At 72.0% G+C, this 57671-nt stretch carries 45 protein-coding genes, 3 pseudogenes and 1 riboswitch (2 of these 49 only partly in view); of the genes and pseudogenes, 31 read left to right on the top strand and 17 right to left on the bottom strand.

Annotation, left to right across the window (positions count from 1 at the left end; translation table 11 throughout):
* Window positions 1-44, bottom strand: a pseudogene (locus tag ABZ861_RS13220) (hypothetical protein) (its annotated part extends 186 nt beyond the left edge of the window); the annotation flags it as partial.
* A 272-nt stretch (window positions 45-316) separates the two neighbouring features.
* Here ABZ861_RS13220 and ABZ861_RS13215 point away from each other — a divergent pair.
* The 5 genes and pseudogenes from ABZ861_RS13215 (at window position 317) to ABZ861_RS13195 (ending at window position 3221) form a co-directional block, all read left to right on the top strand.
* Window positions 317-709: a hypothetical protein gene (locus tag ABZ861_RS13215; RefSeq protein WP_361628400.1), complete on the top strand. Its 393-nt coding sequence runs from the start codon at window positions 317-319 to the stop codon at window positions 707-709.
* Window positions 699-1421, top strand: a complete 723-nt coding sequence (locus ABZ861_RS13210) for a hypothetical protein (RefSeq protein WP_361628397.1) — start codon at window positions 699-701, stop codon at window positions 1419-1421. Before ABZ861_RS13215 ends, ABZ861_RS13210 begins: the two co-directional genes overlap by 11 nt.
* Window positions 1422-1936: 515 nt before the next feature.
* Window positions 1937-2188, top strand: a pseudogene (locus ABZ861_RS13205) (Scr1 family TA system antitoxin-like transcriptional regulator); the annotation flags it as partial.
* Window positions 2148-2495: a DUF397 domain-containing protein gene (locus ABZ861_RS13200; protein ID WP_361628394.1), complete on the top strand. Its 348-nt coding sequence runs from the start codon at window positions 2148-2150 to the stop codon at window positions 2493-2495. The pseudogene ABZ861_RS13205 and the gene ABZ861_RS13200, both read left to right, overlap by 41 nt.
* 30 nt (window positions 2496-2525) lie before the next feature.
* Window positions 2526-3221, top strand: coding sequence for a demethylmenaquinone methyltransferase (locus ABZ861_RS13195; protein WP_361628391.1), 696 nt, complete (start codon window positions 2526-2528; stop codon window positions 3219-3221).
* 45 nt (window positions 3222-3266) lie between these two features.
* On the opposite strand, the gene ABZ861_RS13190 is transcribed toward ABZ861_RS13195, so the two are convergent.
* Together ABZ861_RS13190 and ABZ861_RS13185 are read right to left on the bottom strand one after the other, a co-directional pair.
* Window positions 3267-3602: a PASTA domain-containing protein gene (locus tag ABZ861_RS13190; RefSeq protein WP_361628388.1), complete on the bottom strand. Its 336-nt coding sequence runs from the start codon at window positions 3600-3602 to the stop codon at window positions 3267-3269.
* A gap of 118 nt (window positions 3603-3720) precedes the next feature.
* The gene (locus ABZ861_RS13185; protein WP_361628385.1) at window positions 3721-4236 is read right to left on the bottom strand and encodes a GNAT family N-acetyltransferase; all 516 of its coding nucleotides are present in this window, start codon (window positions 4234-4236) and stop codon (window positions 3721-3723) included.
* A gap of 98 nt (window positions 4237-4334) precedes the next feature.
* Between ABZ861_RS13185 and ABZ861_RS13180 the strand changes: the two genes are divergently transcribed.
* Window positions 4335-5627 (top strand): geranylgeranyl reductase family protein, encoded by a 1293-nt coding sequence (locus tag ABZ861_RS13180; RefSeq protein WP_361628382.1) that lies wholly within the window; start codon window positions 4335-4337, stop codon window positions 5625-5627.
* A gap of 97 nt (window positions 5628-5724) precedes the next feature.
* Here ABZ861_RS13180 and ABZ861_RS13175 read toward each other — a convergent pair whose 3' ends face one another.
* The 3 genes from ABZ861_RS13175 to ABZ861_RS13165 form a co-directional block, all read right to left on the bottom strand.
* A complete protein-coding gene (locus ABZ861_RS13175) occupies window positions 5725-6267 on the bottom strand; it encodes a hypothetical protein (protein ID WP_361628379.1) in 543 nt (180 codons plus the stop codon).
* A gap of 395 nt (window positions 6268-6662) precedes the next feature.
* Window positions 6663-7496: a C40 family peptidase gene (locus tag ABZ861_RS13170; RefSeq protein ID WP_361628376.1), complete on the bottom strand. Its 834-nt coding sequence runs from the start codon at window positions 7494-7496 to the stop codon at window positions 6663-6665.
* Between the two features lie 283 nt (window positions 7497-7779).
* Window positions 7780-9399, bottom strand: coding sequence for an ATP-binding cassette domain-containing protein (locus tag ABZ861_RS13165; protein ID WP_361628373.1), 1620 nt, complete (start codon window positions 9397-9399; stop codon window positions 7780-7782).
* Between the two features lie 687 nt (window positions 9400-10086).
* On the opposite strand from ABZ861_RS13165, the gene ABZ861_RS13160 reads away from it, so the two are divergent.
* The 15 genes from ABZ861_RS13160 to recQ all read left to right on the top strand — a co-directional run bounded on the left by ABZ861_RS13160 (window position 10087) and on the right by recQ (window position 28535).
* Window positions 10087-10446, top strand: coding sequence for an NADH-quinone oxidoreductase subunit A (locus ABZ861_RS13160; protein WP_007383963.1), 360 nt, complete (start codon window positions 10087-10089; stop codon window positions 10444-10446).
* Between the two features lie 15 nt (window positions 10447-10461).
* The gene (locus ABZ861_RS13155; protein WP_361628370.1) at window positions 10462-11016 is read left to right on the top strand and encodes an NADH-quinone oxidoreductase subunit B family protein; all 555 of its coding nucleotides are present in this window, start codon (window positions 10462-10464) and stop codon (window positions 11014-11016) included.
* Complete coding sequence (locus ABZ861_RS13150; protein WP_361628367.1) at window positions 11013-11945, top strand: NADH-quinone oxidoreductase subunit C; 933 nt, start codon at window positions 11013-11015, stop codon at window positions 11943-11945. The genes ABZ861_RS13155 and ABZ861_RS13150 overlap by 4 nt, the downstream gene beginning before the upstream one ends.
* Window positions 11942-13309 carry an NADH-quinone oxidoreductase subunit D gene (locus ABZ861_RS13145; protein ID WP_361628364.1) on the top strand — a complete coding sequence of 456 codons (1368 nt, stop codon included), beginning with the start codon at window positions 11942-11944 and terminating at the stop codon, window positions 13307-13309. The genes ABZ861_RS13150 and ABZ861_RS13145 overlap by 4 nt, the downstream gene beginning before the upstream one ends.
* Window positions 13306-14178 (top strand): NADH-quinone oxidoreductase subunit NuoE, encoded by an 873-nt coding sequence (gene nuoE, locus ABZ861_RS13140; RefSeq protein ID WP_361628361.1) that lies wholly within the window; start codon window positions 13306-13308, stop codon window positions 14176-14178. The genes ABZ861_RS13145 and nuoE overlap by 4 nt, the downstream gene beginning before the upstream one ends.
* Complete coding sequence (nuoF, locus tag ABZ861_RS13135; RefSeq protein WP_361628358.1) at window positions 14175-15524, top strand: NADH-quinone oxidoreductase subunit NuoF; 1350 nt, start codon at window positions 14175-14177, stop codon at window positions 15522-15524. Before nuoE ends, nuoF begins: the two co-directional genes overlap by 4 nt.
* Window positions 15521-18025, top strand: a complete 2505-nt coding sequence (locus ABZ861_RS13130; RefSeq protein ID WP_361628355.1) for an NADH-quinone oxidoreductase subunit G — start codon at window positions 15521-15523, stop codon at window positions 18023-18025. The genes nuoF and ABZ861_RS13130 overlap by 4 nt, the downstream gene beginning before the upstream one ends.
* The gene (gene nuoH / locus ABZ861_RS13125; RefSeq protein WP_361628352.1) at window positions 18022-19386 is read left to right on the top strand and encodes an NADH-quinone oxidoreductase subunit NuoH; all 1365 of its coding nucleotides are present in this window, start codon (window positions 18022-18024) and stop codon (window positions 19384-19386) included. The genes ABZ861_RS13130 and nuoH overlap by 4 nt, the downstream gene beginning before the upstream one ends.
* The gene (nuoI, locus tag ABZ861_RS13120) at window positions 19379-19996 is read left to right on the top strand and encodes an NADH-quinone oxidoreductase subunit NuoI (RefSeq protein WP_361628349.1); all 618 of its coding nucleotides are present in this window, start codon (window positions 19379-19381) and stop codon (window positions 19994-19996) included. Before nuoH ends, nuoI begins: the two co-directional genes overlap by 8 nt.
* Complete coding sequence (locus ABZ861_RS13115) at window positions 19993-20835, top strand: NADH-quinone oxidoreductase subunit J (RefSeq protein WP_361628346.1); 843 nt, start codon at window positions 19993-19995, stop codon at window positions 20833-20835. Before nuoI ends, ABZ861_RS13115 begins: the two co-directional genes overlap by 4 nt.
* Entirely contained in the window at window positions 20832-21131 is a 300-nt protein-coding gene (gene nuoK, locus ABZ861_RS13110) for an NADH-quinone oxidoreductase subunit NuoK (RefSeq protein ID WP_361628343.1), read from the top strand. The genes ABZ861_RS13115 and nuoK overlap by 4 nt, the downstream gene beginning before the upstream one ends.
* A 15-nt stretch (window positions 21132-21146) precedes the next feature.
* The gene (gene nuoL / locus ABZ861_RS13105; RefSeq protein ID WP_361628340.1) at window positions 21147-23102 is read left to right on the top strand and encodes an NADH-quinone oxidoreductase subunit L; all 1956 of its coding nucleotides are present in this window, start codon (window positions 21147-21149) and stop codon (window positions 23100-23102) included.
* Between the two features lie 5 nt (window positions 23103-23107).
* Complete coding sequence (locus ABZ861_RS13100) at window positions 23108-24679, top strand: NADH-quinone oxidoreductase subunit M (RefSeq protein ID WP_361628337.1); 1572 nt, start codon at window positions 23108-23110, stop codon at window positions 24677-24679.
* Window positions 24676-26325, top strand: a complete 1650-nt coding sequence (gene nuoN / locus ABZ861_RS13095; protein ID WP_361628334.1) for an NADH-quinone oxidoreductase subunit NuoN — start codon at window positions 24676-24678, stop codon at window positions 26323-26325. Before ABZ861_RS13100 ends, nuoN begins: the two co-directional genes overlap by 4 nt.
* Window positions 26326-26483: 158 nt before the next feature.
* Complete coding sequence (gene recQ / locus ABZ861_RS13090) at window positions 26484-28535, top strand: DNA helicase RecQ (protein ID WP_361628663.1); 2052 nt, start codon at window positions 26484-26486, stop codon at window positions 28533-28535.
* Window positions 28536-28868: 333 nt separating this feature from the next.
* On the opposite strand, the gene ABZ861_RS13085 is transcribed toward recQ, so the two are convergent.
* Window positions 28869-29807 (bottom strand): M56 family metallopeptidase, encoded by a 939-nt coding sequence (locus ABZ861_RS13085; RefSeq protein WP_361628331.1) that lies wholly within the window; start codon window positions 29805-29807, stop codon window positions 28869-28871.
* Between the two features lie 520 nt (window positions 29808-30327).
* On the bottom strand, window positions 30328-31539 hold the full coding sequence (gene fahA / locus ABZ861_RS13080) for a fumarylacetoacetase (RefSeq protein WP_361628328.1): 1212 nt from the start codon (window positions 31537-31539) through the stop codon (window positions 30328-30330).
* A 338-nt stretch (window positions 31540-31877) separates the two neighbouring features.
* Between fahA and ABZ861_RS13075 the strand changes: the two genes are divergently transcribed.
* Together ABZ861_RS13075 and ABZ861_RS13070 are read left to right on the top strand one after the other, a co-directional pair.
* Window positions 31878-33137 (top strand): ATP-grasp domain-containing protein, encoded by a 1260-nt coding sequence (locus ABZ861_RS13075; RefSeq protein WP_361628660.1) that lies wholly within the window; start codon window positions 31878-31880, stop codon window positions 33135-33137.
* Between the two features lie 289 nt (window positions 33138-33426).
* Window positions 33427-34239, top strand: coding sequence for an HAD family hydrolase (locus ABZ861_RS13070; RefSeq protein ID WP_361628325.1), 813 nt, complete (start codon window positions 33427-33429; stop codon window positions 34237-34239).
* A gap of 285 nt (window positions 34240-34524) precedes the next feature.
* Here ABZ861_RS13070 and ABZ861_RS13065 read toward each other — a convergent pair whose 3' ends face one another.
* A complete protein-coding gene (locus ABZ861_RS13065) occupies window positions 34525-35016 on the bottom strand; it encodes a transglycosylase SLT domain-containing protein (RefSeq protein WP_361628322.1) in 492 nt (163 codons plus the stop codon).
* 3 nt (window positions 35017-35019) lie between these two features.
* Window positions 35020-35225, bottom strand: a riboswitch (cyclic di-AMP (ydaO/yuaA leader).
* 628 nt (window positions 35226-35853) lie between these two features.
* On the opposite strand from ABZ861_RS13065, the gene ABZ861_RS13060 reads away from it, so the two are divergent.
* From ABZ861_RS13060 to ABZ861_RS13050, 3 genes are all read left to right on the top strand, one after another.
* Window positions 35854-36864 carry a polyprenyl synthetase family protein gene (locus ABZ861_RS13060; RefSeq protein WP_361628319.1) on the top strand — a complete coding sequence of 337 codons (1011 nt, stop codon included), beginning with the start codon at window positions 35854-35856 and terminating at the stop codon, window positions 36862-36864.
* A gap of 664 nt (window positions 36865-37528) precedes the next feature.
* Window positions 37529-38779, top strand: a complete 1251-nt coding sequence (locus ABZ861_RS13055) for a DUF2092 domain-containing protein (protein WP_361628316.1) — start codon at window positions 37529-37531, stop codon at window positions 38777-38779.
* A gap of 590 nt (window positions 38780-39369) precedes the next feature.
* Window positions 39370-40155 carry a hypothetical protein gene (locus ABZ861_RS13050; RefSeq protein WP_361628313.1) on the top strand — a complete coding sequence of 262 codons (786 nt, stop codon included), beginning with the start codon at window positions 39370-39372 and terminating at the stop codon, window positions 40153-40155.
* Between the two features lie 82 nt (window positions 40156-40237).
* On the opposite strand, the gene ABZ861_RS13045 is transcribed toward ABZ861_RS13050, so the two are convergent.
* The 3 genes from ABZ861_RS13045 to ABZ861_RS13035 form a co-directional block, all read right to left on the bottom strand.
* Entirely contained in the window at window positions 40238-42727 is a 2490-nt protein-coding gene (locus tag ABZ861_RS13045; protein WP_361628310.1) for a DUF4157 domain-containing protein, read from the bottom strand.
* A 169-nt stretch (window positions 42728-42896) separates the two neighbouring features.
* Window positions 42897-43898: an EamA family transporter RarD gene (rarD, locus tag ABZ861_RS13040; protein ID WP_361628307.1), complete on the bottom strand. Its 1002-nt coding sequence runs from the start codon at window positions 43896-43898 to the stop codon at window positions 42897-42899.
* A gap of 174 nt (window positions 43899-44072) precedes the next feature.
* On the bottom strand, window positions 44073-44927 hold the full coding sequence (locus ABZ861_RS13035; protein WP_361628304.1) for an SDR family oxidoreductase: 855 nt from the start codon (window positions 44925-44927) through the stop codon (window positions 44073-44075).
* 259 nt (window positions 44928-45186) lie between these two features.
* Between ABZ861_RS13035 and ABZ861_RS13030 the strand changes: the two genes are divergently transcribed.
* Window positions 45187-45540, top strand: coding sequence for a helix-turn-helix domain-containing protein (locus ABZ861_RS13030; RefSeq protein WP_361628657.1), 354 nt, complete (start codon window positions 45187-45189; stop codon window positions 45538-45540).
* A gap of 130 nt (window positions 45541-45670) precedes the next feature.
* Here ABZ861_RS13030 and ABZ861_RS13025 read toward each other — a convergent pair whose 3' ends face one another.
* The 5 genes from ABZ861_RS13025 to ABZ861_RS13005 form a co-directional block, all read right to left on the bottom strand.
* Window positions 45671-46723, bottom strand: coding sequence for a 2-oxoacid:ferredoxin oxidoreductase subunit beta (locus ABZ861_RS13025; RefSeq protein ID WP_361628301.1), 1053 nt, complete (start codon window positions 46721-46723; stop codon window positions 45671-45673).
* Window positions 46713-48659, bottom strand: a complete 1947-nt coding sequence (locus ABZ861_RS13020) for a 2-oxoacid:acceptor oxidoreductase subunit alpha (protein ID WP_361628298.1) — start codon at window positions 48657-48659, stop codon at window positions 46713-46715. The genes ABZ861_RS13025 and ABZ861_RS13020 overlap by 11 nt, the downstream gene beginning before the upstream one ends.
* A gap of 298 nt (window positions 48660-48957) precedes the next feature.
* A complete protein-coding gene (locus ABZ861_RS13015) occupies window positions 48958-49617 on the bottom strand; it encodes a response regulator transcription factor (protein ID WP_361628654.1) in 660 nt (219 codons plus the stop codon).
* Window positions 49618-50042: 425 nt separating this feature from the next.
* Window positions 50043-51593, bottom strand: coding sequence for a sensor domain-containing protein (locus ABZ861_RS13010; protein ID WP_361628295.1), 1551 nt, complete (start codon window positions 51591-51593; stop codon window positions 50043-50045).
* Window positions 51594-51886: 293 nt separating this feature from the next.
* Window positions 51887-53314: a sensor domain-containing protein gene (locus ABZ861_RS13005; RefSeq protein WP_361628292.1), complete on the bottom strand. Its 1428-nt coding sequence runs from the start codon at window positions 53312-53314 to the stop codon at window positions 51887-51889.
* A gap of 267 nt (window positions 53315-53581) precedes the next feature.
* Here ABZ861_RS13005 and ABZ861_RS13000 point away from each other — a divergent pair, with 267 nt between their 5' ends.
* The 4 genes and pseudogenes from ABZ861_RS13000 to ABZ861_RS12985 form a co-directional block, all read left to right on the top strand.
* Window positions 53582-54001 carry an NADH-quinone oxidoreductase subunit A gene (locus tag ABZ861_RS13000; RefSeq protein WP_361628289.1) on the top strand — a complete coding sequence of 140 codons (420 nt, stop codon included), beginning with the start codon at window positions 53582-53584 and terminating at the stop codon, window positions 53999-54001.
* A pseudogene (locus ABZ861_RS12995) lies at window positions 53992-54582 on the top strand (NADH-quinone oxidoreductase subunit B family protein); the annotation flags it as partial. The gene ABZ861_RS13000 and the pseudogene ABZ861_RS12995, both read left to right, overlap by 10 nt.
* Before the next feature lie 428 nt (window positions 54583-55010).
* Window positions 55011-56768, top strand: coding sequence for an NADH-quinone oxidoreductase subunit C (locus ABZ861_RS12990; RefSeq protein WP_361628286.1), 1758 nt, complete (start codon window positions 55011-55013; stop codon window positions 56766-56768).
* A protein-coding gene (locus ABZ861_RS12985) for a complex I subunit 1 family protein (protein ID WP_361628283.1) crosses the window boundary here: on the top strand, window positions 56765-57671 show its 5' portion. The gene runs 62 nt beyond the window's last position; only the first 907 of its 969 coding nucleotides appear in the window; its start codon is at window positions 56765-56767; the stop codon falls past the right edge of the window. The genes ABZ861_RS12990 and ABZ861_RS12985 overlap by 4 nt, the downstream gene beginning before the upstream one ends.

Below are 57671 nucleotides of genomic sequence, written 5' to 3'. Positions count from 1 at the left end.
GCGCCCGGCGCGGCGCCCAGCAGCGCCGTGCGGTGCAGGGCTCGCGTCCCGTCGTCGGTGAGCGACCCACGAGCGAGTGCACAGTTTTCACAGGAAGCTGGCCGAGCAGCGGCGGAGCTATATTCTGGCCGTTTCCGGAACTACAGATCCCTGCGGTACGGCAGGAAACGGCAGTGCATACGGAGAGATGGCTGCCTGCAATTTCCTCAGTGGCCGTTCACCGCAACTGAGCTGGCAAGATCTACTGAATATGTGGACTCACGGCCGGGGCGGCAACGTCGTCTTCGACGGACGCAGCCCCTTGACCGCAGACCTCATGTCCGACAAGAACCACCAAGAGATAATGACATACCTGGCCGGGAAAGTATCCGCTGCCGACTTCAATGCACCGATGGACGCGTTGGGAGGCGAAGGGGATTACAGGGACCCGAAGACGCACTTCTTTTCTGACATGCTCGGGAATATGGCGAACGGCAGACACAGAACGGAGTTGCCTGACAAATTCACCGGCAGCTACGGCACCGAGTGCCAAGTGATCGCTCAGTCAAGGGACTCTCACACCTTCACGGTCGCTTTCGCCTCTTACAGCGACACCGGACTGGTCTCGCTGCTGCATCAGCCTTCCCTCATCCCAGACAGCCCTCCCGGTCAGCCCTGGGCCAGTGTCACGCAAGGGTATGTCGGGGCAGTGGTGGTCCATGTCCGTTGACATCGCCGGCACTCGGTGGCGTGTTGTGGTCAAGTCGGCACGCCTTGCCGCTCTGACACTCCTGGTCGTTTCTTATGCGGCGTTCCTGTGCCAGGAGTTTCCGATTCCCAGTTCACAGGGAGACCTGCTGAGGGCTCTGAAGTCGGATAAGCCCCCGGCGGTCGAAGTCTCGTACGACATTCCCGAATACGAGGGTGTGAGCCTGTTCTGGGCTACCTCGCCGCTGACCTATCGCGAACTGCGTATGTATGCACCGGATTCGCTTCCCGGCGGCCCGGAGGTCAATGCAGTAGAAAAAGAGATAGCAGCCAAGGCCGGCGTGCGGGCCGAGGACATCTCATTCCGGAGCCCGCCCACGGACGCCGAACCAGGGTTTCTCACCTTCTTCATTCCCGCGACGTATCCGCTCTATCTTCGCTTCGTCGCCCTGCGCTGGGTCGCGTTCTGTGTCGGTGCGGCCGTGCTACTCACGACGTGCGCCGCGCCGCGCCGATTCATGCGGGTGAAGAGTCGTGGCTTGTGGCCTGCCATCTGTCTGATCACGGGGGTCGGATTCTTCACCTGCCTATGGCTCGAACGGGGTGTGGCTCCCGGTGGAGGCGAAGCGCCGCCGCTCAGTGCTCGCTGCGCGTGGGCGGCGTCACTGGCGACGGCAGCGGTGATGGTCCTGGCGGGATGGGGTCTGGTTCACGTGATGCGGTGGATGGGCTGACGGCCTGTCTCTGACGGCCTGTCTCTACGGACGACCACGTCCGGCCTGCCGCGGGTCGCACTCATGGTCGGTGAACGCGCACGCGGCCATCACGCCTGGGAGAGGCGGGCGCATCGGCCCACTCGTCGTTCTGCGCGGACGCGACGACGCCGACCGGAAGGATCACCGCGGCGCGGCCGTGACGGCCCGCAGCGGCGCGGCGACCCGGGGTCGAGCCGATTCGGGCGACTAGGACACGAAGGCGTAGGCGCCTGGTCCAGACGCCGGTCCCGTCAGTTCGGCCTCCATTACTTCCGCAGAGGGCTGTCGTTCCTGTCCATCGTCGACCAGCGCCCCGAATCCAGCAGCCGGATCGTCGTGGACGACCCCGTCCTGATGGATGTCTTCCGCCGAGGCATGGAGGGCTGGGCAGGGGACGAGCTGACCCGACCCCCTGTACGCCGTCGCAGCGCGGAACCTGGTGGACAGAGGCCCGCTCCTGCGCGCCGGAAAGCACTGCGTGACCCTACGGTGTGGGCGCACACGCGAGTCTGGTCGGCTCGTTCACCGGCCTCCGTTTCGATCACGACCCGGAGGTCGTGTACACCGAAGACGTCATCTCGGGACACATGACCGCCAACCCAGAAACGGTTCGCGAAGGAGTTCGCCGTTACGCTAGCTTGCAGGCTGCTGCCCTTTCTGAGGGGGACTCAGCGAAGCTGATCAAGCGCGTGATGGAGGAACGGTATGGCCCCCGCTCAGCACTCGGCGAACCTTCGCTGGCGTAAGTCCTCCTACAGCGGCAACACCGGCGGCAACTGCATCGAGTGCGCTCCCCTGAACGGCATCGCGTGGCGTAAGTCGTCGTACAGCGGTGACACGGGCGGACAGTGCATCGAGTGCGCCCCCCTCAACGGCGCCGCCTGGCACAAGTCCTCCTACAGCAGTGACACCGGCGGCGAGTGCCTCGAATACGCCGACCTCTCCGCCCACGTAGCCCTGCGGGACAGCAAGAACCCGGCCGGAGGCTGCCTCACCCTCGCTCCCGCGGCCTTCGCGCGGTTCGTCGGGGCGGCGGTGCGGGGCGAGCTGTAGGCCCGCGAGGGCGGCTGCGACAATGAGCCGGTGACCCGCGCATCCCTGGAGAAGCAGCCGCACGAAGTCGCCTCGATGTTCGACGGCGTGGCGGAACGGTACGACCTGACCAACGACGTGCTGTCCCTCGGACAGGACCGGCGCTGGCGCAGGGAGGTCGCGCGGGCGGTCGACGCCCGCCCGGCGCAGAAGATCCTCGACCTGGCCGCCGGCACGGCCACCTCCTCGCTGCCGTTCACCGAGGCCGGGGCGTACGTCGTCCCCTGCGACTTCTCCCTGGGCATGCTCCAGGTCGGCAAGCGGCGCCACCCCTGGCTGCCGCTCACCGCGGGCGACGCGACGCGGCTGCCGTTCCAGGACGACACGTTCGACGCCGTCACGATCTCCTTCGGCCTGCGCAACGTGCAGGACACGGACGCCGCGCTGCGCGAGATGCACCGGGTGACCCGGCCCGGCGGACGCGTGGTCATCTGCGAGTTCTCGCACCCGACGTGGGCGCCGTTCCGCACGGTCTACACCGAGTACCTGATGCGCGCCCTGCCGCCGGTGGCGCGCGCGGTGTCTTCCGCCCCGGACGCCTACGTCTACCTGGCCGAGTCGATCCGGGCCTGGCCCGACCAGCCCGCGCTGGCCGGGCGGCTGCGCGCGGCGGGCTGGTCGTCGGCAGCCTGGCGCAACCTCAGCGGCGGCATCGTGGCGCTGCACCGCGGCTTCAAGCAGGACTGAGCCGCAGCTTCAAGCAGGACTGAGCCGCCGCCGGGCGGGGGCGGCTCACACGGGGCTGGCCTCGTACGGGTCGCCGGGCTCGTCGAGTTCGCGCGTCAGGCCGCCGGGCGGCGGCCCGGACACGCGCGGCTCGCGCACGCCCCCGCCGCCCTCGTCCGCGCCGAAGTCGAACCAGACGTAGACCCGGGAGTCCCGGGGCACCTCGGCGCCGGGCTGCGGGTACTGGCGGACCACGAAGTCGGCCACGGCGAGAGGGAAGTCAGGGCGGTCCGGCGCGTCGAGCAGCAGGCCCCGGGCGCGGGCGCTCGCTCTCGCGTCCATGGCCATCAGCCCGACCAGGCGCGGCACGCGGACTTCCGGTGTCTTGGGTATCGGGTACACGGACGTCACCCCCAGCGGTGCTCGCAGAGTAACCGCCGGGGACCGCTGCCGGAAGCGCTGCGTGTTCATCCGTGACAAATCGTCGCTCTCGGTGACCGAACGGCCGGGTCGGCCGGGGTCAGGACGGCTGGAGGTCCAGCCGGTAGCAGTGGCCCTCCCGCAGCGTCTTCGGGGTCGTGAACGCCTCCGCCCGGCGCATGCCGAGCCGTCGGGCCACCGCGACGGAGCGGGCGTTGCGGGGGTCGACCACGGCCACCACGCTCGCCAGGCCGCTCGCGCGCAGCCGCTCCAGGGTCATCTGGGCGGCGGCGGTGACGTATCCGCGCCCCCAGTGCGGCCGCCCCAGCCGCCAGCCGATCTCCGTCTCGCCGACCGGGCCCCACGGCCGGGGCCAGGGCTGGGCGCCGGTGAACCCGAGGACGTCGCCGTTCTCGTCGAGCACCGTCCACAGGCAGAAGCCGCGTTCGGCGTCGTGCCGGCGCTGGCGCGCGGTCAGCTCCTCGTAGAAGGACAGTTCGGCGGACCGGCCGCCGAAGAACTCCATCACCTCGGGGTCGTCGAAGATCCGGTGCCAGGCCACGGCGTCCTCGTCGGTGGGAACGCGCAGCCGTACCACGGGCAGAGCACGGTTCACAGGGGCAGCCCTTCAGCCGGGTGATCAATTCTGCTGAATAGACTGCCCCTGTCCAGTGCCGCTCGGCACGCACTTGCCGAACTTGGGGAGATCCCGCCGTGACCGTCGTGACTGAGCCCCTCGCCGAGAACACCGCCGATGTGATCGTCGTGGGCGCCGGGCCGGCCGGGTCGACTGCCGCGTACCACCTCGCGCGCGCCGGGCTCGACGTGCTCCTGCTGGAGAAGACCGCCTTCCCGCGCGAGAAGGTCTGCGGCGACGGGCTCACCCCGCGCGCCGTCAAGCAGCTCATCGCCATGGGCGTCGACGTCTCCGAGGAGGCGGGGTGGCTGCGCAACAAGGGGCTGCGGATCATCGGCGGCGGCGTCCGGCTGGAGCTGGACTGGCCCGACCTCGCCTCCTTCCCCGACTACGGACTCGTCCGCAAGCGCGACGACTTCGACGAGCAGCTCGCCCGGCAGGCGCAGAAGGCGGGCGCGCGGCTGTTCGAGCGGTGCAACGTCTCCGAGCCGCTCGTCGACGACCGCACCGGCCGCATCACCGGCGTGCGGGCCAAGCTGGGCGAGGAGAAGCGCGAGGTGACCTTCCACGCCCCGCTCGTCGTCGCCGCCGACGGCAACTCCACCCGGCTGTCGCTGGCGATGGGCCTGCACCGCCGCGAGGACCGCCCGATGGGCGTCGCGGTGCGCACGTACTTCGCGAGCCCGCGGCACGGCGACGACTACCTGGAATCGTGGCTGGAGCTGTGGGACCGGCGCGGCGCGCAGGACCGGCTGCTGCCCGGCTACGGCTGGATCTTCGGCATGGGCGACGGCACGTCCAACGTCGGCCTCGGCGTGCTCAACACCTCGGCCTCCTTCAAGGAGCTGGACTGGCGGGAGATCCTGAAGGCGTGGTGCGCCTCCATGCCGGAGGACTGGGGCTACACCCCCGAGAACATGACGGGCCCGATCCGCGGCGCCGCCCTGCCCATGGCCTTCAACCGCCAGCCGCACTACACGCGCGGGCTGCTGCTCGTCGGCGACGCGGGCGGCCTGGTGAACCCGTTCAACGGCGAGGGCATCGCCTACGCCATGGAGTCCGGCCAGCTCGCCGCCGACGTCATCGTCCAGGCCCACGCCCGCGCCACCCCCGCCCAGCGCGAACTGGCCCTCCAGCGCTACCCCCGCGTCCTGAAGGACACCTACGGCGGCTACTACACCCTGGGCCGCGCCTTCGTGAAGCTGATCGGCAACCCGAAGGTCATGCAGATCGCCGCCCAACGCGGCCTGACCCACCCCATGCTGATGAAGTTCACCCTCAAACTCCTCGCCAACCTCACCGACCCCACCGGCGGCGACGCGATGGACCGCATCATCAACGGCCTGAGCAAGGTCGCCCCGAAGGCATGACCCCACGCGCGAGCTGACGGCGACAGGCCGGCCCGCAGGGGCGGGCCGGCCTGTCCTCGACGTCCCCGACGGCCGCAGCACGGCCGTCGGGCGGTGATCATTTCTTCGTGGAGTCGAGTGCGAACTCGCAGTGCAGATCCTGGTGGTAGGCGACACCGTGCTGCTCGTACTCGACGCGGCATCCTGTGAGATGACGCCGGACGCGTCCGGTGACTTCGACGCGCACGCTCCCGTATTTGTCGCTCAGGACACCGGGTTCGATGCTGTAGTGCTGCTGGTAGTAGTCGTGAAATCCGCTGTAGTCGGGATCGCCGGCTTCCTTGCTCCCGGGGACTCGTCCTGACAGCAGGAATCCGTTCGTCTCGAGATCGGAGTAGACGTCGTAACCGAGCACCTTCACGCCTTCCGGCACGTGCAGGAGGCGCATGCGGGTGACTTCGACGGGTTCCTTGCTGCGGTTCTTGAGCAGCGGGTACGAGAATCGGTAGCGCTGCCCGGGACGCACGTCCGGGAAACCGAGGACTCCACTGAGCTGCGGACCGGCCCCGACGAGCGCGGACCCCCGCCGGTCCGAATTGGCGTCGCCGAACGCGTGGCAGCCGCTCAGCGCGACCAGTGACGCCGCCAAGGCCGCCAGCACGGCCGGTCTCCTCTTTCCGTGCATGCGCGGCCCCCCGCAAGCCCGGACAGCCCCGGCTGGCAGTGATCATGGTTGATCGGTTCCCGAACAGTATGCGAAGGAGATCCTGCTCGCCATAGCCGACCGCGAGGGGACCCTTGAACGCGCGCGGCCCCGCGCCGCCCCTCGCCCAACGGGACGGAAACAACCCGCCGGACGGGCCGCGGCGACGCGCGGGGGAGCGGCGGGGACGCCGGAGGGGCCGCGGCGGCGCGAGAAGGGCCGCGGGGACGCCGGAAGGGGCCGCGGGGGCGCGAGAAGGGCCGCGGCGGCGCGAGAAGGGGCGCGGGGACGCCGGAAGGGCCGCAGCCCCCGAGCGGCTGCGGCCCTTTCCCGTGTACGGCTCTGCGGGGCTCTCAGAGCACCCGCACCGCTCCCGTCGGCGGGTCGTACGACAGCGGCTTCTCCACGACGCCGCTGGAGGGGTTCTGCGCGCCGACGAACATACCGTCACCCACGTACACCGCCACGTGGTACGCGCTGCCCGCGCTGCCCCAGTAGAGGATGTCGCCCGGCTGGAGGTTCGACAGCGACACCGACGTGCCGACCGTCGACTGGTCCTGCGAGACGCGCGGCAGGCTGACGCCCACCTGCTTGAAGGCGGTCTGCACCAGGCCGGAGCAGTCGTAGGCCGAGGGGCCGGTGGCGCCGGAGACGTACGCCTTGCCGAGCTGCGCCTTGACGAAGGAGACGATCGCGGCGGCCGAACCGGTCGCCGTGGAGGAGCCGGCGGAGGCGTCCACGGAGACGCCGGCGCCGCCGCCCATGGTGGTCGCGGCGGTGAGCGCCATCCGCGGGGCGCTGCGCGTGGCGCGCTCCGCGGCGGCCCTGCGGGCGGCCTCGGCGGCGGCCTTCTTCTTCGCCGCGGCGGCCTTGTGCCGCGCGTCGGCCAGGTCCAGCCGAGCCTGCTTCGCGGCGTTCGCGGCGGCCGCGTCGCGCTCGGCGCGGAGCTGGTAGTTCGCGGCGGTCTGCTGGGTGGCGTCCGCCGACTGGGCGACCTGAGCGGACAGGTCGGTCAAGGTGGGCATTTCGAGCGTCTGGGTCACCGGTTCGGCGGCGTTCGCCGAAGCCGACGCACCCGCCACGGCAAGGGTACCGAGGACGCCGCCGGCGACTCCGGCCCGCATCGCGATCTTCGACGCGCTACGGCGGGGCTTCCGGTGGCTGCGTATGGGAGCGGTGTGGGGCATGGGAACTACGGGTACCAGGGACTCCTTCATATCTTCAAGAAACGTGTGGTCCGCCACATTTGCTCAACGGCCGGTACGAACGCCGGGTGCATCGCCGTTGATTGATGCCGTAACGGACATTGTGCGCGGAAGTGATCATGCCTGTGATCATGGGCTTTCGCTGTTACGCCCGAATTGCCCCGCGCCTACCATTGGTTGGGACGGATGGCCAAGCCCGGTTTTCCGCCCCTCCGCCCGGGTGTGGCGGAGGTCACGGAACCATCACCGGACCCGTCGAGTCCGGTCAGCGCGCCCGCTCCACCCGCCGCTCGTCCCAGACCGGCGCCGGCGTCTCCCGGACCGCGCCGTCCGCGCCGAACACCAGGTACCGGTCGAAGGACCGCGCGAACCAGCGGTCGTGGGTGACCGCCAGCACCGTCCCCTCGTACGCCTCCAGGCCCTCCTGGAGCGCCTCGGCCGACTCCAGGTCCAGGTTGTCGGTCGGCTCGTCCAGCAGCAGGGCGGTGGCGCCCGCCAGCTCCAGCAGCAGGATCTGGAAGCGCGCCTGCTGACCGCCCGACAGCCGGTCGAACGCCTGGTCCCCCTGCCGGTCCAGCTCGTAGCGCCGCAGCGCCGACATGGCCTTGCCCCGGTCCCGGGCGTGCTCGGTCCACAGCACGTCCACCAGGCTCCGCCCGGCGAGTTCGGGATGCGCGTGGGTCTGGGCGAAATGCCCCGCGACGACCCGGGCGCCCAGTTTCACGACGCCCGTGTGCGCCACGTCCCCGCCCGCCAGCAGCCGCAGGAAGTGCGATTTGCCCGACCCGTTGGAGCCGAGCACCGCCACCCGCTCGCCGTAGAAGACCTCCAGCGAGAACGGCTTCATCAGCCCGGTCAGCTCCAGCTCCTGGCAGGTGACCGCGCGCACGCCGGTGCGCCCGCCGTGCAGCCGCATCCGGATCTGCTGCTTGCGCGGCGGCTCCGGCGGCGGCCCCGCCTCCTCGAACCGGCGCAGCCGGGTGCGGGCCGCCTGGTAGCGCGAGGCCATCTCGTCGCTGCGCGCGGCGTACTGGCGCATGTCCAGCACCAGCCGCTTCAGCTTGGCGTGCTCCTCGTCCCAGCGTCGCCGCAGCTCCTCGAACCGGGCGAACCGCTCCTCGCGCGCCGCGTGGAACCCGGCGAAGCCGCCGCCGTGCACCCACACTTCGGCGCCCGCCGGGCTGGGCTCCAGGGCGATGATCCGCTGCGCGGCCCGCGCCAGCAGCTCCCGGTCGTGCGAGACGAACAGGACCGTCTTGCCCGTCTCGGCGAGCCGTTCCTCCAGCCAGCGCTTGCCGGGCACGTCCAGGTAGTTGTCGGGCTCGTCCAGCAGCAGGACCTCGTCGGGGCCGCGCAGCAGGGACTCCAGCACGAGCCGCTTCTGCTCGCCGCCGGAGAGCGTGCGCACCTGCCGGAACTGCGCCCGCTCGTAGGGCACTCCGAGCGCGGCCGAGGTGCACATGTCCCACACCGTCTCGGCCTCGTAGCCCCGGGCCTCGGCCCAGTCCGACAGGGCCTGCGCGTACGCCATCTGCGCGGCCTCGTCGTCCACCGTCATGATCAGGTGCTCGGCCTCGTCCACCGCCGCCGCGGCCTGCCGCAGGCGCGGCGGCGCCACCGACACCAGCAGGTCCCGGACCGTGGTCTCGTCCCGCACCGAGCCGATGAACTGCGGCATGACGCCCACGCCGCCGCTCGACGTCACCGCCCCGCCGTGCGCGCGCAGCTCGCCGGTCAGCAGCCGCAGCAGCGTGGTCTTGCCCGCGCCGTTGGGCCCCACCAGGGCGGCCACCGTGCCCTCGCCCACCCGGAACGTCACGTCGCCGAGCAGCGTCCGCCCGTCGGGCAGGCCGTACTCCAGGTGCGAGGCTTCCAGGTGTCCCATGACTGACACGTCCTTCTTTCGCGGGTGCGGGTTTCTTCGGGGGTGCGGGTTTCTTCGGGGGTGCGGGTTTCTTCGGCGGTGCGGGCTTCTCGGCGGGTGCGGGCTTCTTCGGGGTGCGCGGGCTTCTCCGAGTGCGCTGAGTGCAGCCTCGGGCCCCGCCCGCGACAGCTCCACTGGTTTTACCGCCGCGCGCCCCACGGCGGGCGCCGACCCCTGCCGGGGAGTCCGGCCCGTGAAGGGGCGGCGGCTTGTTCGTGAAGGAACGAACACGTCCACACCGCGTGCCGCCCTCCCTCTGATGTGTGAAAAGCGTTCCTCTACCAAAGTCTTGACGCCGCCCGCGACTTTGCGTGAACCGCTGGGCATCTGATAGTGCAGACCGCCCCCCACCTGCAAATACGCGGTAAAATATCACCACTGGTGATCAGTCGTGCGCTTCACGTGTGAAGATCACCGCTCCTCCGCCTTCATGATCCTTCGTCAGGTGGCGGAGATCACAAAGGTCGGAGAAGACCCCGTGTCGCAGATCACAGAGGGTCGGGCATAGGATGCCCTCCAGTTGGGCTTGTGACCTGCTTCACATGTTCCCGATCTTCGCGGGACCAGCGGGGGTGTTGGGACAGGTGGGGCCGGTGCGCCAGCCCGGCACCGCCAGCAGTCAGCGCCGACTGAGAGGAGCGAGGAGCGGTGAACGCGTATGCGCCCATCCTCGTACTGGGAGCCCTCGGGGCAGGCTTTGCGATCTTCTCCGTGGTCATGGCCACGCTGATCGGGCCGAAGCGGTACAACCGCGCCAAGCTCGAGGCCTACGAATGCGGCATCGAGCCGACCCCCACGCCGGCCGGCGGCGGGCGCTTCCCCATCAAGTACTACCTGACGGCGATGCTCTTCATCGTCTTCGACATCGAGATCGTCTTCCTCTACCCCTGGGCCGTCACCTTCGACGCCCTGGGTGTCTTCGGGCTCGTGGAGATGCTGCTCTTCGTGCTCACCGTCTTCGTCGCCTACGCGTACGTATGGCGGCGCGGCGGCCTGGAATGGGACTGAGGGGCCTCACACGACATGGGACTCGAAGAAAAACTGCCGAGCGGCTTCCTGCTGACCACCGTCGAGCAGGCCGCGGGCTGGGTGCGTAAATCGTCCGTCTTCCCGGCCACGTTCGGGCTCGCCTGCTGCGCGATCGAGATGATGACCACCGGCGCGGGCCGCTACGACCTGGCCCGCTTCGGCATGGAGGTGTTCCGCGGTTCGCCCCGGCAGGCCGACCTGATGATCGTGGCCGGCCGGGTCAGCCAGAAGATGGCGCCGGTGCTGCGGCAGGTCTACGACCAGATGCCCAACCCCAAGTGGGTGATCTCCATGGGCGTCTGCGCCTCCTCGGGCGGCATGTTCAACAACTACGCGATCGTCCAGGGCGTCGACCACGTCGTCCCCGTCGACATCTACCTGCCCGGCTGCCCGCCGCGCCCCGAGATGCTGATGGACGCGATCCTCAAGCTCCACCAGAAGATCCAGTCCGGCAAGCTCGGCGTGAACGCGCGGGAGGCCGCCCGCGAGGCGGAGGAGGCGGCGCTCAACGCCCTGCCCACGATCGAGATGAAGGGGCTGCTGCGGTGAGCGACGCGAACGGCGCCGGCGGCGCGAAGGGGCCCGTGGACGGCGCGAGCGGGCCCGCGAACGGCGCGAACGCGGCCAGCGGGGCCAACGGCTCCGCGAACAAGGCGAACGGGACCAGCGGCGCCGCGAACGGCGCGAACGGCGCCAGCGACTCCGCGAACGGGACCCGGCCCGCGGACGGGACCGGCGGGCCCGCGGACGGGACCGGCGGGGTCAACCCCGAGAAGGACCTCTCCGCCGACAACCTCCCCGGCCAGCGCGGCCGCGGCGGCGAGGAGATCCGCGTCCAGCGCGGCATGTTCGGCGCCCTGAGCGGCGGCGACACCTCCGGATACGGCGGCCTGGTCCGCTCCGTCCGCCTCCCGGGCGCCGCGAGCCGGCCCTACGGAGGCTGGTTCGACGAGGTCGCCGACGAACTGGAGGGCGCGCTGGAGGAGCAGGGACTGCTCCCCGGCCACGCCATCGACCGCACCGTCGTCGACCGCGGCGAGCTGACCTTCCACGTCGAGCGCGAGCACCTGCCGCGCGTCGCCCGCACCCTGCGCGACGACCCGGCCCTGCGCTTCGAGCTGTGCACCGGCGTCAGCGGCGTGCACTACCCGCAGGACAAGGGCCGCGAGCTGCACGCCGTCTACCACCTGCGCTCGATCACCCACAACCGGCTGATCCGCCTGGAGGTCGGCGTCCCCGACGACGACCGGCGCATCCCGTCGCTGGTCCCGGTCTACCCGACCAACGACTGGCACGAGCGCGAGACCTACGACTTCTTCGGGATCGTCTTCGACGGCCACCCGGCGCTGACGCGGATCATGATGCCGGACGACTGGCAGGGCCACCCGCAGCGCAAGGACTACCCCCTCGGCGGCATCCCCGTCGAGTACAAGGGCGCCCAGATCCCGGCTCCGGACCAGCGGAGGTCGTACTCATGAGCACGCACACCCCGTCCTCCGCCCAGCCGTCCGCCTCGGACCCGCTCGGCGCGCACGGCTCGCCCCGCGAGACCACCGAGGGCGCCGTCTACACGGTGACCGGCGGCGACTGGGACGAGGTCGTCCAGTCCGCGGCCCGCGCCGACGACGAGCGCATCGTCGTCAACATGGGCCCCCAGCACCCCTCCACCCACGGAGTGCTGCGCCTGATCCTGGAGATCGAGGGCGAGACCGTCACCGAGGCCCGCTGCGGCATCGGCTACCTGCACACCGGCATCGAGAAGAACCTCGAGTTCCGCACCTGGACGCAGGGCACCACGTTCGTGACGCGGATGGACTACCTGACGTCCTTCTTCAACGAGACCGCCTACTGCCTCGCGGTGGAGCGCCTCCTCGGCGTCGAGGACCAGATCCCCGAGCGCGCCGACGTCGTCCGGGTGCTCCTGATGGAGCTGAACCGGCTCTCCTCCCACCTGGTGTGCATCGCCACCGGCGGCATGGAGCTGGGCGCCACCACCATCATGATCTACGGCTTCCGCGACCGCGAGATGATCCTCGACCTCTACGAGCTGATCACCGGCCTGCGGATGAACCACGCGTACATCCGGCCCGGCGGGCTCGCCCAGGACCTGCCGCCCGGCGCGGTGGACCAGATCCGCGAGTTCGTGAAGAAGATGAGGAAGAACCTCCCGGAGTACGACAAGCTCGCCACCGGGAACCCCCTCTTCAAGGCCCGCATGCAGGACGTCGGCTATCTCGACCTGGCCGGCTGCATGGCCCTGGGCGCCACCGGCCCCATCCTGCGCTCCACCGGCCTCCCGCACGACCTGCGCAAGGCCCAGCCGTACTGCGGCTACGAGACGTACGACTTCGAGGTCCCCACCGCCGACACCTGCGACGCCTACGGCCGCTTCCTGGTCCGCCTGGAGGAGATGCGCCAGTCGCTCGGGATCGTCGAGCAGTGCCTGGACCGGCTCCAGCCCGGCCCGGTCATGGTCGCCGACAAGAAGATCGCCTGGCCCGCCCAGCTCGCCCTGGGACCCGACGGACTGGGCAACTCCCTCGACCACATCAAGAAGATCATGGGCACCTCCATGGAGGCCCTGATCCACCACTTCAAGCTGGTCACCGAGGGCTTCCGCGTCCCGGCGGGACAGGCGTACGCGGCCGTCGAGTCGCCCAAGGGCGAGCTGGGCGTGCACGCCGTGTCCGACGGCGGCACCCGCCCCTACCGGGTCCACTTCCGCGACCCGTCCTTCACCAACCTTCAGGCCATGGCGGCGATGTGCGAGGGCGGCCAGGTCGCCGACGTCATCGTCGCCGTCGCGTCCATCGACCCCGTGATGGGAGGCGTCGACCGGTGACCACCTCATCGTCGCAGCCCGGCGTCAGCCTGGGCATGCCCGAACTGCCCGCGCCCGCCTACCCGGACGACGTCCGCGCCCGGCTGGAGCGGGACGCCCGCGACATCGTCGCCCGCTACCCCGACTCCCGGTCCGCGCTGCTGCCGCTGCTGCACCTGACGCAGTCCGAGGAGGGGCACGTCACGCGCACCGGGATGCGGTTCTGCGCCGACGTGCTCGGCCTGACCACCGCCGAGGTCACCGCGGTCGCCACCTTCTACTCCATGTACCGGCGCAAGCCGTCGGGCGACTACCAGGTGGGCGTCTGCACCAACACCCTGTGCGCGGTGATGGGCGGCGACGCGATCTTCGAGTCCCTCCAGGAGCACCTGGGCGTCGGCAACGGCGAGACCACCGACGACGGCAAGGTCACCCTGGAGCACATCGAGTGCAACGCCGCCTGCGACTTCGCGCCGGTGGTGATGGTCAACTGGGAGTTCTTCGACAACCAGACCCCGGACAGCGCCCGGCGCGTCGTCGACGACCTGCGCGCGGGCCGCCCGGTGACGCCGACCCGCGGCGCCCCGCTGTGCACCTTCAAGGAGACCGCCCGGATCCTCGCGGGCTTCCCCGACGAGCGGGAGGGCGCCGCCGAGGCCGGAGGCAGCGCGGGACCCGCCTCGCTGGCCGGTCTGCGCCTGGCCAGGGGAGACGCCGGGCCGGTCCGCGTCGTCCACCCCCGCGAGGGCGGCCCGCACGGCGGCCCGCCGCCGACCGCCCCGCCCGAGTCGCCGCCGAGGGAGCACCTCAGCGCCCACGACGCGCCGCAGGAGACCTCGGCCTCCGACCCGTCGCACCCGGCCGGGCCCACCGCAGAGGAGGGGGAGTGATGACCGTGGCATCCGACGTGAAGGACACGAGCCCCGAGAAGCTGCTCGCGCCCGTGCTCTCCGCGTTCTGGGACGAGGAAGGGTCCTGGACGCTGGACGTCTACCGCCGGCACGACGGGTACGAGGGGCTGCGCAAGGCCCTCGCCATGCCGCCCGACGACCTGATCGCCTACGTCAAGGACTCCGGTCTGCGCGGGCGCGGCGGCGCGGGCTTCCCCACCGGCATGAAGTGGCAGTTCATCCCCCAGGGCGACGGAAAGCCGCACTACCTGGTGGTCAACGCCGACGAGTCGGAGCCGGGCACCTGCAAGGACATCCCGCTCCTGTTCGCCAACCCGCACAGCCTGATCGAGGGCATCGTGATCGCGTGCTACGCCATCCGGTCCTCGCACGCCTTCATCTATCTGCGCGGCGAAGTCGTCCCCGTGCTGCGCCGCCTGCACACGGCCGTCCGCGAGGCGTACGAGGCGGGCTACCTCGGCACGGACGTCCTGGGCAGCGGCCTGGACCTCGACATCACCGTGCACGCGGGCGCGGGCGCGTACATCTGCGGCGAGGAGACCGCGCTGCTCGACTCGCTCGAAGGCCGCCGCGGCCAGCCCCGGCTGCGCCCCCCCTTCCCGGCCGTCGCGGGCCTGTACGCGTGCCCCACCGTCGTGAACAACGTCGAGTCGATCGCGTCGGTTCCCGCCATCCTGCACCAGGGCAAGGACTGGTTCCGCTCGATGGGCAGCGAGAAGTCCCCCGGCTTCACGCTGTACTCGCTCTCCGGGCACGTCGCCGGACCCGGCCAGTACGAGGCGCCGCTCGGCATCACGCTGCGCCAGCTCCTCGACATGAGCGGCGGCATGCGCCCCGGCCACCGGCTGAAGTTCTGGACCCCGGGCGGCTCCTCGACGCCGATGTTCACCGAGGAGCACCTCGACGTCCCCCTCGACTACGAGGGCGTCGGCGCCGCCGGCTCCATGCTCGGCACCAAGGCCCTCCAGTGCTTCGACGAGACGACGTGCGTGGTCCGCGCGGTGACCCGGTGGACCGAGTTCTACGCCCACGAGTCCTGCGGCAAGTGCACGCCGTGCCGCGAGGGCACCTACTGGCTGGTGCAGTTGCTGCGGGACATCGAGGCGGGCAAGGGCGCCATGGCCGACCTCGACAAGCTCGCCGACATCGCCGACAACATCAACGGCAAGTCCTTCTGCGCCCTCGGCGACGGCGCCGCCTCGCCGATCTTCTCCTCCTTGAAGTACTTCCGCGAGGAGTACGAGGAGCACATCACCGGCCGGGGCTGCCCCTTCGACCCGGCCAAGTCGACAGCCTGGGCGGACCGCCCGGAGGTGAACGCATGACCGTGACTGCCAGTGCTCCCGCCGGCGGCGGAGAGGCGGCCGTCCCGCCGGAGGACCTCGTCTCGCTGACGATCGACGGCATCGAGATCAGCGTGCCCAAGGGCACCCTGGTCATCCGGGCCGCCGAACAGCTCGGCATCGAGATCCCCCGGTTCTGCGACCACCCCCTGCTCGACCCGGCCGGCGCCTGCCGCCAGTGCATCGTCGAGATCGAGGGCCAGCGCAAGCCCATGGCGTCGTGCACCATCACCTGCACCGACGGCATGGTCGTCAAGACCCAGCTCACCTCGGCGGCCGCCGAGAAGGCCCAGCACGGCGTGATGGAGCTGCTGCTCATCAACCACCCGCTGGACTGCCCGGTCTGCGACAAGGGCGGCGAGTGCCCCTTGCAGAACCAGGCCATGTCGCACGGCAACGCCGAGTCCCGCTTCGAGGGCCGCAAGCGGACCTACGAGAAGCCGGTGCCGATCTCCGCGCAGGTGCTGCTCGACCGCGAGCGGTGCGTGCTGTGCGCGCGCTGCACCCGGTTCTCCAACCAGATCGCCGGCGACCCGATGATCGAGCTGATCGAGCGGGGCGCGCTCCAGCAGGTCGGCACCGGCGAAGGCGACCCGTTCGCGTCGTACTTCTCCGGCAACACCATCCAGATCTGCCCGGTCGGCGCGCTCACCTCGGCGGCCTACCGGTTCCGCTCCCGCCCCTTCGACCTGGTGTCCTCGCCGACCGTCTGCGAGCACTGCGCGGGCGGCTGCGCCACCCGCACCGACCACCGGCGCGGCAAGGTCATGCGGCGGCTCGCCGCCGAGGACCCCGAGGTCAACGAGGAGTGGATCTGCGACAAGGGGCGCTTCGCGTTCCGCTACCCGCAGACCAGGGACCGGCTGACCACCCCGCTGGTGCGCAACCCCGAGGGCGAGCTGGTCCCCGCGTCCTGGCCCGAGGCGCTGGAGATCGCCGCGCAGGGGCTGCTCGCCTCGCGCGGCCGGACCGGCGTCCTCACCGGCGGCCGGCTCACCGTCGAGGACGCCTACGCGTACAGCAAGTTCGCCCGGGTCGCCCTGGACACCAACGACGTCGACTTCCGCGCCCGCGTGCACAGCGGCGAGGAGGCCGACTTCCTGGCCGCCCGCGTCGCCGGACACGGCCGGGACGTCGACGGCGGCGGCGTCACGTACGCCGACCTGGAGAACGCGCCCGCCGTCCTGCTCGCCGGATTCGAGTCCGAGGAGGAGGCGCCCGGCGTCTTCCTGCGGCTGCGCAAGGGCTGGCGCAGGCACGGCCAGCAGGTCTTCGCGCTGGCCACGCACGCCACCCGGGGCCTGACCAAGGCCGGCGGCACACTCCTGGCGGCCGCGCCCGGCACCGAGACCGAATGGCTGGACGCCCTGGCCGGCGGCGACGACCTGGAGGACGCCGGCGCCGCCGCGGCCCAGGCGCTGCGCGCCGAGGGCGCCGTGATCGTCGTCGGCGAGCGGCTGGCCGCCGTGGCCGGCGGCCTCACCGCCGCGGTCCGGGCCGCCGCCGCGACCGGCGCCCGCCTGGCGTGGATCCCGCGCCGGGCCGGGGAGCGCGGCGCGATCGAGGCGGGCGCGCTGCCGTCGCTGCTGCCGGGCGGCCGCCCGGCGACCGACCCGCGCGCGCGGGAGGAGGTCGCCGCCGTCTGGGGCGTCGCCGAACTCCCGCACCGCTACGGCCGCGACGCCTCCCAGATCGTCCAGGCCGCCGCCGACGGCGAACTCCAGGCGCTGGTCGTGGCCGGGGTGGAGATCGCCGACCTGCCCGACCCGGCCCGCGCCCGGATCGCGCTGGCCGAGGTCGGCTTCCTGGTGTCGCTGGAGCTGCGGCCCGGCGAGGTCACCGAGCACGCCGACGTGGTGCTGCCGGTCGCCGCGGTCGCGGAGAAGGCGGGCAGCTTCCTCAACTGGGAGGGCAGGGTCCGCTTCTTCGAGGCCGCGCTCAAGCCCGACCAGATGGCCCGCCGGCTCGCCCCCGCCGACCTGCGGGTGCTCCAGATGCTCGCCGACGCCATGGACGTCCACCTCGGGCTGCCGGACCTGCGCACCGCGCACGTGGAGCTGGACCGGCTCGGCGCCTGGCGCGGGCCGCGCGCCGACGACCCCGCCGAGAGCGCGGGCGCGCTGCCCCGGCCCGCCGCCGGGGAGGCCGTGCTCGCCGGGCACCGGCTGCTCCTGGACCACGGCCTGCTCCAGCAGGGCGACGACGCGCTCGCCGGCACCCGGCACGCCGCCCGCGCGCGCGTGTCCGCCGCCACGGCCGCCGAGGCGGGCCTGCGCGAGGGCGACCCGATCGCCGTGACCGGCCCCGCCGGATCCGTCGAACTCCCGCTGGAGATCACCGACATGCCCGACCGGGTGGTGTGGCTCCCGCTGAACTCGGTCGGCGCGGGCGTCGCGTCCGACACCGGGGCGCTGCCCGGCGCCCTCGTCCGCATCGGCCCGGCGGCGCACGCGCCCGGGGCCCCCAAGGAGGTGGAGGCATGAGCCCGTACCTCGCCGCAGAGAACCTCTCGATGTTCGGCGACGACCCCTGGTGGCTGGTCGTCGTCAAGGCGGTGTTCTGCTTCGCCTTCCTGATGCTGACCGTGCTGTTCTCCATCGTGTGGGAGCGCAAGGTCGTCGCCTGGATGCAGCTCCGCATCGGCCCGAACCGGCACGGCCCCTGGGGCATGCTCCAGTCGCTCGCCGACGGCGCGAAGCTGATGCTCAAGGAAGACGTCGTCGTCAAGCGCGCCGACAAGGTCGTCTACGTGCTCGCGCCGATCGTCGCGGCCATCCCGGCGTTCATGGCCATCGCCGTGATCCCCTTCGGCCCCGCCGACGACGAGGTCTCGGTCTTCGGCCACCGCACCGCGATGCAGCTCACCGACCTGCCGATCGCGATGCTCTACATCCTCGCGGTCGCCTCGGTCGGCATCTACGGCATCGTGCTCGCGGGCTGGAGCTCCGGCTCGACGTACCCGCTGCTGGGCGGCCTGCGCTCCTGCGCGCAGATGATCTCCTACGAGATCGCCATGGGCGCCGCGTTCGCCTCGGTGTTCCTGTACTCGGGCTCCATGTCGACGTCGACGATCGTCGCCCAGCAGCACGACCGCTGGTACATCCTGCTGCTGCCGGTCTCCTTCGTGCTCTACATCGTCACCATGGTCGGGGAGACCAACCGCGCCCCGTTCGACATGCCGGAGTCCGAGGGCGACCTGGTCGGCGGCTTCAACACCGAGTACTCCTCGATCAAGTTCGCGATGTTCATGCTCGCCGAGTACGTGAACATGGTGACGGTCTCCGCCGTGTCGACCACGCTGTTCCTCGGCGGCTGGCGGGCCCCCTGGCCGATCAGCGGCTTCTGGGAGGGCGCCAACCACGGCTGGTGGCCGCTGCTCTGGTTCGTGATCAAGGTGCAGCTCCTGCTGTTCTTCTTCATCTGGCTGCGCGGCACGCTCCCGCGGGTGCGCTACGACCAGCTCATGAAGCTCGGCTGGAAGGTCCTCATCCCGGTCTCGGTGACCTGGCTGATGCTCGTCGCCACGGTGCGGACCCTGCGCAACCAGCACTACGACTTCGCCGACATCGCCCTGTACGTCGGCGGCGCCGTGCTGGCCCTGCTGGTCCTCTCCTTCGTCGCCGACATGTTCCGCGACCGGGCGAAGGAGGCCGAGCGGCCCGCCGGGCCGGACGCCGGGTTCGACCCCATGGCCGGCGGGTTCCCCGTGCCGCCGCTGCCGGGACAGGAGCTGCCGCCCGTGCCGCGGCGCCGCCCGCGGCGCGAGCGGGAGTTGATCGTCAGTGGCGGCCCGGACACCGCCGGTGACGGATCTGTGGAGGGAAAGGAGGCGTCCGATGGCTGAGGAGCCCGAGGAGGCCGGGCGCGCCAAGCCCGGCTTCCAGAATCCCGTCGCCGGCTTCAGCGTGACCTTCAAGGCCATGTTCAAGAAGCGGCTGACCGAGCAGTACCCGGAGCAGAAGAAGACCACCGCTCCGCGCTTCCACGGACGGCACCAGCTCAACCGCCATCCGGACGGCCTGGAGAAGTGCGTCGGCTGCGAACTGTGCGCCTGGGCCTGCCCCGCCGACGCCATCTACGTCGAGGGCGCCGACAACACCGACGAGGAGCGCTACTCCCCGGGTGAGCGCTACGGCCGCGTCTACCAGATCAACTACGCCCGCTGCATCCTGTGCGGCCTGTGCATCGAGGCGTGCCCCACACGCGCGCTGACGATGACCAACGAGTTCGAACTGGCCGACTCCAGCCGCGCCAACCTGATCTACACCAAGGAACAGCTCCTGGCCGGCCTGACCGAGGGCATGGTCGACACGCCGCACGCCCTCTTCCCCGGCACGGACGAACAGGACTACTACCGGGGCCTGGTGACCGAGGCCGCGCCGGGCACGGAGCGCCAGCCGGCCGTCTCCCAGGGCGAGAAGGCCGCGGCCGCGGACAAGGAGGTGGACGTATGAGCGCGCAGCTCGCCGCCTACACCACCTCCACCGGAGAGGCGTTCCAGTTCTGGGTGCTGGGCGCCGTCGCGGTGCTCGGCGCCCTGGGCACCGTGTTCATGAGGAAGGCCGTGCACAGCGCGCTGTGCCTGGCCGGGACGATGATCGTCCTCGCGGTGTTCTACCTGGCCAACGGGGCGTACTTCCTGGGCGTCGTGCAGATCGTCGTCTACACCGGCGCGATCATGATGCTGTTCCTGTTCGTGGTGATGCTCGTCGGCGTGAGCGCCGCGGACTCCCTGAAGGAGACCGTCAGGGGCCAGCGCTGGCTGGCCCTGCTGTGCGGGCTCGGCTTCGGCGTCCTGCTCTTCGCCGGGATCGCCAACGCCTCCCTGAAGGACTTCGCCGGCGCCGGCAAGGCCAACGCGGGCGGCAACGTGGAGGGGCTGGCGGCCCTCGTCTTCACCAAGTACGTCTTCGCGTTCGAACTCACCGGCGCCCTGCTGATCACGGCGACCATCGGCGCCATGGTGCTCACCCACCGCGAGCGCACCGAGCGCGCCCCGACCCAGCGCGAGCTGGCCGAGCGGCGCGTGCGCGAGGGCAGGCACCTGCCGCCGCTGCCCGCCCCCGGCGTCTACGCCCGGCACAACGCCGTGGACGTCGCGGGCCTGCTGCCCGACGGCACCCCGTCGGAGCTGACGGTCAGCAAGACCCTTCGCGACCGCGGCCAGATCCGCGACGTGTCGGTCGAGGCGCTGAACGACCTCAAGGCCCTGGAGCAGCGCGCCGAGGAGCGTCTGGAGCGCACCGGGACCGAGCCGGCGACCTTCAAGCGGCCCGAGGAGGCGTCGAAGTGAATCCCGTCGACTACCTCTATCTCGCCGCCCTGCTGTTCACGATCGGCGCGACCGGCGTGCTGATCCGGCGCAACGCCATCGTGGTCTTCATGTGCGTCGAGCTGATGCTGAACGCCTGCAACCTCGCGTTCGTCGTCTTCTCCCGCATGCACGGCAACCTCGACGGCCAGATCATCGCCTTCTTCACCATGGTCGTCGCCGCCGCGGAGGTCGTGGTGGGGCTCGCGATCATCGTGTCGCTGTTCCGTTCCCGCCACTCGGCCTCGGTCGACGACGCCAGCCTGATGAAGCTGTAAGGGGTCGGAAGAACTGTGGAGAACCTGATCGCGCTGCTGATCGCGGCGCCCCTGCTCGGAGCGGCCGTCCTCCTGGTCGGCGGCCGCCGGCTCGACGCCGTCGGCCACTGGATCGGCACCCTGCTCGCGTCCGCCTCGTTCGTGATCGGCCTGGTCCTCTTCACCGGCCTGCTCGGCCGGTCCGCCGACCACCGGACCCTGATCCAGCACCTGTTCACCTGGATTCCGGTGGGCGGCTTCCAGGCGGACGCCGCGTTCCGCCTGGACCAGCTCTCGATGACGTTCGTGCTGCTGATCACCGGCGTCGGCTCGCTGATCCACCTGTACTCCGTCGGCTACATGGAGCACGACGAGCGCCGCCGCCGCTTCTTCGGCTACCTCAACCTGTTCCTCGCGGCGATGCTGCTGCTCGTCCTCGCCGACAACTACCTCCTGCTGTACGTCGGCTGGGAGGGCGTCGGCCTCGCCTCCTACCTGCTGATCGGCTTCTGGCAGCACAAGCCCAGCGCGGCCACCGCCGCGAAGAAGGCGTTCCTGGTCAACCGGGTCGGCGACATGGGCCTGTCGATCGCGATCATGCTGATGTTCACGACCTTCGGGACGTTCGCCTTCGGCCCGGTGCTCGGGCACGCGGGCGACGCCTCACAAGGCCGGCTCACCGTCATCGCCCTGATGCTGCTGCTCGCCGCCTGCGGCAAGTCCGCCCAGGTGCCGCTCCAGTCCTGGCTCGGGGACGCGATGGAGGGCCCGACCCCGGTCTCCGCCCTCATCCACGCCGCCACGATGGTGACCGCGGGCGTCTACCTCATCGTCCGCTCCGGCGCGATCTTCAACGGGGCGCCGGACGCGCAGGTCGCCGTCACCGTGGTCGGCGCGGTCACGCTGCTGTTCGGCGCCGTCGTCGGCTGCGCCAAAGACGACATCAAGAAGGCCCTGGCCGGATCGACCATGTCGCAGATCGGCTACATGGTGCTGGCCGCGGGCCTGGGCCCGATCGGCTACGTCTTCGCGATCATGCACCTGGTGACGCACGGCTTCTTCAAGGCCGGGCTGTTCCTCGGCGCGGGCTCCGTCATGCACGGCATGAACGACGAGGTCGACATGCGCCGCTACGGCGGCCTGCGTAAGTACATGCCGGTCACCTTCGTCACCTTCGGCCTCGGCTACCTCGCCATCATCGGCTTCCCCGGGCTGTCCGGCTTTTTCTCCAAGGACAAGATCATCGAGGCGGCCTTCGCCAAGGGCGGCGCCGAGGGCTGGATCCTCGGCGGCGCGGCCCTGCTGGGCGCGGCCCTCACCGCCTTCTACATGACGCGCGTGATGCTGATGACGTTCTTCGGCGAGGAGCGCTGGCGCCATCGGCCCACCCCGTCCCCGGCCGCGCCCAGCGCGGAGCCGGCGGCCGATGAGAACGGGGCGCACGGCGCACACGCCGAGCCGCACCCGCACGAGTCGCCCAAGGTCATGACGATCCCCATGATCGTGCTGGCCGTCGGGTCGGTCTTCGGCGGCGCGTTCTTCAGCCTCGGCGACCGCTTCCTGCACTGGCTGGAGCCGGTCACCGGGCACAGCGAGGGCCACTCGCCGCTCGGCGCCTGGACGGTCACCGGGGCGACCATGGCGTGCCTGGTGATCGGCGTCGCCGTCGCCTACGCGCAGTACGGCCGCAAGCCGGTCCCGGCGACGGCCCCGCGCGGGTCGCTGCTCACCCGGGCCGCCCGGCGCGACCTGCTCCAGGACGACTTCAACCACGTCGTCCTGGTCCGCGGCGGCGAGCACCTGACGCGTTCGCTGGTCTACGTCGACCACACCCTGGTGGACGGCGTCGTCAACGGCTCGGCCGCCTCGGTGGGCGGCCTGTCGGGGCGGCTGCGCAAGCTCCAGAACGGCTTCGCGCGCTCCTACGCGGTCTCGATGTTCGGCGGTGCGGCGCTGCTCGTCGCCGCGACCCTGCTGATGAGGGCGGTCTGATACCGATGTCCTTTCCCCTGCTGACAGCGACGGCGGTGCTTCCGGCCGTGGGGGCGGTGGCCACGGCCGCCGTGCCGGCCGCCCGGCGGACCGCCGCCAAGTGGCTGGCGCTGCTCGTCTCGCTCGCCACGCTCGCGCTGGCCGCCCTCGTCCTGGTCCGCTTCGACCCGGGCGGCGCCCGGTACCAGCTCACCGAGTCGCACTCCTGGATCGCCGCCTTCGGGGTCCGCTACGAGCTGGGCGTGGACGGCATCGGCGTGGCGCTGGTCGCGCTGACCGCCCTGCTGATCCCGTTCGTGATGCTCGCGGGCTGGCACGACGCCGACCCCCTGGAGACCGGCAGCAGCCGCTGGCGGCCCACGCAGGGCTTCTTCGCCCTGATCCTGGCCGTCGAGGCGATGGTGATCGTCTCCTTCGAGGCCACGGACGTCTTCCTCTTCTACATCTTCTTCGAAGCCATGCTGATCCCGATGTACTTCCTGATCGGCGGCTTCGGGGACCGCGCCCACGAGCACGGCGAGGAGGCGGCGGCCACCCAGCGGTCGTACGCGGCGGTCAAGTTCCTCCTCTACAACCTGGCCGGCGGCCTGATCATGCTGGCCGCGGTGATCGGGCTGTACACGGTCGCGCACACCTTCTCGCTCTCCGAGATCGCGCAGGCCCGCGCGAACGGCTCGCTGCACATGGCGACCGGCACCGAGCGGTGGCTGTTCCTCGGCTTCTTCTTCGCCTTCGCGGTGAAGGCGCCGCTGTGGCCGCTGCACACCTGGCTGCCCAACGCCATGGGGGAGGCCACCGCCCCGGTCGCCGTCCTCATCACGGCGGTGGTGGACAAGGTGGGCACGTTCGCGATGCTCCGCTTCTGCCTCCAGCTCTTCCCCGAGGCCAGCAAGTGGGCGACGCCCGTCATCCTGGTCCTGGCCCTGATCAGCATCCTGTACGGGGCGCTGCTCGCGGTGGGCCAGCGCGACATCAAGCGCCTGGTGGCGTACGCGTCGATCTCGCACTTCGGCTTCATCGTCCTGGGCGTCTTCGCGATGACCAGCCAGGGCCAGTCGGGCGCCACGCTCTACATGGTCAACCACGGCATCTCCACCGCGTCGCTGCTGCTGGTCGCCGGGTTCCTGATCTCCCGCCGCGGCTCCCGGCTCATCGCCGACTACGGCGGGGTGCAGAAGGTCGCCCCGGTGCTCGCCGGGACGTTCCTGATCGGCGGCCTCGCCACCCTGTCCCTGCCGGGCCTCGCGCCGTTCGTCAGCGAGTTCCTGGTGCTGGTCGGCACGTTCGTCCGGCACCCGGCGATCGGCGTCGTCGCCACCTTCGGCATCGTGCTCGCCGCGCTCTACACGCTGGTGCTGTACCAGCGGACGATGACCGGCCCGGTGAAGCCGGAGGTCTCCGCGATGCCGGACCTGCGGGTGCGCGAGCTGGTGGTCGTGGCCCCGCTGATCGTGCTGCTGATCTTCCTGGGCGTCTACCCGAAGCCCGTCGCGGACATCGTCAACCCGGCGGTGCGGCAGACCATGTCCGACGTACACCAGACCGATCCCCAGCCGAAGGTGGAGGCGGCCCCGTGAGCGCACCAGCCGTCCACAGCCTGTGGACAACAGCGGCCGAACCGATCTCGAAGATCCCGGCGCCGAAGATCGAATACGGGCAGTTGTCGCCCACCCTGATCGTCCTGGGCGCGGCGCTCGTCGGCGTCCTGATCGAGGCGTTCCTCCCGCGCAGGTCCCGCTACTACGCACAGGTGTTCGTCTCCGCCGTCGCGCTGGCGGCCGCGTTCGCCGCGGTCGTCGCGCTCGCCGCCGACGGCTACGGCACCACGAAGGCGCACATCGCGGCCATGGGCGCCGTCGCCGTCGACGGCCCGGCCCTCTTCCTCCAGGGCACGATCCTGCTCGCCGCACTGGTCGGCCTGTTCACCTTCGCCGAACGGCGCCTCGACCCCGAGGCGCACGGCAACCGCGTGGACTCCTTCGCCGCGCAGGCGGCGTCCGTGCCGGGCAGCGACGGCGAGAAGGCCGCGGTGAAGGCGGGCTTCACCACCACCGAGGTCTTCCCGCTGCTCCTGTTCGCCGTCGCCGGCATGCTGGTGTTCCCCTCCGCCAACGACCTGCTGACGCTGTTCGTGGCCCTGGAGGTCTTCTCGCTGCCGCTGTACCTGCTGTGCGCGCTGGCCCGCCGCAAGCGCCTGATGTCGCAGGAGGCCGCCGTCAAGTACTTCCTGCTCGGCGCGTTCGCCTCGGCGTTCACCCTGTTCGGCATCGCCCTGCTGTACGGGTACGCCGGCTCGGTGTCGTACGCGCGGATCGCGCAGGTCGTCGAGGGCAGCGTGCAGACCGTGGACCCGGCGCTGGCCGGCACCATGGGCAATGACGCGCTGCTGCTGCTCGGCGCCGCCCTGCTCGTGATGGGGCTGCTGTTCAAGGTGGGCGCCGTCCCGTTCCACATGTGGACCCCGGACGTCTACCAGGGCGCCCCGACCCCGGTCACCGGGTTCATGGCGGCGGCGACCAAGGTGGCGGCCTTCGGCGCGCTGCTGCGCCTGCTGTACGTCGTGCTGCCGGGGATGCGCTGGGACTGGCGGCCGGTCATGTGGGGCGTGGCGATCGTCACCATGCTCGGCGGCGCCATCGTGGCGATCACCCAGACCGACATCAAGCGCCTGCTGGCGTACTCGTCGATCGCGCACGCCGGCTTCATCCTCGCGGGCGTCATCGCGACCTCGAAGGACGGCGTGTCCTCCGTCCTGTTCTACCTGGCCGCCTACTCCTTCGTGACGATCGGCGCGTTCGCCGTGGTGACGCTGGTGCGCGACGCGGGCGGCGAGGCGACCCACCTGTCGAAGTGGGCCGGTCTGGGGCGGCGCTCGCCGCTGGTCGCGGCGGTCTTCGCGGTGTTCCTGCTGGCCTTCGCGGGCATCCCGCTGACCTCCGGCTTCGCGGGGAAGTTCGCCGTGTTCAAGGCGGCGGCGGAGGGCGGGGCGGCGCCGCTGGTCGTGATCGGCGTGATCTCGTCGGCCATCGCCGCCTTCTTCTACATCCGCGTGATCGTGCTCATGTTCTTCAGCGAGCCGCATCCCGAAGGCCCGACGGTGGCCGTGCCGTCCCCGCTCACGACGACCGCCATCGCCGTCGGCGTGGCCGTCACCCTGGTCCTCGGCGTCGCCCCCCAGTACTTCCTGGACCTGGCGAGCCAGGCAGGGGTGTTCGTGCGCTGAGCGCGCCCGCACCGTGACGGTCCGGCCCGGCCCTTCTCAGGGGGCCGGGCCGGACCGTCTTCGCACTCCGCCCCCAGCCTGTGGAAAACTCCGGACATGTCGGCGGGGAGCCCTATCGTGGTGGGGTGGTCGAGGGACGACGGACGGGGGACGCGACGATGGGCGGGACAGGCGGTGTCACCGAGATGGCAGTGACGGACAGCGAGGCGCTGGCCACGCTGCACCGGGTCTTCGGATACGAGAGCTTCCGGGGCGAGCAGGAAGCGGTCGTCGAGCACGTCGTCGCGGGCGGCGACGCCGTCGTGCTCATGCCCACCGGCGGCGGCAAGTCGCTGTGCTACCAGATCCCCGCCCTGGTCAGACCGGGTACGGGCATCGTGGTCTCGCCGCTGATCGCCCTGATGCAGGACCAGGTGGACGCCCTGCGGGCGCTGGGCGTGCGCGCGGGGTTCGTCAACTCCACGCAGGACTTCGACGAGCGGCGCACCGTCGAGGCCGAGTTCCTCCAGGGCGAGCTGGACCTGCTCTACCTGGTGCCCGAGCGGCTGCGCCTGGACGGCACGCTCGACCTGCTGTCCCGCGGCAAGATCTCCGTCTTCGCCATCGACGAGGCGCACTGCGTCTCCCAGTGGGGCCACGACTTCCGCCCGGACTACCTCGCGCTGTCCCTGCTGGGCGAGCGCTGGCCGGACGTGCCGCGGATCGCGCTCACGGCGACCGCCACCCGGGCCACCCACCAGGAGATCACCCAGCGGCTCGGCATGCCCGAGGCCCGGCACTTCGAGGCCAGCTTCGACCGGCCCAACATCCAGTACCGCATCGTGCCCAAGGCCGACGCCCGCAAGCAGCTCCTGGCGTTCCTCCGCGAGGAGCACGCCGGCGACGCGGGCATCGTGTACTGCCTGTCGCGCAACTCGGTGGAGCGGACCGCCGAGTTCCTGTCCGCCAACGGCGTCGCGGCGGTCCCGTACCACGCCGGGCTGGACGCGCGCACGCGCGCGGAGCACCAGTCCCGCTTCCTGCGCGAGGAGGGGCTGGTCGTGGTCGCCACGATCGCCTTCGGCATGGGCATCGACAAGCCCGACGTCCGGTTCGTCGCCCACCTGGACCTGCCCAAGTCGGTCGAGGGCTACTACCAGGAGACCGGCCGCGCCGGACGCGACGGCCTGCCGTCGACGGCCTGGATGGCCTACGGGCTCAACGACGTCGTCCAGCAGCGCAAGCTGATCCAGTCCGGCGAGGGCGACGAGAACTTCCGCCGCCGCGCCGCCGCCCACCTGGACGCGATGCTCGCGCTGTGCGAGACCGTGCAGTGCCGCCGCGGGCAGCTTCTCGCCTACTTCGGCCAGGACCCGTCCCCGACCCCCTGCGGCAACTGCGACACCTGCCTGGCCCCGCCCGAGACCTGGGACGGCACGGTCCCCGCCCAGAAGGCGCTGTCCACGGTGGTGCGGCTCCAGCGCGAGCGCGGGCAGAAGTTCGGGGCGGGCCAGATCATCGACATCCTGCTCGGCAAGCGCACCGCCAAGATCATCCAGTTCGACCACGACCAGCTCTCCGTGTTCGGCATCGGCGAGGACCTGACCGAGGGCGAGTGGCGCGGCGTCGTACGGCAGTTGCTGGCGCAGGGACTGCTCGCGGTCGAGGGCGAGTACGGCACGCTGGTGCTGACCGAGGCCAGCGCGACGGTGCTGCGGCGCGAGCGGGAGGTGCCGCTGCGCAAGGAGCCGAAGCGCCAGCCGTCCGCGCGGTCGGCGTCGTCCTCCGGCGCCGCGGGGCGCGCCAAGGGCAAGGCGGCGGTGGCCGAACTGCCCGAGCACCTGCTGCCCGCGTTCGAGGCGCTGCGCGCCTGGCGTGCCGAACAGGCCCGCGAACAGGGCGTCCCGGCCTACGTCGTCTTCCACGACGCCACCCTCCGCGAGATCGTCGCGCTCTGGCCGCGGTCCGTGGCGGAACTGGGCACGGTCGGCGGGGTCGGCGAGAAGAAGCTGGCGACCTACGGCGAGGGCGTGCTCGCGGCGCTGGCGTCGCTGCCGGGAGGCGAGGCGGCGCAGCCGGAGGACGGGCCTGCGGAGGGAGCGGCGCCTGCCGCCGCGTCGAACCCCGCAGGGGCGCGGGGGTTCGGCGTGGGAACGGGACCGGACCCCGACCCGGATTTCGCGGCGGAGCCGGGGCCGGAGCCGGAACCCGAGCCCGACGACTGGATGTGACACGCGGGGTGCTGGGGGTGCTGGGCGCCGGTGAGGCGCCCGCCGGGTGAGGCGTTGAGGGGAGGGGGCGCCGGGTGTTGGACGCCGGGTGGGGGTGCCGGGGGCTGGGTGGTGGCGGGCGTGGGACGCCGGGGAGATGCCGGGGGCCGGGTGGTGGCGGGCGTTGGACGCCGGGGGAGATGCCAGGGGCCGGGTGATGGCGGGCGTGGGACGCCGGGGAGATGCCAGGCGCCGGGGGGTGCCGGGCGCCCGGCGCTGCGGGGGCGTGGGCTGTCCGGCCTGCGTGGTCTGGTCTGCGCGGTCTGACCGGGGTGGTCTGGCCGGGGCGGTGGTTCAGCCGAGCGCGTTCAGGCCGGGGGCGAAGGCGATCAGGAGGGGCAGCAGGGGCACCAGGGCCGCCACCGCCGTCGCCAGGGCCCTCCGCCTGCGGGCCAGCCGGGGCCGTGGCTCCAGCAAGCGGTCGACGCGTTCGCCCAGGAGGCGGTGACTGGAGGCGCAGGACAGCACCCCGCGGTGCTGGTTCAGCTCGATCAGGGCCAGCGCCGTGGTGAGGTGGCCGTGCCGGCGCGAGGCGGTGTCGTCGGCGGCCAGCTCCACCAGGCGGTGGGTCTGATCGCAGAAGTGCGCGAACAGCGGGATGCGCGGGAAGCCCGTCGCCAGCGCGGTGGACAGGTGCAGCAGCCAGTCGTGGTGCGCGCGGGCGTGCCCGCGTTCGTGGGCGAGCACGGCGTCGAGTTGACGGCCGGTCAGCCGGTGCAGGGCGCCGGTGGTCACGATGAGCTGCGGCGGATGGCCCGGCATCCACCAGGCGTCCGGGTACTCGTCCTCCAGCACCAGCAGCGGACCGCGGGCCCTGGGCAGCCCGGCGGGCAACTCGGGGGCGCGCTCCCGCAGGTGCGCGCGGGTCTGCCCGCGCCGCCGCCGCGCCTCGGCGAGTTCGCGGCCGAGCATCGCGGTGGTCCAGGCGGCGCCGCTCGCCAGCAGGAGGGTGAGGACCGCGGCCCAGGCCGGGGCGGAGGACAGGCCGTAGGCGGCGGCCACCGAGGGCGGAGCGGGCGCGAACACCCCGTCGCGGACGGTGTGGAAGACGGCCGCCGCGCCCAGCACGAGCCCGGCCAGGCAGCACAGCAGGACGGTGGCGACCAGGCACTGCCACACCCACAGGCCGACGACCGGTTCCCGTTCCGGCCACGCCGCCCGGGTCAGCGCGTGCGGAACGGGCACGGCGGCCGTCAGCGCGACGGCGCTCAGCAGGAGCAGGCAGACGGTCATGCCACGGACTCCGGGTCCTGATCGGCGGAGGGGCGGTGGTGCGGTCGTGCGGCTGTAGTCGTGGTGCGGTTGTGTTGGTGGTGCGGTTGTGCTGGTGGTGCGGTTGTGCTGGTGGTGCGGCTGTGCTGGTGGTGCGGCGGCGGGCGCGCCTAGCGCGCGGGGCGCCCTCGTCAGTATGACGGCGGACGGCGCCCGGAGTCAGGACTCCGGCGCCAACTCCCTTGCGCCCCGCAGAGCGCCGGCCGCCGCTCGTCCTGGGGCCTGGCGGGGCCGCCCGTCGCTCGCCGCCCGTCACCGGGCCTGACGGGCGCCGCTCGCCGTACGGCGCCCGTCGCCCGTCGCTCGGCGTCACGAGCGGCTGGGCCTGGCGAGGACCGCTCGCCGTACGGCCCCCGCCGCCCGTCACTCGGCGTCACGCGCGCCGCGGCCGCCGTACACCGTGCCTGCCGCCTGCCGCCTGCCGCCCGCGGCCCGCCGTACGTCCCCCGCCGCACGGCGCTCGGCGTCCGGACGCCTCCGTTCAGCCCGCCGTGATCCGGCCCGTCACGTCTCCGAGGCCCACGCGCACGCCGTCCGCCCCCGGGGCCCAGGCCGACAGGGTCACCACGTCCCCGTCCTCCAGGAAGGCCCGCTTGCCGTCGGGGAGTTCGAGGGGCTCGCTGCCGTTCCAGGTCAGTTCGAGGAGCGAGCCGCGCTGGGCGGGCTCCGGTCCGCTCACCGTGCCCGAGGCGAACAGGTCGCCGGTGCGCAGGGAGGCGCCGTTGACCGTCATGTGGGCGAGCTGCTGGGCGGCCGTCCAGTACATGGTGGAGAAGGGGGGCTCGGAGACCGTGGAGCCGTTGACCGCGATCGAGATGCGCAGGTCGTATCCGCCGGGCTCCTCCTTCGCGTCGTCCAGGTACGGCAGCAGTGCGTGGGTCCGCTCCGGCGGGGCGACCCGTGCCTCCTCCAGCGCGTCCAGCGGTGTGATCCACGCGGACACCGAGGTGGCGAAGGACTTGCCGAGGAACGGGCCGAGGGGGACGTACTCCCAGGCCTGGATGTCGCGCGCCGACCAGTCGTTGAGCAGGCACAGTCCGAAGACGTGCTCGCGGAAGTCCTCCAGCGCCACCGGCTGCCCGGCGCGCGAGGGCACGCCGACCACGAAGCCGACCTCGGCCTCGACGTCGAGCCGCACGGAGGGGCCGAAGACCGGGGCGGGGTCCGCGGGGGCCTTGCGCTGGCCCGACGGGCGGACGACCTCCGTGCCGGAGACGACCACCGTCCCCGCGCGGCCGTGGTAGCCGATGGGCAGGTGCTTCCAGTTCGGGGTCAGCGGGTCCTCGGCGTCCGGGCGGAAGATCCGGCCGACATTGCGCGCGTGGTTCTCCGAGGCGTAGAAGTCGACGTAGTCGGCGACGTCGAACGGCAGGTGCAGGGTCGCCTCGGACAGCGGGTGCAGGAACGGCGCGACGGTCTCCTGGTGAGGGGGCGCCGTCACCCAGGCCGTGAGCGCGCGCCGCACGTCGGACCAGGCGGTGCGGCCCGCCGCGAGCAGGGGGTTGAGGGTGGGCCGGCCGAGGAGGGCGGCATAGGGGGAGCCCAGCGCACGCGCCGCGGCGCCCGCGTCCAGGACGTGGTCGCCGAGCCGGACGCCGACGGTCCGCTCCTGCGATCCGGCACGGGAGAAGACGCCGTAGGGAAGGTTGTGCGGACCGAAGGGGTCGCCCTCGGGGACCTCGAAGGGGGGCATGGGGTGCTGCCTCACTCTCGTGTTCCGTGCGTTCCAGTGGCGGGCCACCCATACATGTGGCCGGACCACACGTTACGGGGGCGGCGGCTGTCTTGGGCAGGCTCTAAAGAGTTTGCAATGTCCGGATTGCTCTTGTCGGAGCACTCCGTTCCGGCTTAGCGTCTTTTGCGGGAGGCGGACGGGGTGGGTCCGCTCCCGTAGGGGGACCGGTGAGGGGACGCGTGGCCGGGAACGTGGCCGGGAGCACGGTCAGACACGTGGCCGCAGGCGTGGTCAGACACGTGGCCGGAAGCGCGGTCAGACACGTGGTCAGACATGAGGCCGGGAACGCCGTCAGCGTGCCGTTCGCGGCCGACCGCGACGTGCCGGGCCTGCTCGTGAAGTTCGGCGACTACCCGCTGCACCACGGCGGAGTCGGCGCCGTCCGCAGTCTGGGCCGCCTCGGCGTGCCCATGTACGCCGTCACCGAGGACCCCTACACGCCCGCGGCGTCCTCCCGCTATCTCGCTCGTGCGTTCGTCTGGCCGACCAGGGGCAGCGAGGAGGCGGAGCACCTGGTCGAGGGGCTGCTGCGGATCGGGCGCCGCATCGGGCGGCCCGCCGTCCTCGTCCCGACCGACGAGGAGGCCGCCGTCCTGATCGCCGAGCACCAGGACGAACTCGCGGGCCGCTTCCTCTTCCCGCGCGTCCCGCCCGGCCTGCCGCGCCGCCTGGCCAGCAAACAGGGCCTGCACGAGCTGTGCGCCGAGCACGGCGTCTCCTCCCCGGCCGCCGCCTTCCCCGACTCGTACGAGGACGTCGTCGCGTTCGCCGCGGACGCCCGCTTCCCCGTGGTGGCCAAGAACCGCGAGGCGTTCGCCCGCCGCAGCCGCCCCGCCGTGCACGGCACCACCAGGATCGCCACCCGCGCGGGACTGCTCGCCCTGGCCCGCGAGTGGGGCGAGAGACCCGGGGTGATCCTCCAGGAGTACCTGCCCCGGGAGGCGGCCGAGGACTGGATCGTGCACGCCTACGTCGGCGCGGACTCGACGCCGCTGGCGATGTTCACCGGGGTCAAGGTCCGCTCCTGGCCGCCGCACGCGGGCATGACGGCCAGCGCCTACGTCGTGGACAACCCGGAACTCGCCGACCTCGCCGCCCGTTTCGTCAAACAGATCGGCTACACCGGGATCGTCGACCTCGACCTGCGCTTCGACCGGCGCGACGGGCGGTACAAGCTCCTCGACTTCAATCCGCGCATGGGCGCCCAGTTCCGCCTCTTCGAGAACGAGGCGGGGGTGGACGTGGTGCGGGCCATGCACCTGGACCTGACCGGCCGCCCCGTTCCCAAGGGCGAGCAGCGCGCCGGGCGCCGCTACCTCGTGGAGAACATCGACCTGCCCGCCCTGCTCGCCTACCGCCGCAGCGGCTACACCACGCCGCACGCCCCGGCGAAGGCGAGCGGCACGGAGCTGGCGTGGCTGGCGGGCGACGATCCGCTGCCGTTCCTCGTCATGCTCGCGCGCTGCGCACGGCCGGGCGCGTCCCACCTCTACCGCCTGTGGCGCACCCACCGACGCGGCGGCGCCGGTCCCGCGACGGCGGGACCGGACGGCTGAACGCGGCGCGGGTTCCGCGACGGTGGCGCCGGGCGGTTGACCGCGGTGCCGGTCCTGTGACTACGGAGCCGGGCGGCTGACCGCTACGCCGGTCCTGCGAGCGCGGCCCTGGGCGGCTGACCGCAGCGCCGGTCCCGCGACCACACTCCGGGCGGCTGACCGCGGCCCGGAGGCCGTCAACTGGTCGGCGCGCAGAAGGAGTCGGCGGGAACTGGCCGGGCTTCGGCGGCCGTGGCCCCCCGTCGCCTCCCGTGGGGTTCGGGCGGTGGGTGGTCCGTATCCTCTGATCATGCCCGCACCCCCCGCGTACCGCCTCATCGCCACCGACCTGGACGGAACGCTGCTGCGCGGCGACGACACCGTGTCCGCGCGGTCGCGTGCCGCGCTCGTGCGGACGGCGGCGGCCGGTGCGCGGCACCTGGTCGTGACCGGCCGGCCGGCGCCGCGGGTGCGGCCGTTGCTGCGGGCCCTGGGCGCGACCGGGCTCGCGGTGTGCGGCCAGGGCGCGCAGCTCTACGACGCCGGGGCGGACCGCCTGCTGTGGTCGGTCGCCCTGGACCGGGAGGCGGCCGAGACCGCGCTCGGCAAGATCGAGGCCGAGGCGGGGGAGGTGTACGCCGCGGTCGACCAGGACGGAGCGGACGGGCTCACGCTCATCGAGCCGGGGTACCGGATGCCGCACCCGACCCTGCCGGCCCGGCGGATCGAGCGGCGCGAGGAGCTGTGGCGGGCGCCCATCATCAAGGTGCTGCTGCGCCATCCCACGCTGTCGGACGACGACTTGGCCGCGGTGGCCCGCGGCGTGGTCGGCTCGCTGGCCACGGTCACCATGTCGGGGCCGGGGACCGTCGAGCTCCAGCCCCGCGGCGTCACCAAGGCGACCGGGCTGGCGCTGGCCGCCGCGCGCCTCGGGCTGGGCCGCGAGCACGCCCTCGCCTTCGGCGACATGCCCAACGACGTCCCGATGTTCCGGTGGGCCGCCCGCGGCGTCGCCATGGCAGGCGCCCACCCCGAGCTGAAGGCGGTGGCCGACGAGGTCACCTCGTCGAACGAGGACGACGGCGTCGCGGTCGTCCTGGAGCGGCTGTTCCCCGAGTCCTGAACCGGACGGGCCGTCAGCGGCGTCGGAAACGCGTCAGCCCGATCGGACCGCCGTCGGATACGTGTCAGCCCGGTCGGACCGCCGGGCGGAAACGCGTCCGATCGCTAGGACGCCGGGCGGATCGCGTCCCACCGGCCGGTCCGCTGGGCGGAAACGCGTCCCACCGGCCGGGCCGCCGGGCGGAAACGCACGCGACCGGCCGGACCGCCGGCGGGGCCGGGGGCCGACCGGTCGGGTCGGCGGCGCCGGCCGGGGACGGGGCGTCCCTCGGCCGGGCCGTGCGGGTCAGTACGCGCCGTGGACGTTGTCGATGGTGCCGTACCGGTGGGCCGCGTAGTTGCAGGCGGCGGTGATGTTGGCGACCGGGTCGTAGATGTCCCAGGACGTGCCGTTCACGTGGTACGTGGTGAAGGTCGGCTGGATGACCTGGAGCAGGCCCTTGGACGGGATGCCGGCGCGGGCGTTGGAGTCCCAGAGGTTGATGGCCCTGGGGTTGCCGGACGACTCGCGTATGACGTTGCGGTAGATGCCGTTGTAGGTGCCCGGGATGTGCTTCTGGGCCATGACGGCGAGGGAGGCGCGGATCCAGCCGTCGAGGGTGTTCGGGTAGCCGATGGTGACCGCCGTCTTGACGGCGGGAGCGGTGGCCGGGGTGGCGGCGGAGGCGCAGCCCGCCCCGATCAGGGGGAGGGCGAGCACACCGGCGCCCGTGCCGCTGATGGCGAGGGTGCGGACGAGACGAGCGGTGCGGGCGCGGCGAAGACCGTTTCCAAGCATGGGAATTCCTCTCCGTCGCCTGCGAGGTGAGCTGTCGGGTTCGGGCGGGGAGGTGCCCGGCCGCGTCCTGTGCGGACGCGGCTTCACCCCGAGCCGCTCCGGAGCGGCCTCAACCGTGAGACGGCGTAGGCGTTCCGGCGCGGCGACTTACCTGGGTCCCCCGCTCCTGCCAAGAGTGTTCGGTCGTTGGATTCGGGCGGTGGCAGGATTCGGCGTCCACCCGGCAGGGCGGAACGTATGCGAGAGCACATGTCCTGAACAAGTGCCGGATTCGTACAAGTCCTATTTGACCTTGGTCTGAGGCGTATGGGGTACTAGATCCTTTGCAGTCGCCAAGGGTCAACTGGCATACGGGCGAAGGCGGGAAAGGGTGGGCGGGGCGCGCGGCGTCCAGGGTCGGACGTGACCCAAGTCACGGTTTGATGGGGCTGAGCCCAATTGCCCCTTAAGGGGAGGGGAAATGGCAATACGGTTAAATCGGACTTTGGATCGAAGGGGGTGGGGCGGCGGGTGCGAAGGCGGGGCGCGAAGACGTGTGACGGCTGTCACATCGAGTGAGGTTATGGCCCGTGCATACGGGAACATCTGTGGGCGGGCGCACGCGCGGGCGTCGCCGCGGGCGAGGAAAGGCGCGTCGACAGGCACCAGTTCCTACGGAGTGATCGACCCCATGCCAGGCGTGATCCCATGCCGGGCGTGATCCCCTGCCGCCCGGCCTGTAACGACAGGCGCTGGCGGTGATCGAAACGTGACCGGATACGCTGACTCGACTGATGGCAACGACCTATCGACGAACCGTGTAGGCGCCAGCAGACACCAGAAGACAGGAGACCCCTCGTGACCGTCGTCGGGCCGTTCGGACTGAGCGTGCGGGACCAGGCTCTCGAAGCCGATGTCCAGGCCGGATTGACGGCTGTCGAGGAAGGGCTGCTCGAAGCCACCAAGAGCGAGGTCCCCTTCATCACGGAGGCCGCGCAGCACCTGGTCACGGCGGGCGGGAAGCGCTTCCGGCCGCTGCTCGTGATGCTCGCGGCGCAGTTCGGCGACCCGTACGCGCCGGGGGTCGTGCCGTCGGCCGTGGTCGTGGAGCTGACCCACCTGGCGACGCTGTACCACGACGACGTGATGGACGAGGCCGCGGTGCGGCGCGGGGTGGCCAGCGCGAACACCCGCTGGGGCAACTCGGTCGCGGTCCTGACCGGCGACTTCCTGTTCGCCCGCGCCTCCCAGATCCTCGCCGACCTCGGCCCCGAGGCGGTCCGGGTGCAGGCGCTGGCGTTCGAACGGCTGGTCACCGGGCAGATCCTGGAGACGGCGGGCCCGCAGGACGGCCGGGACCCGGTCGACCACTACCTGGACGTGCTCGGCGGCAAGACGGGATCGCTGGTGGCCGTCTCCTGCCGGTTCGGCGCCATGATGTCCGGCGCCGACGAGCGGGTCGTGGACGTCCTGACGCAGTACGGGGAGCGGCTGGGCGTCGCCTTCCAGCTCGCGGACGACGTGCTGGACATCGCCTCCGACTCCCGCGAGTCCGGCAAGACCCCGGGCACGGATCTGCGCGAGGGCATCGCGACCCTGCCGGTGCTGCGCCTGCGCGAACGCGCGGCCCGGCTCGGGCTGGCCGAGGACGCCGCCCTGTGCGAGCTGCTGGAGTCCGACCTGACCGACGACGCGCGGCACGCGGAGGCCCTCGCGAAGCTGCGGGCGCACCCGGCCTTGGCGGACGCCCGCCGCGACACCGTGCGCTACGCGGAGGACGCGCGGGCCGCACTGGCCCCGCTGCGCGAGTGCGACGCGAAGACGGCGCTGCGGGAACTGTGCGACGCGGTGGTCCACCGGGCCGGCTAGCCCGACTGGATACGCGGCGCGTCGGCCGGAGTGACGTGTACGCGGGGTCGGCTGGACCGGCCGGGTACGCGGCGCTTCGGCTGGGCCGACCGATTCCGCCGTGTCGGCTGGAGCGACTGGGCACGCCGCGTCCGCGTCGGCTGGACCGACCCGGCTCCGGTCCGTCGGCGGCGCCCCGAGGCCCCCGGCGGGCGGCTTCCCGCGTCCGCCGCTGCTGGTGGGCCGGGTGGCCGGTAGGCCGGTGCGCCCTGTGCAGGCGGCGACGAGCGGCGTTCTCGCGCCCGACCGGCGCAGGCCCCGCGCTTCCCGTAGCGCGCCGGAAGCCCCTTCCCCCGGTGCGGGCCGGACGCGGCACGGCCTCTGAGCGCGCCGGGAGCCCGTCCCCCTATAACGCGCTGAGCGCGGACACCCGCCCTGGAGTGCGCCGGGCATGCGCCCACCCTGAGACGCCGCACGCCGGCGCCCTCCCGGATGCGTACCGGATGTCATCCCGCAGGCGTATGCGGACCTGCCTCCGGGGGCTGACGCTTTATCGCGGCCGATTTGGTCAGATGGAAAGCAGGGACCGACCACACCACTCCTCACCGGATCGGGTGAGAATGGCGGCGCGGGGTGGGAGCAGTGCTGACGAGCGGCCGCCGCCGACTACGGAGGTAAGGCAGACATGGCACCGTACGAATCCGACGAGACCAGGGGCGCCGAAGAACTCGACGACCGGCCCTCGGCGAGCCGCAGGGCCGCACGCTACGCCGTCCCGGTCGCGGTGGTGGGGGTGGCGGCGGCCGCGATCGGCCTCGTCCCGGCGCTCGCCGACTCCGGCGACCCCTCCCTGCCGAAGATCACCGCCCAGCAGCTCATCGAGAAGATCGCCGCGTCGGACGTGCAGCGGCTGTCCGGCACGGTGAAGATCAGCACGGATCTCGGTCTGCCGAACCTCGGCAGCCTGACCAGCGGCCTGGCCTCCCGTATCGGCAACGGAGGCAAGGGAGGTGACGGGGCGTCGGCCGACCCGGCCGCCAAGCTGACCGAGCTGGCCTCCGGCACGCACACCCTGCGCGTCGCGGCCGACGGGCCCGACCGGCAGAAGGTCTCGCTGGTCGAGAGCGCCGCACAGTACAGCGTCGTCCACAACGGCAAGGACGTCTGGAGCTACGACAGCGCGTCCGACGAGGTCCACCACGCGACCGCGGACCAGCGCGCGGGCCGGCACCAGGAGTCGGCGGCCCCCGGCACGCCCAAGGACTTCGCCGAGCAGGCCCTGAAGGCGGCCGACGGCACCACCTCGGTGAGCGTCGACGGCACCGCCCGGGTGGCCGGCCGGGACGCCTACCGGCTGGTGATCAAGCCCGAGCACGCCTCCGGCACCACGGTCGGCGTGATCAGCGTCGCGGTGGACGCCAAGACCGGGCTGCCGCTGAAGTTCACGCTCACCCCGGCGAGCGGCGGGGCGGCGGTGGTCGACGCGGGCTTCACCCAGGTCGACTTCGCCAAGCCCGCGGCCTCCACGTTCGACTTCACTCCGCCCAAGGGCGCGAAGGTCACCGACGAGAAGCACGCCGCCGCGGGCGAGCACTCCTTCCGCCACGGCATGCCGGACCGCGGGGACGCCGGGCGCCGGGACGCCGGGCCGTGGGGCGGTGCCCAGGACGGGCCGAAGATCCTCGGCAAGGGCTGGAACTCGATCGCCGTCTTCGACACCGGCGCCAAGGGGGGCATGCCGTCCGCCTCCGCCTCCAAGGGCGGCGACCTCGGCGGTTTCCTCGGCTCGCTCGGCGACCACGTCTCCGGGCGGTTCGGCAAGGGCACGGTGTTCTCCACCCGCCTGATCAACGCCCTGATCACCGACGACGGCAAGGTCTACGCCGGCGCCGTCACCAAGGACATGCTGGTCAAGGCGGCCGACGCGGGCCACTGAGCCGAGCCGCGGCGGTCGGTGCCGCCTCCGGCGGGTCGACGCCGCCTCCAGCGGGTCCGCGCCGACCGGGCGCCTCGGTCCGCTGGCGGCACGGCGATGACGGCCCGCTGACGGCACGGCGGTGACGGCCCACTGAAGAGTCCGGAGCGGCTGAGCGATCCGGAACGCCGGGCGCCGTATGTCAGGGGGACCTCCCTAGGGGGTCCCCCTAGTCGTGCTGCCCGGTCAGCCGGGCGAGCGAGTCGGCCGCGCGCGGGGGCTGGCCGGTCAGTCGCTCAGGTCGCTCAGACGCCAGTCCGGCCGCCACGGGACGCGGGGGAGGGGCCGGCCGGGGCGGCGACCGGCCCGCAGAGTCAGATCTCCGGTCCGCGCTGCGTGTCCAGGCGCATGCCCGTTCCCTTTTCTTCGCACCGTCCTGCGCCTTCCTTCACCGTCCAGGCGATCACGGCGCTTCGCGCGTGACCCCGGCGGCCGGATCGCGGTTCCTGGTGCGAGTCTGTGACGCCGCGGTGACGTGGGAAGCGCGGGCGGACGGAGAGACTCGACAGTAGGCGTACGACCGGATGGAACGCATCCGAGTGAGGGAGCAGATGTCTCGACTGAGCTGGGGGAAGAAGCGGGAACACCGGGACGCCGTGCGCTCGGCGGCCTCGGGGACGGCGCCGATCGCCGTCCACATGCCCGGTACGGCGCCCGCACCCAGTAGGGCGCCCGTGCCCGGTACGGCGCCCGCACCCGGTACGGCGCCCATGCCCGGTAAGGCGCCCGCGCCCAGTGCGCCCCCCGCGTTCGCCATGGCCCCCGAGCTGGACCCGAAGCCCGTGCCCACCCCCGCCCGTGGCTTCGACGCCATGGCCGAGGCCGTGCTCGGGGACGAACCCGGCGGCTCGGCCGGCGGAGGCGCCGCCCTGCTCGCCGAGCCGACGGCCCGGGTCGGCGAGGCCGTGAAGGCGGGCCGCATCGACGAGGCGACGGCCCTGGCGGAACGTACCGTCGCACAGGCGTCCGGCGCCCTCGGCGCGGAGCATCCGGAGGTGCTGCGGCTGCGCGAACTGTCCGCCTACATCGCCTACTTGGCCGGTGACCCGCTCCGCGCCTTCCGTCTCTCGCTCGACGTGGCCCGCGTCCACCGCGCGGCAGGGGACGCGGAGAGCGCCTACGGCGACGTCCGCAGCGCGGCCACCGCGTGGCGGGCCGTACGCGACCCCGAGCGGGGACTGCGCCTGGGGCGCGAGCTGATCGACCTGTGGACCGCGCTCTCCGCCGAGGACGGCCCGGCCGCCGACGAGATCGGCCAACTGGAGTCCGCCCGCGCCCGCATGGGCCGCCTCGCCGAACGCGCCGCCCGCTCCCAGGACCGCCGGCCGCCTGCCTGACGAGGCCCCGGCGCGGCACGGCCCGGATCACGCAGACCCTCGGCCGCCGCCGGGGCAGATGGTGTCTTACAGGCGCCTGAGATCATCGGCTCAGTCTCTCAAGCTTCCGCTGGATGCTGCCGATATCCGATTGCCAGTCCTTGAGGTTCTCGACGGTCCTCCCGAGAAGCGTCGTGCGCTTCTCCTCGGAAAGACCCTCCCATTCACTCAGGGAAGTCCCGTTTTGCCGTATTTTATGCTGGAGCCTGTCGGCGTCTTCACTGATGCGGATGCATTCTGCCAAGAGGCGATCGTCCCGGTCCGTCCACATGCGGGACCTGTCGCGCCTCGCACGATCCATCCCGCGGGCATAGTGATCAGCTTGGCCGTGGAGCCCTGATACTTGATTCCAGAGCCCTGTCAGTTTGCCGATGATGTGCGAGACGTTGAGTTTGGAATAAGAATGGTATGGGTTGTCGATGTTGTATTTGACTCCGAAGTTCTGGGCGATGTCCATCACTTCGTGGAGCGTGTGGTAAGCGAATGTCGTCGTGTGGTCGAAATCGATGCGCCAGAATGCGAAGATCCCCCACCCGAGCGCGGCGATCTCCTCCTGTGTCGCTCCGCTGGCCCGCGCCATTTTGAACATGCGGGCGGCAGTGAAGGACTGTCCTGCCCAGACCGGCATGTTCCTGGACCGCGCCAGAATGGTGGTGTCGGAGTTCTCGTTCCGTGTGGACGGGTGCGTTTTCTCCCTGCCTCGATCGTCCAGCTTGGGCGCTCCGTCAGGGTGCAGGAGAGGATTCTGGCCGCGGTCCGTCGTGCTGGCGATCCGGCGACCCCTGTGGTCGACACGTGTCGTACTCAATGAATCGAGTTCGTCGATCTCGGGCACGGCCTCCTTCCCCTTCGTCGGGGGAGTGTGACGTGAATGACCGAAGTACTCGGAAAGATCGTGCAGGGTTATCATCTTCTCGCGGAGGTTGAAACGCTCAGGATGCTTCATGACCTCGTAGAGCCCTCCGCGTGCCATGATCCGGGCGTCCAGACGGGTCCCGCGGAACTGCGGGTTCATCGCCCCGTCGAAGTGAGCGATGTACGCTCCGACAGGACGCCTCTCCACGTGTGCGAGACCGCTGCGCAGTTCGTTCTTCATGACGGCGATATCATGATCGTCCATCATCCTGTTGGTCTGAACCGCTTTGGTGTAAGCGAACATGCGCTTCAGGAACACGTTGAGGAAACTGTTCAGGTTCTCATCCTCGTGCATTGCTTGCGCCGCGCCCTTTTCTTCCTTCCTTCTGCCCTTCGCGTAAACCCAGCCCATGAGGTTCCGGGCAAGCTCAGTGTAGTTGTTGACTTGGATGTCGTGATTCTTTGCGCCGAAGTCGGGATGCTTCCCGACCACGCCGTCGAGGACCGGATGGTAGGTGTTCTTGACTCCGACAGGGGCAACGATGGCCTTCGCCAACTGCCATTTGATTTTAGCTGCCTCATTGGTGAAGGCCCTGCGTTCGTTTTCCGTGAAATTCACTGCCGCTTCGGTGTTGAAGGCGTAGGTCACCTCGTTCGTCAGCCTCGAGAGAATCTGCTGATGGTGCTGCGGCAGGGGCGGGACCGCAGCGATTTGATTGTGGTACTCCGCCGTGAAGTCCCGCTCTCCGACCTTGAGGGCTCGCTGCACCTTCGACGTATCCGAGGGCAGGGAACTCCCGCCTCCCTGGGTCTTCTTGCGCGAGACACTCGGGCCATGGGCGCCGGCCGACGTCGCGGAAGGAACCGGCGAGCGCATGACGCGATCGGCCGTCGCGTCGGCCGCGACCTCTGACGGGCCCTTCGCCTCCGACACGTTGACGTCCCCGTAGGCAACGGACTTGAACGACCTGCCCTTCTCGTTCTCCTCGACGTGGGCCAGCTCGTGCGCGATGATTTTCTTGTCGCGTTCGAAACCCGCGTTGAACACCACATGATTGTCCACGGTGTACGCTTGGGCCTGCAATTCCTCCGCCGATTGAGCGGCCTCGCGTCCCGTGTGAAAGCGAACAGGGCTGAAATCGGCGCCGTCGCCGAACCGCTGCTCCATCTCCTCGCGCAGTTCGGCGTCCATTGGCTTGCCTGCCGAGCGGAGCACATGGTGAACGGTCAGCGGCTTCCCGCCGTGGGGGGCCGCGGAATGGTCGTGTTCCTCTGTCTCTTCGTCGGCCCGTGCCGATGCTCCAGCGAAGCGGCGGCTGACGAGAAGATTCACCGCCGCGTTTCCGACGCTGCGCTGAAGAGCGGTGATGCCTGCTGGACCGAAGGCTCCCCGCCCCGTACTCGTCGAGGGGCGAGGACCAAGCGAACGGGTCCCTGACCGAGGCGCCTCAGTCGTGACGTCGAGATCCGTGTGTCCACAGCCGGAGGAATGCCGGTGGTCGTCCCGGTCCGCCTGCGGCGACCGCGCCGCGCCGGAGTGCTGGAGCCACGCGCTCACAGCGGCGTTGCCCACGCTTCGCTGCAACGCGAGCAGACCGGCCGGGTGCGCGGCGGCGCCTGCCTGGGCAGGAGGTCGCCTCACGTTCGGTTTCCTGTCGGTCTCTTCACGTGAGGCCATGACTGTTCTCCCTCGCAGCACCGTCAGAGCTTCTGCATGGATAGCGCAGGGAGAATGCGGGGTGAAGGACCGAAGAGGCAGAAGTGCGGGCAGTCCTGCGAGGGCAGCGCTCGGGCGGTCCCGAGAGGGCAGGGGCGCGGGCAGTCCCGAGAGGGCAGGGGCGCGGGGTCTACGACTCCGCCGCGCTCGAGTCCAGTCGCGCGGGCTCGGCGGGAGCGGGCAGTGGCGTCGCGGGCCGGGGCGCCGGGCGGGACGCGGCGAGGCGGGCGCGGGCCTGGGCCGCGCGGTGCGCCGTGCGCAGGCCGTCCCAGGTCAGCAGGGTCAGCGCCAGCCACACCAGGGCGAACCCGGCCCAGCGCTCGGCCGGCATGGACTCGTGGAAGTAGGCCACGCCGAGCAGGAACTGGAAGACCGGCGCGAGGTACTGCAACAGCCCCAGCGTGGACAGCGGCACGCGGATCGCGGCGGCGCCGAAGCAGATCAGCGGCAGCGCGGTGACCACACCGGTGGAGGCGAGCAGGGCCGCGTGCCCGGCGCCCTCGCGGGCGAACGTCGAGCCGCCGTGCGCCGACAGCCACAGCAGATAGGCGACGGCGGGCACGAACTGGACCGCGGTCTCGGCGGCCAGCGACTCGACGCCGCCGAGGCCGACCTTCTTCTTCACCAGGCCGTAGGCGGCGAAGGAGAAGGCGAGGCAGAGGGAGATCCACGGCGGGCGGCCGTAGCCGACGGCGAGCACGACCACGGAGGCGGCGCCGGTGCCGACCGCGGCCCACTGCACGGGACGCAGCCGCTCCTTCAGGAGCAGCACGCCTATCGCGATGGTGACCAGCGGGTTGATGAAGTAGCCGAGGGACGCCTCCACGACGTGGCCGCTGTTCACCGACCAGATGTAGACGCCCCAGTTGACGGTGATCACGGCGGCGGCGATCACGACCAGACCGAGCCGGCGCGGCTGGCGCAGCAGCTCCGCCGCCCACGCCCAGCGCCGCGTGACCAGCAGCGCCACGACGACGAACGCCAGGGACCACGCCATCCGGTGGGCGAGGATCTCCGCCGCCCCGGCGGGCTTGAGCAGCGGCCAGAACAGGGGGACGAGCCCCCACATCCCGTAGGCCGCGCACCCGTTCAGCAGCCCGATGCGTTCCTCGCCGCTCGGCTTCTCGCTCACGCGCCCTCCCTCATGCCGCCGCGCGCCCGGTGCGACGTGCCCGGTGCGACCACGCCGGACTCCGGCGGGCAGGCACGAAGGTAGCGCCGGGCCCGCCCGCCTGTCATGCCTGTATCGCCATACGGTCATGACAGACGGGAGCGGCGAGGCGCGAGGGAGACGAGGCGCGCAGGGTCAGCCCTTGAGCGCGGCGGCGATCGACTCGGCAATCGGCGTGGTCGGACGGCCGGTCAGCCGCGACAGGTCGCCGGTGTCGACGACCAGCTCGCCCTTCTCCAGGGAGACGTCGGAGCCCGCCAGGATCGAGGCGAACGTCTCCGGCAGCCCGGCGCTCTCCAGGACGCCCTGGTACTCCGCGGGGGAGACCGGCCGGTACACGATCTCCTGGCCGGTCTGCCGGCTCAGCTCGGCGGCGAACTCGGTGAAGTCCCACGCCTGGTCGCCGCCCAGCTCGTACGCCTTGTTCTCGTGGCCCTCGCCGGTGAGCACCGCGACGGCGGCGGCCGCGTAGTCGGCGCGCGCGGCGGAGGAGACCCGGCCGTCGCCCGCGGCGTGCACGACGGCGCCGTGCTCCAGGACCGGGGCGAGCTGCTCGGTGTAGTTCTCGTTGTACCAGCCGTTGCGCAGCAGCGTGTACGGCAGGCCGGAGGCGCGCAGCGCCTCCTCGGTGCCGCGGTGGTCGTCGGCGAGGGCGGCCTTGAGGCTGGCGGGGGCGCTGGTGTAGGCGAGCAGGGCGACGCCGGCCGCCTTGGCGGCGTCGATGACGGCCTGGTGCTGGCGGACCCGGCTCTTGTCGACCTCGCTGCCCGAGACGAGCAGCACCTTGTCCCCGGCGGCGAACAGGCCGTCGAAGGTCTCGGGCGCGTCGTAGTCGGCGACCGCGATCCGCACCCCGCGCTCGGCGAGGTCGGCGGCCCGCTCCGGCGTGCGGACGACCGCGGTGATCTCTGCGGCCGGGACCTTTTCCAGCAACTGCTCGACGACGAGGCGGCCGAGGTGTCCGGTGGCTCCGGTGACGACGATGCTCATGAGAAGGATCTCCCTGTGGTGGTGTGCGTCTGTAACTAACCCTAGGAGTGGCGCTAACTTTTGGAAAGTACCCACTTCAAAGTAAGGTACGGGCATGACGGTAAGCAGCCGGACAGCGCCGAGCGGCGGCGCCCGACCGCTGAGGGACGCGGCGATGCGCGAGGCGGCCGTGCGCGACGCGGGCGTGCGTAAGGCGGGCGTGCGCGGGGCGGGCGTACGGGACGCGGGCGTGCGGGAAGCGGCGGCGCCGAGCGCGGGGATGTGCCCCCAGCGCCTGCTGCTGGAGCACGTCACCAGTCGTTGGGGCGTGCTCGTGCTGATCGAGCTGCTGGAGGGCCCGCTCCGCTTCAGCGCGCTGCGGCGGGCGGTGAATCGGCAGGGCGGCCGGAGCGTCAGCGAGAAGATGCTGACGCAGACGCTCCAGACCCTGTGCCGCGACGGGCTGGTCCACCGGGACGCCCGACCGGTGATCCCGCCGCGCGTCGACTACTCCCTCACCGGACTGGGCCGCGAAGCCGCCGTGCAGGTGAGCGCGCTCGCCCGCTGGACCGAGGACCGGATGGCGGACGTGGACGCGGCCCGGCAGGCGTACGACGCCGCCCGGCAGCCGTAGCGCGACGCGGCCCGGCAGCCGTACGACAAGGCCCGGTAGCCGTAAGGCGAGGCCCGGCAGCCGTACGACAAGGCCCGGGGACGCGTTCCCGGGCCCGGTGCGTGAGCGGCGCCGTCCCATCGCGGGACCGTCAGCCGACGACGGTCCAGGTGTCGCCGCCGGCCAGGAGCGCGCCGAGGTCGCCCTCGCCGCGCTGCGCGACGGCGGTGTCGAGCTGCTCGGCCATCAGGGTGTCGTAGACCGGGCGTTCGACGGAGCGGAAGACGCCGACGGGGGTGTGGTGCAGGGTGGCCGGGTCGGCCAGCCGGGAGAGGGCGAACGCCGTCGTCGGGGAGGCCGCGTGGGCGTCGTGCACGAGGACGTCGGCCTCGTTGTCCGGGGTGACGGTGACCGCCGTGAGGTCGCCGGTGGTCCGGTCGCGGACCACGCCGCGCAGGCCGTCGGCGCCGAAGCGGACGGGCTGCCCGTGCTCAAGGCGGATCATGGCCTCCTCGGCGCGCTGTCTGTCCTTGAGGGGGTCGAAGGCGCCGTCGTTGAAGATGTTGCAGTTCTGGTAGATCTCGATCAGGGCGGTGCCCCGGTGCGCCGCGGCCTGCCGCAGCACCTCGGTGAGGTGCTTGCGGTCGGAGTCGATCGTGCGGGCGACGAAGGACGCCTCGGCGCCCAGGGCGAGGGAGACGGGGTTGAAGGGGGCGTCCAGGGAGCCCATCGGGGTGGACTTGGTGACCTTGCCGAGTTCGGAGGTCGGCGAGTACTGGCCCTTGGTGAGGCCGTAGATGCGGTTGTTGAACAGCAGGATCTTGAGGTTGACGTTGCGGCGCAGGGCGTGGATGAGGTGGTTGCCGCCGATGGAGAGGGCGTCGCCGTCGCCGGTGACGACCCAGACGGACAGGTCGCGGCGGGAGGTGGCCAGGCCGGTGGCGATGGCGGGGGCGCGGCCGTGGATGGAGTGCATCCCGTAGGTGTTCATGTAGTAGGGGAAGCGGGAGGAGCAGCCGATGCCGGAGACGAAGACGACGTTCTCCCGGGCCAGGCCCAGCTCGGGCAGGAAGCCCTGGACGGCGGCGAGGACGGCGTAGTCCCCGCAGCCGGGGCACCAGCGGACCTCCTGGTCGGACTTGAAGTCCTTCATGGACTGCTCGGCCTGGGCCTTGGGCACCAGGGACAGGGACTCAAGAGGCATCGCGGGTCTCCCTCAGCGCGGCGGCGAGCGTCTCGGCCTTGAACGGCATGCCGTTGACCTGGGTGCAGGAGCGGACGTCGACCAGGTACCTGGCGCGGATGAGCATGGCGAGCTGGCCCATGTTCATCTCCGGGACGATCACCTTGTCGTAGCGCCGCAGGATCTCGCCGAGGTTCCTGGGGAAGGGGTTGAGGCTGCGCAGGTGGGCCTGGGCGATCGGCTCGCCGGCCGCCCGCAGCCGCCGCACCGCCGCGGTGATCGGGCCGTACGTCGACCCCCAGCCCAGGACCAGCAGTCTCGCCCCGTCGCCGTCGGCGGCGCCCGGGTCGTCGACCGCGACGTCCGCCACCTGGATGCCGTCGATCTTGGCCTGGCGGGTGCGGACCATGAGGTCGTGGTTGGCGGGGTCGTAGGAGATGTCGCCGGTGCCGTCCTGCTTCTCGATGCCGCCGATGCGGTGCTCCAGGCCCGGCGTGCCCGGGATCGCCCACGGCCGGGCCAGGGTCTCGGGATCGCGTTTGTAGGGCCAGAACGCCTCGGCGCCGTCGTCCAGCGTGTGGTTGGGGCGGTGGGCGAACTCGACGCGGAGGTCGGGCAGTTCCTCGGGGTCGGGGATGCGCCAGGGCTCGGAGCCGTTGGCCAGGTAGCCGTCGGAGAGCAGGAAGACCGGGGTGCGGTAGGCCAGCGCGATCCGGGCGGCCTCCAGGGCGGCGTCGAAGCAGTCCGAGGGGGTCGCCGGGGCGACGACGGGGACGGGGGCCTCGCCGTTGCGGCCGAACATCGCCTGGAGCAGGTCGGCCTGCTCGGTCTTGGTCGGCAGCCCGGTCGACGGGCCGCCGCGCTGCACGTCCACGATCAGCAGCGGCAGCTCCAGCGAGACCGCGAGCCCGATGGTCTCCGACTTCAGCGCCACGCCGGGGCCGGAGGTGGTCGTCACCGCCAGACTGCCGCCGAAGGCCGCGCCGAGCGCGGCGCCGATGCCGGCGATCTCGTCCTCCGCCTGGAAGGTGCGCACGCCGAAGTTCTTGTGCCTGGACAGCTCGTGCAGGACGTCGGAGGCCGGGGTGATCGGGTAGGAGCCCAAGTACAGCGGCAGGCCCGACCGGCGGGAGGCGGCGATCAGGCCGTAGGACAGGGCCAGGTTCCCCGAGACGTTGCGGTACACCCCGGGCGGGAAGGCCGCGGCGGCCGGGGCGATCTCGTAGGAGACCGCGAAGTCCTCCGTCGTCTCCCCGAAGTTCCAGCCGGCCCGGAACGCGGCGATGTTCGCCGCGGCGAGGTCCGGCTTCTTCGCGAACTTCGCCGTCAGGAACTCCTCGGTGCCCTCCGTCGGCCGGTGGTACATCCACGACAGCAGACCCAGGGCGAACATGTTCTTGCTGCGCTCGGCCTCCTTGCGGGAGAGGCCGAACTCCTTCAGCGCCTCCACCGTCAGCGTGGTCAGCGGCACCGGGTGCAGTTGGTAGCCGTCCAGCGAGCCGTCCTCCAGCGGGCTCGCCTGATATCCGACCTTGGCCAGCGCACGCTTGGTGAACTCGTCGGCGTCGACGATGATCTCCGCGCCGCGCGGCAGGTCGCCGACGTTCGCCCGCAGCGCCGCCGGGTTCATCGCGACCAGCACGTTCGGTGCGTCCCCGGGGGTCAGGATGTCGTGATCGGCGAAGTGCAACTGGAACGAGGAGACGCCCGGCAGGGTGCCGGCGGGGGCGCGGATCTCGGCGGGGAAGTTCGGCAGGGTGGAGACGTCGTTGCCGAACGACGCCGTCTCCGAGGTGAACCGGTCACCAGTGAGCTGCATGCCGTCGCCCGAGTCGCCCGCGAACCGGATGATCACCCGGTTCAGGCGCCGCACGTCCTTCGTTCCCGCCGCCTCGCTCTGATCCCCTAGGACGGCTCCATCGGCCTGCTCCGTTGGACTGCTGACCTGGCTGGTCACTGAACTGGACCTCCTTCGAGGCGGCTGTGTGGGAACGACCTTTTTATGGTGTATTTCCCGATTCCAACCCTACGACCGTCCGGTTCGCCCACTGTGCGCCACTCGCATGCTGGACGCACCTCTGAGACGGCCCCGTGCCTGATCTGTCCCGCCCGGCGGGTCACCGCCGGGCGATGCGAAGGCCGCCTCCGGGCGGCCCGCCGCCGGACCTCCTCGCCCTCCTTCGGAACGTTCCGCGTGCGCTCCGGCGCCGCGCCCGTGACGGGCCGGAGTCCCTCCCTGACACAGTGTCGGCCGGTCAGGAGTCGAGGTAGGTGAGGACGGCGAGAACACGCCGGTGATCCCCGTCACTCTGCGCCAGACCCAGTTTCATGAAGATGTTGCTGACGTGCTTCTCCACCGCGCCGTCGCTGACCACGAGCTGCCGGGCGACCGCCGAGTTCGTCCGCCCCTCCGCCATCAGGCCCAGCACCTCCCGCTCGCGCGGGGTGAGGCGCGCCAGCACGTCCTGCCTCCGGCTGCGCCCGAGAAGCTGCGCCACCACCTCGGGGTCCAGGGCGGTGCCCCCCTGGGCGACCCGCACCACCGCGTCCACGAAGTCCCTGACCTCGGCGACCCGGTCCTTGAGCAGATAGCCGACGCCACGGCTCGAACCCGCCAGCAGCTCTGTGGCGTACCGCTCCTCCACGTACTGCGACAGCACCAGCACACCGAGGTCCGGATGGTCCTCGCGCAGCCGCACCGCGGCCCGTACGCCCTCGTCGGTGTGTGTAGGGGGCATCCGCACGTCCGCGACCACGACGTCCGGCAGCGCGTCCCGGGCGTGCAGCTTCGCGATGGTCTCGATCAGCGCCTCGGCGTCCCCGACGCCCGCCACGACGTCGTGCCCCCGGTCGGTCAGCAGCCGCGTCAGGCCCTCCCGCAGCAGCACCGAGTCCTCGGCGATGACCACGCGCACTCTGTCCTCCACGTCCCTCGGCCCCCCACAGCCTCGCTCCAGCCCGCTCCGCCGCCGCCGGCACGACGGCGAGAGCCAGCATTCCAGCCTTCGCACCGCGCCGCGCCCAGGCTGGGGGAAGTCAGGGGGTGTTCAGGGTGTGTTCCGAGGGAGATTCCCGCCGATCGTCCGGCGGCCGTCCACCAGTCGTCCGGCGGTCGTCAGGCCGTCGTCCGGCCGTCGTCCGGCCGTCGTCCGGCGGCCGCACCCGGCGGGCGCCCACCGGGTGCGGCCGGTCGCGGGGTTCGCTCCGCCGCTCAGCGCCGCTTTTCCGCCCCGTCAGGGCAGCGCCGCCTCTCCGTGCCGCCGCTCAGCTCCGTCAGGGCAGATCGGCCGTGCGGCACCGCTTCAGCTCTGCCAGGGCAGATCGGCCGTGCGGCACCGCCTCAGCCCCGCCAGGGCAGCTCCGCCGTCACCCGGGTGGGTCCTCCGGCCGGGGAGTCGACGACCATGACCCCGTCGACGGCGTCCAGCCGCTCGGCCAGCCCGGTCAGCCCCGATCCTGCGGAGGCGTCCGCGCCGCCGACCCCGTCGTCCGTGACCTGGAGCAGCAGTCGGTCCGCGCTGCGCCACACCTCCACGTCGGCCGAGCGCGCCCGGCTGTGCTTGCCGACGTTCTGCAACAGCTCCGACACGGTGAAGTAGGCGATGGCCTCGATCGCCGGCGCGGGGCGCTCGGGCAGGTCCACCTCCACCCGCACCGGCGCCGTGCAGCGCGAGGCGAGCGCGGACAGCGCCGCGTCCAGCCCCCGGTCCGTCAGCACCGCCGGATGGATGCCGCGCGCCAGGTCCCGCAGCTCCCGCAGCGCGGTCTTCACCTCGCCGTGCGCCGCGTCCACCAGCAGCGCCGCCGCGCGGGGGTCCTCGGCCAGCTTCTCCTTCGCCACCCCCAGGTCCATCGCCAGCGCTGCCAGCCGGGCCTGCGCGCCGTCGTGCAGGTCCCGCTCGATGCGCCGCAGGTCCGCCGCCGCCGTGTCCACCACGACCCCCCGGTCCGACTCCAGCTCGACCACCCGCGCCGACAGCCGGGACGGTCCCAGCAGCCCGTGCACCAGCACCCGGTCCACCGTCGTCAGCGCCCGGACGATCCACGGGGCGACCAGCGTGAGCAGCAGGCCCACCAGGGCGGTCACCGCGATCTCGAACGGGTTGTCGAGAAAGATCTCGTGGTGCGCGTCCGCGTAAAGCTGGATGCCGCTCTGGCCCGCCCACATCGGGAAGACCCAGAACCACAGCGGGTACGTCAGCAGCGACCAGCCCGTCGTCCAGAAGGCGACCGCGACCCCGAAGGAGAACACCGCCCACGGGAACTGGAGCACGGCGTACAGCAGGGCCCGCCAAGAGGCGCCGCTCCCCAGCACGGCCCCGGTCCAGGCCAGCACGCCGCGGCCGTCGCGTGGACGCAGCGGCGCCGGCTCGGCCACCTCAAGGCCCAGCAGCACCCGCGCCCGAACCCGCTCCAGCACGCCGAACCCGCGGCAGCCCGTCAGCGCCGCCGCCAGCACCGGCACGCCTAGGAACGTCACCAGCAGGCCGGCGCCCAGCGACACCATCGTGACCGCGTAGGCGAAGAGCAGGACGCCGATCGGCAGTCCGAGCAGCACATAGCCCAGCTCCCGCCAGGCGCGGGCCTCGAACGGCGCCCGTAGCCAGGCGGGCGCCCGGCGCCGTCGCACGCCGGGCTCCCCCGGGCGGACTCCGGCCCTGCCGCGCGGCTCGCGTCCGGGGGCGTAGGGGTCGTGCCTGTAGGGGTCATGCCTGTGTGGGTCGCGCTCGTACGTGTCGCGCCCGTGGGCGCCAGGCCCGTACGTGTCACGGCCGTACGTGTCGCCCTCGTAGGCGCCAGGCCCGTATGTGTCGCGGCCGTACGTCTCGCGCCCTGCCGTCTCGCGCCCTGCCGTGTCCCGTTCGTACGCGTCGTCGTAGTCGGTGGCCATCGGTCTCGCTCCCGTCCCCTCGCCCGTCCGCTCGTCCGCCGGTCCGGCCAGCCGCCTGTCCGCTCGTCCGTCTGTCCGGCGTCCGCCGGTCCGGTTGTCCGCCTGTCCGCTCGCCCCTCTGCCGGGCGTCCGCCCGTCCGGCCGTCTGCCTGTCGGACCGCCGCTGGTCACGGCTTCGCTCGTGACCCTGCGCGCGGGTGCTCGCCCCGGCCGGCACGGTGTCCGCTCAGACTGCTCGACCGCAGGTCACGCCCGCCATGGAGCGTGTCGGCATTTCGGGCGGGGGGTTTTCCCTACCTCGCCCCGCCGGAGGCGCCCGTGCGGTCCCGCCAGGGCAGTTCGGCCGTGACCGTCGTCGGGCCGCCCACCGGGGACTCGACGACGAACAGCCCGTCGACCGCGCCCAGCCGGTCCGCCAGCCCCCGCATGCCGCTGCCCGTGTCCAGCCGCGCGCCGCCGACCCCGTCGTCCCGCACCTGGATCAGCAGCCGGTCGCCGGAGCGCCACACCTCGACCGAGGCGGACCGCGCCCGGCTGTGCTTGCTGACGTTCTGGAGCAGCTCCGAGACGGTGAAGTACGCGATCCCCTCGATGGCCTCCGCCGGGCGCTCCTCCAGGTCGGCCGTCACCTTCACCGGCACGGTGCAGCGCGCGGCCGCCGACGACAGCGCCGCGTCCAGGCCGCGGTCGGTCAGCACGGCGGGGTGGATGCCGCGGGCCAGGTCGCGCAGCTCCTGGAGCGCGAGCTTCACCTCGCCGTGCGCCTCGTCGACCATCGCCGCGGCCGCGTCCGGGTCCTCCAGCAGCTTCTCCTTGGCCAGGCCCAGCCCCATGGCCAGATGAACCAGCCGGGCCTGCGCGCCGTCGTGCAGATCGCGTTCGATGCGCCGCAGGTCGGCCGCCGCCGTGTCCACCACGACTCCCCGGTCCGACTCCAGCTCCGCGATCCGCCGCTCCAGCCCGTCGGACGGCGACAGCAGGGCGCGGACCATCGCCCGGTCCACGTTCGCCAGACCGCGCGCGATGAACGGCAGCACCGGCCAGAGCACGAACAGCGAGGTCAGGGTGACGGCGAAGGCGGCGACGCACCAGGGCAGCCGGATCAGGGCGTACAGCGCCGCACGCCAGCCCACCGGGTCCTTCACCGCCAGCCACAGTTGGTTGAACCCTCCCCGCGTGCGGTGCAGCGGCAGCCGGCTCGGCTCCTCCACCCGCACCCCGAGCAGCCTGCGCGCCCGCGCCCGCTCCAGCCTGCCCAGCAGACGCGCGCCCATCAGCCCGGCCGCGAGCAGCGGGAAGCCGACCACCGTCATGGTCAGCGCGCCTCCGGTGACCAGCACGGCCACCGCGTAGACGAAGCCCAGCACCGACACCGGCAGATCGGTCAGGAGATACGCGATCTCCTTCCAGGTGGGCGCGTCGTAGGCGAAGCGGGGCCGCGGCAGACGGTCCGGGCCGTGGTCGTGGTCCGGGCCGTGGTCGTGGTCCCTGCCCTGGCCGTCGTCGTGGTCCTGGTGCTGGTCCCGGCCTTCGTCCCGGTACCGGCCATCGCCCCAGTCCCGGCCCTGGGCTTCGTCCCGGTACCGGTCTCGGTCCCGGTCTTGGCCTTCGCCCTGGTCCCTGTACCGGTCTTGGCCCAGGTCGTGGTCCCGGCGCCGCTCCGCGTGCGGGTCCTCGACCCCGGGCGCCAACGGGCCGGAGGAGGGGATACGTTCGGTCATAGGGGTCAGCGTGCCGTGCGGCGGCCCCCGGGCGCCATGCTGCCGACCGCCCCGGCCCACGGGGGAAAACCCCACCCCGTCCCACCGCGCGACGGACTGCTTACCCGCTCTTTAACAGGGCCTAGACTCCCGTGCGTACCGGTCGTCGCGCATCACGACGGCACGCACGCCAGCGACACGAAGCACACCAGCGACACGAAGCACGCCAGCGACACCGCACACCAGCGACACGCACACCACGAGGCCAGGGAGCGAGGGGACGGGACGATGCCTGAGACGGCGCCGGGAACGGTTCGGGGGACGGACGCCGTCGTCGCGGCGGGGTACTTCCACGCGTACTCCGTCGTCGGGCTGCTCGCCGCGATGGGCGTGCTGTTCGTCGCCGTGGCCTTCGGCGCGGGCCGCCTGCTGCGCCCCGTGGTCCCCACGCCCGAGAAGCTGCTGACCTACGAGTGCGGCGTGGACCCCGTAGGCGAGGGCTGGGCGCACACCCAGGTCCGTTACTACGTCTACGCGTTTCTGTACGTCGTCTTCGCCGTCGACTCGATCTTCCTGTTCCCCTGGGCGACGGTCTTCGCCGCCCCCGGCTACGGCGCCGCGACGCTGGTGGAGATGTTCGTCTTCCTCGGCTTCCTGGCCGTGGGCCTGCTGTACGCATACAAGAAGGGCGTCCTGGCATGGACGTGAACCCCGCCCCCGCCGAACCGGTGTACCTGCCCGAGCCGAAGCGCCTGGGCGCGCTCGCCCGGCTCGCCCCCGAGCCGATGAAGGTCGTGCTGAACTGGGGCCGCCGCTACTCGCTCTGGGTGTTCAACTTCGGCCTCGCCTGCTGCGCGATCGAGTTCATCGCCGCGTCGATGGCCCGCCACGACTTCATCCGGCTCGGCGTGATCCCGTTCGCGCCGGGGCCGCGCCAGGCCGACCTGATGGTGGTGTCCGGCACGGTCACGGACAAGATGGCCCCGGCGGTACGCCGCCTGTACGAGCAGATGCCCGAGCCGAAGTACGTCATCTCCTTCGGCGCCTGCTCCAACTGCGGCGGCCCGTACTGGGACTCGTACTCCGTCACCAAGGGCGTCGACCAGATCATCCCGGTGGACGTCTACGTGCCCGGCTGCCCGCCCCGCCCGGAGGCGCTGCTCCAGGGCATCCTCACACTCCAGGAGAAGATCGCACGGGAGTCGCTGGGGGAGCGGTACGGCGCCGGGTCGGGCCGTCCGTCGGCGGCGGCCCTCCAGAGCGACCTGGTACGGCCGCCGACCCCGGCGCAGCCGGCCGCGGGCGGCGGCGCCGCAACGGATTCGGCCGCGGGTGCCGCCCGCACGAACTCGTCGTCTGCGGGCGGGGCCGCCGACACGGATTCGGCCGCGGGTGCCGTCGAGCCAGGTTCTTCGGCCGCGGGGGCCGCCCGCACGGACTCCGCCGCGGGCGCCGTCGAGCCGGACTCCTCGGCTGCGGGCGCCGCCCGCACGGACTCGTCGGCCGCGGGCGGGGCCGCCGACACGGATTCGGCCGCGGGGGCCGTCGAGCCAGGTTCTTCGGCCGCGGGCGCCGCCCGCACGGACTCGTCGTCTGCGGGTGGCACTGGCACGAACTCGTCGGCCGCGGGTGGCACTGGCACCGGCACGGAATCGGCGGCCGCGGGTGGCGCCGTCGAGACCGACTCCGCCGCGGGCGGCGCCGAGGGGGACGTGCGATGAGCGGGGCCGGCTGGCTGCCCGCTTCCGCCGAGGAGCTGTTCGGGCCTGAGGCCACGGCGGAGGAGTCCTACGAGGTCCTGACGGTCGACGTACCGCCCTCCGCGTGGACGCGGGCGCTGCTGACCGCCCGGGACGAGCTGGGCTGCGCGTACTTCGACTGGCTGAGCGCGGTCGACGAACCGGGTGCCGGCCTGCGCGTCTGCGCCCACGTCGTCGCCCTCGCGCCGGTGCGGCGGCTGCTCGTGCGCACCACGGTGCCGCACGAGGCGCCGACGCTGCCCACGGCCGTGGACGTCTACGCGGGCGCCGCCTGGCACGAGCGCGAGACCCACGAGATGTTCGGCGTCGACTTCCAGGACCACCCGGCCCTGGACCACCTTCTCCTTCCGGACGCCTTCGAGGGCCATCCGCTGCGCAAGGACTTCGTCCTGGCCGCCCGGGTCGCCAAGGCGTGGCCCGGCGCGAAGGAACCGGGCGAGTCGGAGCACGGCGGCCCCAAGCGCCGCCAGATGCTGCCGCCCGGCGTCCCGGACCCCAACGAGTGGGGTCCGCTGAAGGGCAAGCTCCCGGCCGCCCCGGCCCGCCCCGCCCGGGGCGCCGCCCGTCCGGCAGGCGACCGCCCGGCCCGGCGCACCCGCACGGCGGCCGAGGGTTCCGTCGGCCAGTCGACCGAGGCTGGGGCAGCGGCAACGGGAGAGGCCGCTGGGACGGCTGAGGCGAGGAGCGCAGGATCGGTGGGCGCCGCGCGGCCCCCTGCGACTGAGGCCCGGGAAGCGACCGACGCCCGGGAAGCGACGGGCCCCCCGGCACCCGGAGGCGCCGCGGCCAGGCCACGCCGAATGCGCAGCGCCAGCCAGGGCTCGGCGAGCCAGTCAGCAACGGAGGCCGAGGGGCCGACGGGCGCTGACGGCACGCCGAACGCCGAGTCTGCCCAGGCTTCCAAAGAGGCTGGGCCTACGGGCGCTGGAGCTACGGAATCCGCAGCTACGGGCGCCGGGGCCGCCGACGGTCCGGCAAGCGCTGGCGCCATCGACGGTCCGGCGCGGGCTGGCGCGCCCGAGGCCCCTGCCGCAGAGCGTCAGCCGTCGTCGCCGCGCCGCGCGCGCACCGCGTCCGGCGGATCAACCTCGCAGCGTGGCCCCCGACGCGCGCGCAGCGCGAGTGAGGGCTCGGCCTCCCAGCGCGCCGGGGCGACGCCTGACGAGGGCGAGCCCGCGACGCCCCCGGCCTCCCGCAGCTCCGACGCCCCCTGGCACCACGCCCGCCCGGCCTTCGACACCCCCGAACACCAGCCCGAGCCCTCTTCGCCCCCCACGCCGGAACCGCCACCCGAGCAGCCGCGGAGGCCGGAGCAGACGCCCGACGCCGAGCAGCCCGCCGAGCCCGCACAAGCGCCCGTGTCCGCGCCCGAGCCAAGCCCGACGCCCGAGCACAAGCCGGACCGGACGCCTGAGCCCACGCCGGACGGGATCCCCGAGGGGGAGCAAGCCGCCGAGCCCGCGCAGGCGCCCGAGGCTATGACCGCGCCCCACCGGACGCCCGAGCCAGGCCCGTCGCCCGAGTCCGAGCCGGAACCCCAGCCTGACGCTAAGCCAGAGCCGAAACCCCGGCCTGACGCTAAGCCAGAGCCGAAGCCGCGGCCTGAAGCTGGGCCCGACCCCAAGCCCCAGCCTGGCGCTGAGCCCGACCCCAAGGGCCTCTCCGCGTCCCCGTCCGACGACGACCCCCGAGCCCCCGAAGGAGGCACGCAGTGAACGGCGCTGTCGACGTCGCCCTGCGACTGGTGATCGTCTTCGCGGTCTTCCTCACCTTCCCGCTGCTCGTCGGGCAGACCGAGCACAAGGTGATGGCCCACATGCAGGGCCGCCTCGGCCCGATGTACGCCGGCGGCTTCCACGGCTGGGCCCAGCTCGTCGCGGACGGGGTGAAGTTCGCGCAGAAGGAGGACGTGGTCCCGACGGGCGCGGACCGCCGGGTCTTCCAGCTCGCCCCCGCCGTCGCCCTGCTGCCGTACCTGCTCGTCCTGCTCGCCGTCCCGATCGGCCCCGGCGAGGGCGCGGTCGGACAGGTCCTGGACGCGGGCGTCTTCTTCGTGCTCGCCGTGATGGGCGTCGGCGTGCTCGGCTCGCTCATGGCCGGGTGGGCCTCGGCCAACAAGTTCTCCCTCCTCGGCGGTCTGCGCACCGCCGCCCAGCTCCTCTCCTACGAGCTGCCGATGCTGCTCGCCGCCGCCTCGGTGGCGATGGCGGCCGGCACGGTCTCGCTCACCGGCATCCTCGACGCCTTCCACTGGTGGTGGCTGCCCTGGCAACTGGTCGGCGCCCTCGTCTTCTTCACGGCTGGCCTCGCCGAACTCCAGCGCCCGCCCTTCGACATGCCCGTCGCCGACTCGGAGATCATCTTCGGCGCCTACACCGAGTACACCGGTCTCCGCTTCGCGCTGTTCCTCCTCGCCGAGTACGCCGGGATCGTCGTCCTGTGCGGCCTGACCACCGTCCTGTTCCTCGGCGGATGGCACGGCCCGTGGGGCGCCGAGGGCCTCGGCTGGGTGTGGACGCTGGTGAAGACCGCCCTGCTGGCCTTCGTCGTCATCTGGCTGCGCGTCACCTACCCCCGGCTGCGCGAGGACCAGCTCCAGAAGTTCTCCTGGACGCTCC

Source organism: Streptomyces sp. NPDC046985, from assembly GCF_040644415.1.
Lineage (GTDB): Bacteria > Actinomycetota > Actinomycetes > Streptomycetales > Streptomycetaceae > Streptomyces.
Note: the sequence above shows the minus strand (reverse complement) of the source record. Positions and strands in the feature narration are given on the sequence as shown.

What these genes read in the sequence shown, in the direction of transcription:
- ABZ861_RS13215 (WP_361628400.1), top strand. Translation starts at nt 317, where the DNA reads ATGTCCGACAAGAACCACCAAGAGATAATGACATACCTGGCCGGGAAA.
- ABZ861_RS13210 (WP_361628397.1), top strand. Translation starts at nt 699, where the DNA reads ATGTCCGTTGACATCGCCGGCACTCGGTGGCGTGTTGTGGTCAAGTCG.
- ABZ861_RS13200 (WP_361628394.1), top strand. Translation starts at nt 2,148, where the DNA reads ATGGCCCCCGCTCAGCACTCGGCGAACCTTCGCTGGCGTAAGTCCTCC.
- ABZ861_RS13170 (WP_361628376.1), bottom strand. Translation starts at nt 7,496, where the DNA reads ATGCCCCACACCGCTCCCATACGCAGCCACCGGAAGCCCCGCCGTAGC.
- ABZ861_RS13165 (WP_361628373.1), bottom strand. Translation starts at nt 9,399, where the DNA reads ATGGGACACCTGGAAGCCTCGCACCTGGAGTACGGCCTGCCCGACGGG.
- ABZ861_RS13155 (WP_361628370.1), top strand. Translation starts at nt 10,462, where the DNA reads ATGGGACTCGAAGAAAAACTGCCGAGCGGCTTCCTGCTGACCACCGTC.
- ABZ861_RS13145 (WP_361628364.1), top strand. Translation starts at nt 11,942, where the DNA reads ATGAGCACGCACACCCCGTCCTCCGCCCAGCCGTCCGCCTCGGACCCG.
- ABZ861_RS13130 (WP_361628355.1), top strand. Translation starts at nt 15,521, where the DNA reads ATGACCGTGACTGCCAGTGCTCCCGCCGGCGGCGGAGAGGCGGCCGTC.
- nuoH (WP_361628352.1), top strand. Translation starts at nt 18,022, where the DNA reads ATGAGCCCGTACCTCGCCGCAGAGAACCTCTCGATGTTCGGCGACGAC.
- nuoI (WP_361628349.1), top strand. Translation starts at nt 19,379, where the DNA reads ATGGCTGAGGAGCCCGAGGAGGCCGGGCGCGCCAAGCCCGGCTTCCAG.
- ABZ861_RS13115 (WP_361628346.1), top strand. Translation starts at nt 19,993, where the DNA reads ATGAGCGCGCAGCTCGCCGCCTACACCACCTCCACCGGAGAGGCGTTC.
- ABZ861_RS13100 (WP_361628337.1), top strand. Translation starts at nt 23,108, where the DNA reads ATGTCCTTTCCCCTGCTGACAGCGACGGCGGTGCTTCCGGCCGTGGGG.
- recQ (WP_361628663.1), top strand. Translation starts at nt 26,484, where the DNA reads ATGGGCGGGACAGGCGGTGTCACCGAGATGGCAGTGACGGACAGCGAG.
- ABZ861_RS13085 (WP_361628331.1), bottom strand. Translation starts at nt 29,807, where the DNA reads ATGACCGTCTGCCTGCTCCTGCTGAGCGCCGTCGCGCTGACGGCCGCC.
- fahA (WP_361628328.1), bottom strand. Translation starts at nt 31,539, where the DNA reads ATGCCCCCCTTCGAGGTCCCCGAGGGCGACCCCTTCGGTCCGCACAAC.
- ABZ861_RS13070 (WP_361628325.1), top strand. Translation starts at nt 33,427, where the DNA reads ATGCCCGCACCCCCCGCGTACCGCCTCATCGCCACCGACCTGGACGGA.
- ABZ861_RS13065 (WP_361628322.1), bottom strand. Translation starts at nt 35,016, where the DNA reads ATGCTTGGAAACGGTCTTCGCCGCGCCCGCACCGCTCGTCTCGTCCGC.
- ABZ861_RS13055 (WP_361628316.1), top strand. Translation starts at nt 37,529, where the DNA reads ATGGCACCGTACGAATCCGACGAGACCAGGGGCGCCGAAGAACTCGAC.
- ABZ861_RS13050 (WP_361628313.1), top strand. Translation starts at nt 39,370, where the DNA reads ATGTCTCGACTGAGCTGGGGGAAGAAGCGGGAACACCGGGACGCCGTG.
- ABZ861_RS13045 (WP_361628310.1), bottom strand. Translation starts at nt 42,727, where the DNA reads ATGGCCTCACGTGAAGAGACCGACAGGAAACCGAACGTGAGGCGACCT.
- ABZ861_RS13035 (WP_361628304.1), bottom strand. Translation starts at nt 44,927, where the DNA reads ATGAGCATCGTCGTCACCGGAGCCACCGGACACCTCGGCCGCCTCGTC.
- ABZ861_RS13030 (WP_361628657.1), top strand. Translation starts at nt 45,187, where the DNA reads ATGTGCCCCCAGCGCCTGCTGCTGGAGCACGTCACCAGTCGTTGGGGC.
- ABZ861_RS13025 (WP_361628301.1), bottom strand. Translation starts at nt 46,723, where the DNA reads ATGCCTCTTGAGTCCCTGTCCCTGGTGCCCAAGGCCCAGGCCGAGCAG.
- ABZ861_RS13010 (WP_361628295.1), bottom strand. Translation starts at nt 51,593, where the DNA reads ATGGCCACCGACTACGACGACGCGTACGAACGGGACACGGCAGGGCGC.
- ABZ861_RS13005 (WP_361628292.1), bottom strand. Translation starts at nt 53,314, where the DNA reads ATGACCGAACGTATCCCCTCCTCCGGCCCGTTGGCGCCCGGGGTCGAG.
- ABZ861_RS13000 (WP_361628289.1), top strand. Translation starts at nt 53,582, where the DNA reads ATGCCTGAGACGGCGCCGGGAACGGTTCGGGGGACGGACGCCGTCGTC.
- ABZ861_RS12990 (WP_361628286.1), top strand. Translation starts at nt 55,011, where the DNA reads ATGAGCGGGGCCGGCTGGCTGCCCGCTTCCGCCGAGGAGCTGTTCGGG.